Annotated in this window: 26 protein-coding genes (2 of these 26 only partly in view); 6 read left to right on the top strand and 20 right to left on the bottom strand. The window is 75.1% G+C overall.

Translation table 11 applies throughout. The features are described 5' to 3' along the window. The 10 genes from TK50_RS13020 to eccD form a co-directional block, all read right to left on the bottom strand. Positions 1 to 23,109, bottom strand: the 5' portion of a protein-coding gene (locus TK50_RS13020; RefSeq protein WP_043962989.1) for a toxin glutamine deamidase domain-containing protein. The gene continues 1,968 nt to the left of window position 1, outside the view; the window shows 23,109 of its 25,077 coding nt (coding positions 1–23,109); the start codon lies at positions 23,107 to 23,109; the stop codon falls past the left edge of the window. A gap of 81 nt (positions 23,110 to 23,190) precedes the next feature. Further along, entirely contained in the window at positions 23,191 to 23,523 is a 333-nt protein-coding gene (locus tag TK50_RS13015) for a hypothetical protein (RefSeq protein ID WP_043962988.1), read from the bottom strand. Next, complete coding sequence (locus TK50_RS13010; protein WP_082106278.1) at positions 23,523 to 23,969, bottom strand: YbaB/EbfC family nucleoid-associated protein; 447 nt, start codon at positions 23,967 to 23,969, stop codon at positions 23,523 to 23,525. Before TK50_RS13010 ends, TK50_RS13015 begins: the two co-directional genes overlap by 1 nt. A gap of 84 nt (positions 23,970 to 24,053) precedes the next feature. Further along, a complete protein-coding gene (locus TK50_RS32175) occupies positions 24,054 to 26,081 on the bottom strand; it encodes a hypothetical protein (protein WP_052503721.1) in 2,028 nt (675 codons plus the stop codon). A 24-nt stretch (positions 26,082 to 26,105) separates the two neighbouring features. Continuing rightward, entirely contained in the window at positions 26,106 to 28,202 is a 2,097-nt protein-coding gene (locus TK50_RS32170) for a hypothetical protein (protein WP_052503720.1), read from the bottom strand. A gap of 4 nt (positions 28,203 to 28,206) precedes the next feature. Then, positions 28,207 to 28,596 carry a hypothetical protein gene (locus TK50_RS12995; RefSeq protein WP_043962986.1) on the bottom strand — a complete coding sequence of 130 codons (390 nt, stop codon included), beginning with the start codon at positions 28,594 to 28,596 and terminating at the stop codon, positions 28,207 to 28,209. A 61-nt stretch (positions 28,597 to 28,657) separates the two neighbouring features. Beyond that, complete coding sequence (locus tag TK50_RS12990) at positions 28,658 to 28,954, bottom strand: WXG100 family type VII secretion target (RefSeq protein WP_043962985.1); 297 nt, start codon at positions 28,952 to 28,954, stop codon at positions 28,658 to 28,660. Between the two features lie 30 nt (positions 28,955 to 28,984). Further along, positions 28,985 to 29,281, bottom strand: coding sequence for a WXG100 family type VII secretion target (locus TK50_RS12985; RefSeq protein WP_043962984.1), 297 nt, complete (start codon positions 29,279 to 29,281; stop codon positions 28,985 to 28,987). A gap of 67 nt (positions 29,282 to 29,348) precedes the next feature. Beyond that, positions 29,349 to 30,743, bottom strand: coding sequence for a type VII secretion protein EccB (gene eccB, locus TK50_RS12980; protein ID WP_043962983.1), 1,395 nt, complete (start codon positions 30,741 to 30,743; stop codon positions 29,349 to 29,351). A 4-nt stretch (positions 30,744 to 30,747) separates the two neighbouring features. After that, positions 30,748 to 32,136, bottom strand: a complete 1,389-nt coding sequence (gene eccD / locus TK50_RS12975; protein WP_043962982.1) for a type VII secretion integral membrane protein EccD — start codon at positions 32,134 to 32,136, stop codon at positions 30,748 to 30,750. A gap of 203 nt (positions 32,137 to 32,339) precedes the next feature. Between eccD and TK50_RS12970 the strand changes: the two genes are divergently transcribed. Further along, positions 32,340 to 36,299 (top strand): type VII secretion protein EccC, encoded by a 3,960-nt coding sequence (locus TK50_RS12970; protein ID WP_043962980.1) that lies wholly within the window; start codon positions 32,340 to 32,342, stop codon positions 36,297 to 36,299. Positions 36,300 to 36,386: 87 nt separating this feature from the next. Here the strand turns inward: TK50_RS12970 and TK50_RS12965 are convergent, their stop codons facing one another. Continuing rightward, complete coding sequence (locus TK50_RS12965; RefSeq protein ID WP_052503719.1) at positions 36,387 to 37,868, bottom strand: S8 family serine peptidase; 1,482 nt, start codon at positions 37,866 to 37,868, stop codon at positions 36,387 to 36,389. Between the two features lie 210 nt (positions 37,869 to 38,078). Between TK50_RS12965 and TK50_RS32165 the strand changes: the two genes are divergently transcribed. The 3 genes from TK50_RS32165 to TK50_RS12950 all read left to right on the top strand — a co-directional run bounded on the left by TK50_RS32165 (position 38,079) and on the right by TK50_RS12950 (position 42,194). After that, positions 38,079 to 39,461, top strand: a complete 1,383-nt coding sequence (locus tag TK50_RS32165; protein WP_158499167.1) for a hypothetical protein — start codon at positions 38,079 to 38,081, stop codon at positions 39,459 to 39,461. Positions 39,462 to 39,531: 70 nt separating this feature from the next. Continuing rightward, entirely contained in the window at positions 39,532 to 40,992 is a 1,461-nt protein-coding gene (locus TK50_RS12955) for a S8 family serine peptidase (protein WP_052503717.1), read from the top strand. Continuing rightward, positions 40,989 to 42,194 carry a S8 family serine peptidase gene (locus TK50_RS12950; protein ID WP_052503716.1) on the top strand — a complete coding sequence of 402 codons (1,206 nt, stop codon included), beginning with the start codon at positions 40,989 to 40,991 and terminating at the stop codon, positions 42,192 to 42,194. Before TK50_RS12955 ends, TK50_RS12950 begins: the two co-directional genes overlap by 4 nt. 82 nt (positions 42,195 to 42,276) lie before the next feature. On the opposite strand, the gene TK50_RS12945 is transcribed toward TK50_RS12950, so the two are convergent. Beyond that, the gene (locus TK50_RS12945; protein WP_043962979.1) at positions 42,277 to 43,767 is read right to left on the bottom strand and encodes an endo-1,4-beta-xylanase; all 1,491 of its coding nucleotides are present in this window, start codon (positions 43,765 to 43,767) and stop codon (positions 42,277 to 42,279) included. A gap of 374 nt (positions 43,768 to 44,141) precedes the next feature. Between TK50_RS12945 and TK50_RS12940 the strand changes: the two genes are divergently transcribed. Together TK50_RS12940 and TK50_RS12935 are read left to right on the top strand one after the other, a co-directional pair. Further along, positions 44,142 to 44,621, top strand: a complete 480-nt coding sequence (locus TK50_RS12940) for a GNAT family N-acetyltransferase (RefSeq protein ID WP_043962978.1) — start codon at positions 44,142 to 44,144, stop codon at positions 44,619 to 44,621. A gap of 101 nt (positions 44,622 to 44,722) precedes the next feature. Then, entirely contained in the window at positions 44,723 to 45,577 is an 855-nt protein-coding gene (locus tag TK50_RS12935) for an SMP-30/gluconolactonase/LRE family protein (RefSeq protein ID WP_043962977.1), read from the top strand. Between the two features lie 61 nt (positions 45,578 to 45,638). On the opposite strand, the gene TK50_RS12930 is transcribed toward TK50_RS12935, so the two are convergent. The 8 genes from TK50_RS12930 to TK50_RS12895 all read right to left on the bottom strand — a co-directional run. Beyond that, the gene (locus TK50_RS12930) at positions 45,639 to 46,586 is read right to left on the bottom strand and encodes an SMP-30/gluconolactonase/LRE family protein (RefSeq protein WP_052503714.1); all 948 of its coding nucleotides are present in this window, start codon (positions 46,584 to 46,586) and stop codon (positions 45,639 to 45,641) included. 105 nt (positions 46,587 to 46,691) lie between these two features. Further along, on the bottom strand, positions 46,692 to 47,564 hold the full coding sequence (locus TK50_RS12925) for a helix-turn-helix domain-containing protein (protein WP_043962975.1): 873 nt from the start codon (positions 47,562 to 47,564) through the stop codon (positions 46,692 to 46,694). A gap of 196 nt (positions 47,565 to 47,760) precedes the next feature. Then, positions 47,761 to 49,287, bottom strand: coding sequence for a bifunctional 3-(3-hydroxy-phenyl)propionate/3-hydroxycinnamic acid hydroxylase MhpA (gene mhpA / locus TK50_RS12920; protein WP_043962974.1), 1,527 nt, complete (start codon positions 49,285 to 49,287; stop codon positions 47,761 to 47,763). Between the two features lie 236 nt (positions 49,288 to 49,523). After that, positions 49,524 to 51,512: an alpha-L-fucosidase gene (locus TK50_RS12915; RefSeq protein ID WP_199486015.1), complete on the bottom strand. Its 1,989-nt coding sequence runs from the start codon at positions 51,510 to 51,512 to the stop codon at positions 49,524 to 49,526. Between the two features lie 756 nt (positions 51,513 to 52,268). Next, complete coding sequence (locus TK50_RS12910) at positions 52,269 to 55,478, bottom strand: efflux RND transporter permease subunit (protein WP_043962972.1); 3,210 nt, start codon at positions 55,476 to 55,478, stop codon at positions 52,269 to 52,271. A gap of 161 nt (positions 55,479 to 55,639) precedes the next feature. Next, positions 55,640 to 56,317 (bottom strand): response regulator transcription factor, encoded by a 678-nt coding sequence (locus TK50_RS12905; RefSeq protein WP_043962971.1) that lies wholly within the window; start codon positions 56,315 to 56,317, stop codon positions 55,640 to 55,642. Next, a complete protein-coding gene (locus TK50_RS12900; RefSeq protein WP_043962970.1) occupies positions 56,314 to 57,510 on the bottom strand; it encodes a sensor histidine kinase in 1,197 nt (398 codons plus the stop codon). Before TK50_RS12900 ends, TK50_RS12905 begins: the two co-directional genes overlap by 4 nt. A 156-nt stretch (positions 57,511 to 57,666) precedes the next feature. Then, positions 57,667 to 57,671: the end of a family 43 glycosylhydrolase gene (locus TK50_RS12895; RefSeq protein WP_082106410.1), read on the bottom strand. 1,810 nt of this gene lie beyond the right edge of the window; 5 of the gene's 1,815 nt are visible here — the last part of the coding sequence; the start codon falls outside the window, past its right edge; it ends in the stop codon at positions 57,667 to 57,669.

Here is a 57,671-nt window from a genome sequence, read left to right as displayed (position 1 = left end):
GACCGCCGCGGTCGTCTCGGTCGCACCGGCGGGCAGCGCGGCGACGGCCTGTCTCGCCTCGGCGATCCGCAGCAGCAGGTCGCCCCGCAGCTCCCGGCCGTCGTACACGCCCCCGACCGCACCCTGGGACGTCGGGTCGTCGGCGAACACCGGGCCGGGAAGCACCCGGCGCAGCGACAACCCGACCTGGATCTGGCCCTGCTCGCGGACCCCGTCGACGACCCCGTCGAAGACGGTGACCTCGGCACGTACCCGCGTCGGAAGGACCCCGACGGGAAGTCGGGCGTCGAGCTGGCCCCGGAGGAAGTCGGCGGCGGCGTCGGCGACGATGCGGGCCACGGCGCTGTCCCGGGAGTCGCCGAGCAGCTCCGGAGGCACCCCCAGCACCAGCCCGAACTCCAGCGCCGTGCCGTGCGCCACCGGTTGCGGCAAGCCGGCCAGCCAGGCGGTGACCAGCGCGGCCCGCATGGCGATCATCTCGCGGGTCTGTCCGGTCAGGACCGCCCAGTCGGTGACCGGTTCGGACGGGGTGAGCCGCTGGTGGTCCTCGGCGGTCGCTGGCGGCACGGTGTCGCCGAGCGACCTCAGGTCCCACGGTCGCCGGACCAACTCCACCCGGTCGAGGACCGTCCGGACGGCGTGGGCCGCCCTGACGCGGAACGGGTACTCGAACCCGGAGCGCTCCGGCAGGTCCTGCCACGCTCGGTTCAGCTCCGTCGCCGTGATCGACGGCATCGTCGGCGCTGCGGCCGTGGGCTGCTGCCCCGGCGGGTCCGTCGTGGTCTGCGGCGCGAGCGGCGCGACACCGATCCGTGGGATGACCGGGTCCACCCCACGGTACGCCCCGTCCGTGTCCGGCTCCCCGATCACCGCCGCCAACAGGTGCAGGTGCCGTGGCCGCAAGCCACCCCACCCCATCCCCCGCAACTGGGCGACCTCCTCCTCGGACAGCGCCGCCCGCTCCTCGTCGGTCACGGCGTCACCGGGAACCCTCGCCAGATCACCGAGAAGGCTGCCGGGCACGTCCGGCCGGTGCGACGCCGTGTCGTCGCGGTACTCGTCACGCAGGCCGAGCTGGTGAGCGAACTCGTGCACCAACTCCTCCTCCTCGGCGTCACGCCGCCAGTGGAACTGATCGGTCGGCCCCTCGTCGACCACCTCCACCCGCAGATGGGCATCCTCCGGAGAAGCCGCCCGCGCCACCGTCACATGCAGGTGATCACCATGCCCGTTCGGCAAGACGTACGCCGCCTCGTCGGCGTAGCCGTCACCGCTGAACACCCGGCGCACCCCCCGCTGAAGAGCCGCCAACACCGCATCGTCGGGATCACCGTCCAGCCACACCCGCACCGTCAGATCCGTCACCGGCTGACCGTCGTACCGGAATCGCCGCACCTCGAACCGCGCCACCACCTCGTACCGGTCGTCCGACTCGGGGTCGGGCCGGCTCACCGGATCCGACCAGTGGTGCTCACGAACCGCCACCGACGCCATCGCCCGCCGCACCGTCCACTCCACCGGCTCGTCGGCCTCACGCAACACGGCCCCGGTATCGGTGACCAGCCGAACCCAATCGGCGTCGTCGGACCCCTGCTCCGCCGGGCCCGGTGCGCCGCCCGGCTGCTCCACCTCCACCGCTGGAGCGGTGATCGCCGCACGCAGGTCGTCGGGGACGGCGCTCGTGCGGCCCGCCCGCTCCGGCCGGAACACCCGCCAGCCACCCACCTCGTCATCGTCGGTCGTGGACACCGTCCTGACCGCGCCGGTGCGCAGCGAGACCTCGATGTCCGCCCCGTGGGTCAGGACCACCGGCGTGATGAGAAGTCCCGGCTGGTCGGCCACCGTACGGCCGAGCACGTCGACCAGGGCCTGCGCCGCCAGGTACGGCCACGGATGCCCGATCAGGAGGATTCCCTCGACCGGCACCGACTGGGCGGCGACCGCCAGGACGACGTCTGCCGCCCAGCGGGGGACGTCGGCCGGCGCGTCGGGGCCGGCGAAGACCACCTGGTAGCCCGGCGGCGCCTGGACCAGCCGCGCAAGGTCGAGCACGGCCGGATCCTCGGTGCCCATGACAGCGGGAAGGGTGTGCTCCACGTCCGGCGGCATGACGTTCAGGTGAACCGTCACCGGGAGCGCCACGTCGACGCCGTCACTCTGCGGCGTGAGCACACCCTCGGGGCCGGTCGCCCATCGCGGTGCCGTCTCGGTGCCGGCGTCGTACGCCGCCGGCAGGAACTCCAGCCAGGGCCGGAGATCGTCGGGCCAGTCGACCCGTACGTCCCCCAACGCCGGATCCCAGCTCGCCGTAGCCTCCTCCGCCAGCGCGTAGACGGGCCGACCGGTGAGATCCGCGAGGCGTTGCAGGACGACGAAGTACTCGGGCCGGCTCGCCCGCTGGACGACACGGATCGCCGTCACCTCGTCGGCGATCGGCCACAGCGGACGCAGCGACCAGTCCGACTCGTCCAGCGGCAGCTCGACGGTGAGCAGCCCCACCGGGCCCTCGTTACGCCACATCGGCCAGAGCCGCTGGTCGGACGGCAACGCCAACTGGACCCCACCCGGCCGGTGCACCGCCGTGCCGGTGACCCGCAGCGCCTCGTCGAAGGCCGCCCCGGCCGCCCGCCGCAACGCGTCGGCCTCGGCCTCGGCGGCCGCGCCGTCGACGTGCTGCGCACCGAAGTACCGGACCTCCAGCACCATCAGCGGCAGCGCGCCGTTGGAGTGGTCGAGGCCGCTGAGCACGGTCATCCCGCCGTATCCCGCATGCTGGCCCACGAATGCGCCGAGGTAGTCGATGATCGAGCGGCGCTTGGTCTTGCCCTTCCTCTTGTAGACGAGGTGGCGGTTGTCGAAGAAGTCACCGGTCAGCTTGACGCCGGTCCTCAGCTCGTAGCGCTCCTCGAGGTCCGGAAACCGTGCCGTGAACACCGAGCGGAACAAGTTCTCGATCTCGGCGAAGTTCTCCCTGAAGAACGACGCCGCCGGATCCGACAACTCCCCGAGCAGCGCCCCCATGTCGTGCCGGGACAGCGCCGCCACGTTCTCCTTGACCAGACCCGGGTGCAGCCAGCGCCCGGTCACGCCTGCCGTGTTGGCGTAGAGCACGGTGGCGAAGCCGCGCAACTCCGCGACGTCCGCGGCGCTGCCCCCTTCGGCGGCGAAATGGGCGGCCACCACCTCGCCGAATCGCAGCGCGTCCTCCAGATGGGGACGGGCGTAGGAGGGCGCCACGCTCGTCGGGCTGCGCCAGGTGTGCTGGGCCACGTAGCGCAGGAACGAGTGCGCTCCGGCGAGCGGGACGCCGACGCTGTGGTGCACCCGGGCGCCGGGCTCGCTGTCCGACGGGCGCGGCCCGATCGACACCCGCTCCCCGAGCGGCGTCAGCACCACCTGGGAGAGGTGCCCGGCGGCCTGCACCTCGGCCAGCAGTTGCCCGAACGGGACGGGCCGGGTCAGCCCCGCCAGGGCGTGCCCCAACGCGGCCATCGACGGGAACAGCGACTCGTCGCCGCGATGCGCGTCCACCTCGGCGTCGGTGTCGGGCACGACACCGACGATGACCTCCAGGATGGCGACCTTCTCCGGGGTCCGCGCCGGCACCGGTGCACCGTCGACCTCCTCGTCCGTGCTGTCGATCGCCTCCGACACCGGCTGGCGGTAGAGCCGACCGTCGCCGCTGTCGCGGTAGTAGGTCTTGGTCTCCACCTCGATGACGATCGTCTGCGCGGGATCTGCCGCGAGCGCGCTTGTGCGGGCCAGATCGGGGAGGGATTCGCCGCCGGTGTCGTCGAACAGGTCGGCGGCGGCGCTGAGGTCGAGGGTCTCGAAGAACTCGAACTCCCCGCCGTGCCCCAGAACGGTCCGGTTCACCGGCGCGTCCACCATGGCCCGCGCCACCGAGGACGAGGCGACCGGCACGGACGCCTCCGCGTCGACCAGCGCCGCGGGATCGACCGCACCGTGCGGATCGATCAGGACGGCGCGGGCGGCGACCTCGGGACCCAACGCGTTCAGCCGCGGCAACCCGTTGCGCGCCGCGGCCTGCGGCAACACCACCGCACCCCGGTCACCACCGAGCTGAACCCACCGCACCGGGTCGGTGTCACCTTCCAGCCGGTAACCCGCGAAGGCATGCCCGGGCGCGCCACCGGGACGCTCCAACAACACGAAGGCAGCGCTGCCCGGTGCGGCGCCCTCAAGCGCCCTCTCGACCTGCGCCCAGGAATCCACCACGGCCCAGTCGGACCGGTCACCGGCGAACCCGCCGGCGAAGCGGACGCCGATCGTCGAGTCGTCACGCGTCCGGCCGACCCGTAGCCCCGGCCGGGTGAAACCGTCGATGCCGGGGTGCAGGACGGCGGCGAACCGGCGGGCCAGGGCCAGACACGACTGCGGGTCCTCGGGCGGGTTCCAGTAGTCCGCCGTCGATACGGTTGGATCCGGTCGGACTGCGGCCTGCGCGTCGAGGGTCTCCTGCACGGCCGTCTCCAGCCCGGCCAGGGTCAACGGGTGACGCCCCCGTCCGGCCGGCCGGGGCGGGGGCAGGGGGGCCGGATCGCTGGCGACGTCATCGGACCCGGCATCGCTCTCGGCAGCGGCCTCCTCCCGGAACCGGGCCAGGTCGAGCGCCTCGGCCCCCGGCAGCCACGCCTGGTAGTGGGCGTCCGCCAGGACGAGCAGCACGGGTGCGTCGCCGAGCCGGGCCTCGGTGCCGTCGAACCTCGGGTGGTAGACCGTCCGGGTCGACCAGCTGAGGGTCGCCGTTCCGTCGGGACCGACCGTCGGGATCCCGGTGGCCACCACCACCGGTCGGTCCAGTGCCGCCCCGAGCAGCAGGACGAGCAGGTCGCCGCGGTCGCTCGCCCAATCCGACCGCCAGTTCTCGACCGTCCAGACGAGTTGCCGGCGCACCAGGGCTTCCGTGCGGACGCCGTCGCCCAGCAGACCGTGGTCGGCGATCACCCGTTCCAACGCGGCGAGGCGGCCGGAGACGAGCAGGGTGTGGATCCGGGCGCGGAGCCCCTCGGCGACCCGCACGACCGAGGCCTGCAGACGGGTGGGCAGGGTCACGTCGACGGCCTGGCGGCTGTCGCGCCACGCCTGGATGTCGTCGAGGTCCGCACGGTGCGCGTCGGGCACCAGGTCCCGCACGTCGGACAGGGCGCTGAGGACCGCGGATTCGAGCAGGCAGAGGCCGTTGCGGTCGACGTCCACGATCTCCTGTGCGGCGGGCGGAGGAAGTGCGGTGAACTGGCTACCGGTGACCACACCGGCCGGGGCCGGTGGCGACGTCGACCCGGCCGGCGTCGACGCGCGGTCGGGCACGACGGTGGCCGGTTCGTCGGGCCGCGCGTCGGCAGCGTCGGCCGCCGGGGTGGGCCGCGCGACCGCCGCCGGGGGCCTCGGGGCGGGGCGTCCGCCGGGTGGTGCCGGGTCGGTGCCGTCGACCGCCGGGAGGTGACGCGGCTCGGCGACCGGATCCGACGCGGAGCCTCGGCCCAGGTGGCCGGCGGCCAGCGCCACCAGCCGTTCGACCTCGGCGCGCGCCTCCAGCCACCGTCGGCGGGCCGCGGCTTCCGCCTCGGCGCGTTCCGCCGCGTTCGCGGCGGCGGCCTTGGCGACCGTGTCGGCGGCGGTGCCGGCGTCCCCCGGAAACTCGGCGACCAGGGCGATCCGTTCCAGCTCCTGCCAGGTCTTCAGCGCCTTCCGCGCCTGCTTCGCGGCGTGGACCGCCTGCTCCAGGTACCCGGCCACGACCACCCGGTCGACGGGGGCACTCCCGGGCGCGTTGCCCGCCAGCAGGTGGTCGAGGGCGTCGGCCTGGTCGACCAGCACCGGCTGGGCGTCGGTCAGGCTCAGCTGCACGGCGGCACGGCGGGTGCCGGTGAGGTCGGTGTGCTCGGCGACGACGACAGTCTCGGTGGTCCACCACACCTTCGCCCGCGGGCCCTCGTCGTCCACTCCCATCCGCACCAGGTCGGTGCCGTGGCCGCTGGCCTCCTGCTGGCCGGAGTTGCCGGGCACGGAGACACCGAGGGCCGGCACGTATCCGGCCGACGTGCCCAGGGTGTCCGGCAGGGCGGCGTCGGCGCGGGCCGCCAGCCGGGCGTCGCCGTGCTGGCCGGCCCCGCCGACGCCGGAGGCTTCCTCGGCGGGCACGAGCACGGTGTCCAGCCGCACCGAGGTGACCCGGGTGTGCAGGACGAGGCGGTACCCCTCGGCGAGGGTGATCTCGTAGGGGCCGGCCATCCGGTGCGGGGTGGCGGCCCACAGGTGGGTCCGCGCCAGCAGGGTCATGAGCTGGTGGTTGATGGTCGACCCGGGTGCCCCGACCAGCGGATCGGCGCCGACGATCCGCAGCGCCCGCAGCGCGGCGGCCTGGAGGGCGGCGGCCCCGTTGAAGCCGAGCGCCGCGTAGCGGGCGGGCGGCGGGACGGCGGCGTCCCGCCAGGCAAGCCAGTTGTCGGCCGGGATCGTGACCAGCCGCAGCGGCCCGTCCGCGCCGTCCTCGGTCAGCGGGGCGTCGGTCACCTCGGCCGGGTCGGGCAGCACGGTGGCCGGGCCGGGCGGCTGGTAGGTGAGGTTCAGGTGTTCGGCGGCGGTCTCGGTGCGCAGCGGCACGGTGATCTCGTGCCGGCCGATCTCCTGCCGGCGGCGGTGGGCCGTGAAGACCAGGCGTTGCGGGCCGTAGTCGACCGGCAGCCACGGGCCGGGTGTCTCGACGGCGGTGACCGCGCTGTTGAAGGTGACGTCGCTGGAGCCGCCGGCGTCGGTGCGCCCCAGCGCCCCGAGCGCGTTGAGCGCCGTCCGCTCCCCGAGGTGCGCCACCGCAACCAGCTCGTCGGTGACGGCCTCGCTCGACTGGAGTCCGCCACCGATGCCGCTGACGGTGCTCAGCCCCAGGGTGCTGGTGCCCGCCCGCAGCTCACCCACCTGCGCCGGGCCGGTGGCGGGTACGGCCCGGACGACGATCTGCACCGCCGGGCGGCTGAGCAGCCTCGGATAGCGCAGCACGAAGCTCAGGCCGCCGTCGAAGAGGTCGCCCAGGTGCACGGCGAGGGTGACCGGGTCCGTGTGGTGCAGGACGGTGCCGATGTTCATGCTGGTGTTGCGGTCCTGGCCGACCAGTTCCATCCCCTCGTCTCCGCCGAGGCGCAGCGAACGCAGCCAGCCCAGCAGTGCCTGGCCGATGGCGGGAGTGTCCACCAGCCGGCTGGTCTGGTGCATCACCTGCACCGCCGGCGGGGTGACCTGACGCGGCAGCCGCCAGCCGTCCAGGGGAGTCCCGAGGGCCTGCCGGTACTCCTCGGCCGACATGTGGCCCAGCAGCGACACGTCGCCCACCTGCCGGTACCGGGTGAAGGTCCGGTCGGGCAGCACCCACTTGGGTTCGGTGAGCACCACGGCGAGGTGCACCCGCAGCCGGCCGTGCACGCCCAGCAGGACCGTCTGGGAGCCGGAGTGCTTGACGGTGCGTTCGACCTCGGCGGTGGCGAGGACCGCCTCGCCGGTGGTCCACTCGATCTGCCGCCGGCCGAACGCCCGCAGCGCCAGGGCCGCGGGTGGCTGCGTGGGGGTGCCGGCGGCCGGCTGGGTGGGGTTCGGCGCCGGCGGCTGCCCGCCCGGCGTCGTTTCGCCCGCGACCCCGTCCGGGCGGGTGGGCTCGGCGTGCGCGGCGTGCTCGGCGGCCCGCCACGCCACGCCGCCCCCGCCGACCTCCAGCCGGGCCTGCACGCCCCGTTCCGCGGTCGAACGGCGCACCGCGAAGCCGCCGACGGCGCTCTCGTACCCGTCGCCGGTGAGCGCGCCGGACGGCGTCTGGTCGTGCCCGATCACCTCGGCGAAGACGAACACCGTGACCGGCACGTCGTCGCCGAGGACCACGCTGGGGGCGTGCACCGGCTGGGGTTGCTGGGTCGCCGGTGCCAGCAGCGCCGCCAGGTGGCCCTGGTCGACGAAGGCGTTGAGCCACTGGTGCAGGGGGGTGCCGGGGATGTCGCCGCTGAACACCGTGCCCCGGCGGCGTCCGTCGGCGCCGGAGGGCAGGTGGCCGGCGTCCATGTAGTCGGCGGTGGCGCCCCGCAACGCGTCCAGCAGCTGGTTGCGCAACTCGGGCATGCCGTGGACGTGGTGGGTGACGGTGTGCTGGGCCAGCGCCGCGCCGAGGCGGCGCAGCTGCTGCCGCTGTGGGGTGACGAGCGGGGGCAGCAACTCGCCGAGGGCCTCGCGTAGCACGATGCCCGCGCTGGGCCCGCCGGCCGGGGTGGGCAGCGCGACCGGCTGCGGCTGCCCGGCCGCGATGGTCTGGGTGAACGGCACCGAGAAGCCGAGTTGCAGGTCGATGGTGGCGGCTCCGGCGAAGCGCAGTGGTTGCGCCTGTGCGGGTTGGTCGGCCAGCCACCGCCAGGCGTCGGCGAGGTAGCCGCGGTGCTCGACGATGACCGACGCCGACAGCTCCAACTGGACGTCGTCGACGAAGACGGCGACCGCGCCGTCGCCGATGCCGACGACACCGGCCTGGTTGCCCTGGGTCACCTCGATGACGTCCCGCCAGATGCGCTGGAGCCGCAGCCCGATCCCGGCGGCCCTGCCGATCGCGTCGCTGCCGACCGTGGCACCCAGCTGGAAGCCGGGCGCGACGCTGCGGATGGCCCGGTTCGTCGCCGCCTGACCCCGGCCCTGGGTGGTGCGCAGCTTCACCGTCGGCTCGTCGTCCTCCGAGTCGCTCGACTCGCTGTCGCTGGGTTCGGGGACGTCGGCGGTGACCGGGTCGGGGTGGGTGCCCCGCCGGCCGAGGTAGCGTGGTGCGGTGTCCGGGTGGCGACGCCGCAACCCGATCCGCACCTGCAGGGCCCGGCCGGAGAAGATGTCGCGCACCCGCAGCTCGATCAGCAGTTCGCCGTCGGCCGTGCCCAACAGTCGGGCCGAGTAGCGGCTGGGGCTGTTCTGCGCCGACAGGCGTTCCTCGTTGCCCAGCCGGTCCAGGGCCTGCCGGATCCGGGCGGTCTGCACCCGCGGGTTGTCCCAGTCGGGCAGGTACCGCCGGTACACCGCGTTGCGGTCGTCGTCGAACAGCTGCCGCAGCCGGGCGGCGACCAGGCGGGCGACCAGTTCCCCGCCGTGCAGGAACCCGCGCCCGATCCGCAGCCGGTCGCCCCGCCACAGGTAGTCGGGCAGGGTGCGCGCGTCGGCCGGGTCGTCCTCGACGATGGCCGCCAGCAGGGCGACGAGGTCGCGGTCGGGCCGGTTCGACGGCGTGGCCTCGGCGAGCGCGGTCACGTGCCGCTGCGGCACGACCAGCAGCGTCCGCACCGACACCGGTTGCGACCCGTGCCGCAGCCCCCGGTGGGCCAGCGACCGGCTGACCGAGCGGTGCATGCTCCACTGCAGCGTGCCGGTGTACTCGGCCAGGTAGAGCCCCAGGACGTGGTCGCCCGTCTCCGCCCCGGCGGCGGTCTCGAACTGCGGCGCGAGGACCTGCGCGCGCCGGTCGACGACCGAGATGCTCGGCCCGGCCGAGAGCCGGAACAGGCCGAACGCCCGGCCGATCAGCACGGCGAGGAATCCGCCCCGGTCCGACGCGGACTGCACCGACTGCCCCTCGGTGACCGAGGCCACCGAGCGCAGCACCGCCGACTCGGGCAACTCACCGATCGGGGTCAACCGGGTCAGCCGCAGCGCGGGCCGGACCCCCTGGGCGTAGCCGGGTCGCCGCAGCCACGACGAGCTGGTCGCGGTCAGACCGGTCGCGCCGGGCTGCACCGCGTTGAGGGCCCGCTGGCCGCCCCAGAGCCGCCACACCCTGATGTTGCGACCGCGATGGACCACCTCGGGGATGCCGGCGAGCACAGCGGTGGTCAGGGCGCCGTCGTCGACGACGTGCGCCGGGTAGGCGGCGTCCCGGAGGAAGATCGCCCCGGCGGGACTCACCGCGAGCTGGTTGCCGTCGCTGATCGGCCGCATCGTGGCCAGCACCTCGGGGGTACGGAACCAGAAGTGGTCGCCGGCCTCGGGCACCCACGTCGCCGGGATGTCGTCCCAGGTCGGCGGCACGGGCCGCTCGGTGATCTCCACCTGGACGAACACGGCGCTGCGGGTGAGGAACGAGTCGGGCACCCCGATCAGCATCCCGTTGTCCCCGGTGGTGAGGGACTGCCCGATCGTGCGGACCGCCCGGCTGCTCATCACGCCGCCGACGACGGTCACCCCGACGGCGTCGGTGGGGATCGGCACCACGACCCGGGCGGTGGTGGCCTGCGGCTGCGCCCACGCCGACGCCGACACGGCGGTGGTCCGGCGGTCCTCGATGCTGGCCAGTCCGGGGGCGAGCCGCACGTCGTCGGTGTCGCTCGGGCGGGGCACGAGCCGCACCCAGGCGAACCGCCTGTTCCGGCCCACCCGGACCGGGTGGCCGGAGCCGTGGTGCAGGAACGCGGCGGGGTCGGTGGAAAGCTCGTGCAGCAGGGTGCGGGCGGTGGGCATGGTCACGCCCACCGCGCGCAACCGCCGGGCCACCTGGGTGCCGAGCACGGTGTGCCAGGCCGGGTGGTCGGTGTGCGGCGTCCCGATCAGCAGCGGCTGCGCGGTGATCGCGGTGCGGACCGCGGTGACCTGCTCCGAGGTGGGTTCCCGGCCCGGCACCCGGCGGGCCTCGCCGGTCGGGTCGAGCAGCAGCACCTGGGCCTTGCCGGTGGACAGCGCCTGGGTCAGGTCGGCGTCGCTGAGTTCGGCGGCGTCGACTCCGACGACCGTGAGCTGGGCCGGCACCGTCGCCAGCCCCGGCTCGACGACGAACATGAGCAGCCGCGCGGGTTCCTCGGCACGGGGCAGGTACGCCAGCGCCAGCGAGCCCGGCGACGCGCGGAGGGCGTCGATGGTGGCCGCGACGTCGTGCAGCGGTTCGAACTGCCCGCCCAGGGCGGCGGCCAGGGTGCCGGGGATCGTCTCCGGGGTGACCGTCAACTGCGCGCCGAGCGCGCGGGGGGCCCGCCCGAAGTAGCCGTCGACCAGCCGCACCATGGCCTGGAACAGGTCGGTGGCGTCGGCCACGGCCAGCGCCGGGTCGGCGACGGCCCGGATGAGCCCGGCCGGCGACGGGGCCAGGAAGTCGGCCAGGTCCATCGCGTCGCCGCGGGCGTCCACCGCCAGCACGGTGGTGCCGGCGCGGGTCAGCGCCGTGGCGGTGACCGGGTCGTCGGCGGCGGAGCCGGTGAACACCCCCGGCCGGCCGGGGTCGACCACCCGGGGCACCACGGCACCGCCCCGGTCGTCGGCGACCAGCCAGAACACCCGGGCGGGCGCGTCCGGCAGCCGGTCGTGGACCAGGACCATCGCGCCGGGTCGGCGGGTCAGCGCCTGGAGCAGCGAGCCCGGGTGGCCGGCGTCGAGTTCCACCGGCCGCCCGCCCAGTGCCCGGTGGAACCCGTCCAGGCTCAGCCCGGTCACCGCAGTGCCGGTCACCGGGCGGGCACCGATCCGCCCGTGCAGGACGAGGTACGCGCCGACCGCCCGGACCCGGGAGCTGGCCTCGCCGGCGGTGGCCTCGTCGACCTGCACCACGTCGACCCAGTCGGCGAGCCGGGGCAGGGACGGCCGGCCCCGACGTACCTGCCCGCCTGCGGCCAGGCGGGCCGCCGGCAGCCGGCGCAGCGCCTCCCCGACGGCGGCCACCGCCGCCGGCGACGGCCCGGCCGGGACGGGGTTCGTCACCGCCGAGGAGTCGGCGGCGTCCGTGGCGTCCGGCGGGGTCGCCTGGTCCTCGGTCGCCGCCGAGCCCGAGCCCGGGTCCGGGTCCCGGCCCGGAGGCGGGTCCTCCCCCAGGTCCGAGCCTCGGTCCGGGGACGGCTCCCAGTACGAGTACGGGTACGGGTCCCGGGCCAGATCCGGGTCCTGATCCGGGTCCTGATCCTGATCCGGGTCCTGATCCTGATCCGGGTCCGGGCTCTGGTCCGGGGCGGACTCGACCCGGCCGCCGAGGACGCGTCGTCCGGTGGCGACGCTGACGCCCACTGTCCGTCCCCCGAACAGCAGCATCGACAACGGGCCGGGCAGCTCGTCCGGGTCGAGCGCGGTCAGCCGGGCGCCTGGCTCGGCATCCGGGCGCACCAGCGTCAAGGCGCCGTCGGGGGCGCGGTGGACGAGGGCCACGGCGTCGTCGCGCCAGGCCGGGGCGACCGAGTTGGCCGGCAGCCGGCCCAGGGCCGCGGCCGTCACCCGGGTGACCGTCGCGGCGAGCCGCCGGGCCAGCACCGTCGGGTCCTGCCCGGCCGGGCCGGGCAGACCGAGCCGGGTGAGCACGTGCCCCACCGACTGCCCGCCGGGGTGCCCGTGGACGGCGGCGCGCAGCCGGTCCATCCCGAACAGGGCCGAGGCGAGCCGGTCGGCCCGCTCCGCCGGTTTGCCGATCGGCAGACCCGGCAGGCGGCGCAGCAGGCTGACGCCGTCGAGCCAGATCCGCGAGCCCAGCTCCCGAGTCCGTTCGTTGACCGCGCGGGCCAGCACTTCCAGGTCGGCGGCGACCGCCGCGACCGCGCGGTTGACCAGTCGGAACGCTATGAAGTCCGTCATCACGTCGGCGGCACCGGTGCTCGGCAGGGGACGGTAGGCCCGCCATTGCAGGTCGTCGGTCCGCACCAACACGACGGCCATGTGCGCGGCGAGCGCACGGGCGAAGGCCTCCGCTGCCCGGCTGTGGTCGAGCAGCACGACGATGGGGGGGCCGGCGGCGGTCTCCGGCAGGATCGCCCGGTACGCGCCGGCGGGCAGCGCGCCGCGCCCGTCGGGTCGCCCCGTGGTCACCCCGCCGCCGGTCACCACGCCGGGCTCGATGACGAGCCCCCGCTCGCCGAGCAGCGGGGCCAGCCCCAGGGACCACACCTCGTGGGGCAGGACCCGCAGCAGCGGCCCGTCCTGGTAGGGGATCGCCATCAACTCCGGCTGCAGCGACCCGTTGAACGCCTGCCCGGTGTCGTCAGCCGGTGGGGTGACCTCCCACGCGAGCACCCGCCTGGCGGTGATCCGGCCGGCGGCTGCCGAGGTGATCTCGACGGCCGACACGTGAGCGCCGAGCCACCAGGCCGGTCCGACCGGAGCACCGACCGGAGCCAGCCAGTCGGAAACCAAGGTGCGGTCGACCGGAGCGATCCCGTGCCGGCGCAGCGGATTGTCGGTGACCGGCTGCCCGACGCCGACGAGGCGGGCCAGTTCGAGCAGCGCCTCCCGCTCCGCAGGGGTCAGGTCCCTGGCGAACTCGGTCGGCAGGACCGCGCCGACCGGTCCTTCGTCGCTCACCAGGAGGTCGTGTCCGGCCTCGGCCAGCGCCTCTCCGTCGACGAGCCAGCCGCGCAGGACGGGCTCCCCGTCGGGGCCGGCTGTCGTGACCCGCTGCACCGAACCGGCCGGCAGGACGTACAGGTGGTCGTCGGCGGTGATCTCGTCGACGGCGACGAAGGCGACGTCGGTGACCCTGGACCCAGGGGTGCCGCCGTCCTCCCAGGCGGCCACCGTCTCGACCAGGAACCGCACGGCGGCCTGCGGCAACGGCAGCATCGGCGGCGCCGGCTCGTACACCTGCATGAGCTCCGGGTCCGTGACGGCCACACCGGCGACGACGAACGACAGGTCCGCGCCGGTCAGCACGCCGATCCGCTGGTCATCGTCGGACCGCGTGTACGCCGTCCAGGTCCCGGGGTCGCCGGACTCGGTGCGGGCCACCACCGCGTACACCGAGTCGAAGATCACCGGGATCTCCTCGATCGAGTCGACCTCGCCGGGCACCACGACGATCCGGGTCCCCCCGGGCAGCCGCCCCGTCAGGACCGCCACCGCTTCGGCCTGGTCGGCTCCCGCCTGGACGCTGTCGACGACGTCGTCCAGTTCGGACACCGGTGCCACGGCCACCCGGAACGCCGCACGCAGGGCGGCCGGCAGGCCGGAGCGGCCGGGTGACCAGAGCACCGCGCCGTCGCCGTAGCGGTCGACGGTGGGCACGGCGGACGCCGGCATGCCCACGGCGAGCACGGACCGCCCGTCGCCGGCCGGGAACTCCACGGCGGCCATCTCGGTGCCCAACCACACCAGCGCGCGGGCGTCGTCGTCCCCATCCGGGTCCACGTCCACCGTCCAGCCGAGGCTGCGCCACGACGGGTGCTCGCGGACCGTCCGGGCCAGCTCCTCGACGTGGTCGGGCGCGATCGGCAAACCACCCAGATCCCGGTGGTACGAGGCGGGGTGCCCCACGTCCGTCGCCCGCGCCGCACGGCCCAGGTCCGGCGTCCAGTGGACGATCGGGCCGGTCGCGATCCGGTCCCGGATGAAATCCGTCACCGGGGCGACGGTGGCCGAGTCCGTCACGACCAGGTGGAGCCGCTCGCCCGACCACCGGCGGAGCACCCGGACCTGGTCGACGGGCACCCGCACCGTCAGGCCGTCGTGGTGCCCGTCCTGGTCGCCGAGTAGCAGCAGCCCGTCGTGGCCGGCGTCTGCCAGGGACGGCTCCCGCCCGTCCAGGTGGAGGTGGATCTGGCCGTCGACCACCTCCTGCCCGTACGGCTGGCCGAGCATCTCGAAGACCGCGCGGACCAGCTCGGTCTGGGCCGCTGTCCGGCGGTGGGCCGTGGCCGCGCCGAGCACCACGGCGTCGAACTCCTGCCGGAGCTGGCGCAGCAGGCTGGCGCTGTCCGGGCCGGTCAGCTCCACCGCCCACCCGGGGAGCTGGTAGACGGCGGTCCAACCGGCCAGGTCGGCGTCAGGCGCGAGCACGCCGACGCCCTGCTCCAGCAGCCGCTGGACGAACGGGCTGCCCACCGGCGGCGACCGGTCGAGCAGGACGACCCGCGGATGCGCCCGCAGCGCGTCGTTCCCGAGCACCTCGTCGACGGTCACCTCCCAGCCGTCGCCGGTCAGCCGGTCGCCGTCGAGCTGCCCGACGGCGACGACCAACCCCCGACCGTCCAGGTCGTCGAGGTGGGGGATGGTCACCGCCGCCCGGGGCTGTGGGGGGCGGGGGACGAAGTAGACCACCGGGTAGTCGACGATCCCCCGGGCGGTGTCGTCGACCAGCAACATCGCGTCGGCCGGTGTGTCGACGGCGTGGGTCCAGACCACCCCCTCTTCGGTGGACCGGCCGGCGAGGACCTCCTGCGCCCGCGTCAGCGCGGCGGCCGGCACCGGCGCGAAGCGGTGACTGGCCCCCGGCCAGGGGCCCGGGTGCTCGTCGACGAGCAGCGCCACCTGGTCCCGGTGCGCCAGGGCCAGCAGGAACGGGTCCCACGGATAGGTGCGGTCCGGATCGAGGACCGCCAGCCAGGACCGGATGCTCGACCATGGCTCGCCCACCACCCGCCAGGTGTCGGGGTTGTCGGCGGCGTACCTGCCGTCGAGGAGGAACTGCCGCACCCGTATCCCGCCCCGGTCGACCTGGAAGGACTGCACCAGCTCCGGACGGGGGTCGGTGATCTCGATGACCACGCGGTGCCTCGGCAGCACGTGCGGGTCGACCACCAGGACCCCGGCCTCCCGCAACCCCGCGTGAAGCTCCTCGGCGTCGATCGTCGCCTCCCGGTTGACCAGGAGTCGCACGGGTTCGGTCGGCGCGGCCAGCAGCCCGCTGTCGAAGATCTCGGTGAGCCAGTCGCCGTTGTCATAGACCTGCAGGTCGGGGTTGGCGAGCAGCGCCTCGGCCAGTTGGCGGCTCTCGGCGGGGCCGGCGGCGTGCATGGTCGCCCGGGCGAACGCCTCCTCGAGGGTGCCGACGAACAGGTCCACCTCGGCGCCGGTGACCGCGCTGGCGCCGAGCACGGTCCACTGGACGTCGACGGGCAGGAGCGCCGGCAGGACGACGATGGCGGAGGCCCGCACCGCCTGGACGAAGCCGGACCCGACCGCCGTGGCGCGGTCGAGGTCGGGGAGGAACAGCACCCGGGTGCCGCCGTCGACGACGGGCAGGCGGGCCAGGTAGTCGGCTGCGGTGTAGCGGACGCCGCCCGGCGTGACCAGGACGTCCGACGCATCGGCGTCCAGCACGCCGGGTTGCAGGACGATGCGGTCCGCGCCCCGCCAGCCGTACCGCTGCACGTAGGACCCGATGTCCCGGGACAGCAGCCGCCACGGGTACGCCATGATCAGCTCGCGGACCTGGTCGTGCAACCAGTAGTCGGCCGGCGGCGTGTCCGGAGGCATCCTGGTCAGCGCGGCCAACGCGGTGGCGTACGCGGGGCTCTCCCCGAAGGTCTCCCACAGGGTGTCGCGGATCGTGCCGACCACGCGCGAGCGCAGCAGCTCGCGTTCGGCCTCGTCGAGCGGTCCGGCGTCGTCCTGGTCGTCCCGCTCGGCCTGGACCCTGGCCGTCTCGGTCCGCTCCGTGTCGTCGATCCGGAACAGCCACGCCCGCCGGATCATCTCGGGCGGGTCCACGATCGGCTGGGCCACCGGCCCGTCGGTGAAGTCGTTGCGCCACGACGACAGCACGGTGACCAGGCCCGGGTCGACGTCGAGCGTCGAACCCGCCGGCAGCTCGACCAGCGCCTCCACCTCCAGCGCCGGCTGGTCCTCGACGGCGGGCAACGACACCCGGACCAGCCGGGCCGCGTCGTTCGGGGCAGCCACGGTCAGTTCCACCGAGCCCACCCCGGTGGCGTCGGAGGCCACCAGCGGCCATCCGCCGTGCAGCAGCCAGCCCCGGTGCCCGCCGAGGCCGTCGACCAGACCGGTGTCGGCGACGATCACCCGCCGCGCCGGGCCGGGCGGGGGGAACTCCGCGCCGAGCCGCTCGACCTGCCGCTGCGCCGCCGCCCGGAACTCCTCCTCCTGCCGCACCCGCTCCTCGTGCCGCCGGTCCTGCTGGAAGCGCGCGTACGTCGGGGGCTGGTCGTCGGGGGCTGGCCCGACCACCGGTTCCGGGGCCGCCGACGGGGTGAAGTGGGGCAGCCCGTCGCGCCACGCCGCGTCACCGAGCAGCGTCCCCACGGTGTAGCCGGGCGGCGCGACGTACGCCTGCCGGACCCGGTCGGCGAGGCTGGCCAGGTGAGCCTGCGCAAGCTGCCCGGGAGGCGGCGCGGGGAGCCGGAACCGCAGCCGGGGAGTGCGTACCGGCTCGGTGGGCACCTGGTGCTGGCGCATGGTCACCACGCTCAGGTGGGTCGGCGCTGCCCACCCCCCGTCCAGCCGGCGTCGCAGCTCCCGCTCGACGGAGCGACCGAACGCCACCGCGTGGGCGTCGTCGTCACTGACCACGGTGAGCACCATCGGCGCACGGGGGTCGACGGCCACGGCCGGGGTCCACCGGATGCCGGAGGGACCGCCCGCGAACACGGCGTCCAGCACCGCCCCGGGTGGCACGCGCTCGCCGAACAGCAGGGCGTACTGCCCGTCGGCGAGCACGACGAGCAGGTGTTCGCCGGGCAGGTCGACCGCGTCGACCTGTCGGATGAGCGTGGTCACCGGCACGGGCTGGTCGTCGTCTTCCCCCGGCCACAGCACGCCCCGCTGCTTCGGGGTGCGCAGCACCCCCTGCCACCCGGGCCCCTTCTCGTTGTCGCCCGTCTCGACGGACCGGCCGCCGTCGTCCGGACCGGCCAGGGCGGTGGGAACCCACGCGTCGTAGTGGTCGCGTCCGTTGTAGAGCAGCTGCACCGGCTCCCCCGCGCCGTCCGGCCACAGCACCGTGGCCGACGGCGGGTCGAGCCGCCCCTGCCACACCGGCCGGCCGAGCGCCGCGCCGATCACCAGGGGCAGCACGTCGCCGGCCCGGCCACCGGCCGCCCCACCGTCCTCGACGGGCAGCGGTCGCCGCCAGTCCCAGGTGTCGACCACGTCGAGCAGGGTGGCCTGCACGTCGTGCCCCGCCGGGAAGAGCCAGGTCGTGGCCACGTGGTCGAACAACTCGGTCATCGTCGGTGAGGGGTCGGCCACCCGCCGCCGGACCTCCTCGCGCAACGCCGCGTCGATGTCGCTCAGATCGACGTCGTGGCGGCGCGAGCGGCGTACCCGCAGCAGCCGGTCCACCGCGTCCGCCGGCATGCCCGCGATGCCGGCCATCGCCTCGGGCACCGCGACGGCGACCGCGCTGAGCAGGCAGAGTCCGTCCCCGACGATGGGGACCCGGTCCCACCGGGTCGGCGGCAGCGGCGCGTTGGTCAGCCGTACGCCGGCCGGGTCGGCGGCGTCGGCCCGGCTGGCGTACCCGGCGAAGGGCACCGCGACCGTCGCGTCCGGCTGGTCCGGGTCGACGATCTCGTCGTTGACCACGTCCCACGCCCCGGTGCCGTCGGGCACGAACAGCGCCCACGGCCGGCCGTCGACCGACAGCGGCAGGTGTCCCGCCGGCCCGGCCTCCACGACCAGGTCACCTTCGGGGGCGAACACGTCGGTGTCGCGCAGGTCGGCCAGGCGCTGCACCGACCGTGCGCCGATCCGACCGGCCGCGCAGGAGAGCAGCGCCAGCCGCTGGCCGTCGCGCTCGGGCGAATCCAGCAGGGTGTGCAGGTCGTCGACGGTCAGCTTCGCCTCGCTCGTGCTGCCGTCCGGGTGGCGCAGCGGCACCCGGAACCGCTCGCCGGCCCCGTGCACCAGCACCGTCACGGCGTCGGTCACATCGGGCAGCCGCGGGTCCCCGGCCAGCCGGTTCCACTCCCGGTGCGACAGCAGGGCGATGCTCCCCGGTCGGCCGGGGACGTCGTGCGTCACCACCTGACCGTCGCCGATCCACCACGTCCCGTCCGGCTTGCGCCGCAGCCGGCCCGGGGTGGGCCGGCCGGACCGGCCGGCCGGGGCGGAGGCGCGCAGCCGACGCCGGTCCCGGCCGGTACGGTCGGCCCGCGCGGTGTCCCGGCGGGGGCTGCGGCTGGTGAACTCGGCCCCCGGCTCGGTCCAGAGCACCGCCCGGCGGCGCTGCTGGGCCGTCGTCGGGCGTCGCAGGCCGCCGGGGCTCTTGGACCGGCCGGCGCCCCGGCTGGTCTGTTCGATCCGCACCATCCCCGGAGGAATGCCCTCGGCCTTCAGTTGCGCCGCCACCTTTGTGGCGACCAGCTCCGCCAGCGAGGCGGCCCGCTTCCGGCCGGTCCGGCCGGCCCACAGCCGCAGCCGCCCCGTGCCGTTGCCGCCGCCCTCGATCCGGATCCGCACCACCCGGGGCCGGTCGGACTCCCACGCGCGGCGGACCTGCGCGACCGCCTGGTCGACGAACAGGTCCAGCTCGGCCCGCCGGCCGTTGCCGACCGCCCGCTCGCCCGGGGCGAAGTCCACCGTGACCGGGTCCGGCGGGCCGGCGTCCTCGTCGGGGGTGTGCCGGACCGGGACGACGGCCCGGTCGAACCGGCCGCCGACCGCCGTCGCGACGTTGCCCAACCAGCCCTGGACCTCGTCCGGGGTCGCCGCCGGACGGGCCGCGCCCATGAACTGCGCCGACCGGTCGGTGACCTGCCAGCGCCGCGCCGACTCGTTCCAGGTCAGTTCGCCGCCGACCCGCGCGTGCCGCTCGATGGCCCGGCCCCGCGCGTCGAAGCCGACCGCGAGGCCGGCGTGGCCCTGGCCGCCGAGCTGTTCGCGCAGCCGCTCGGCGGTCAGCTCCGGATCGTGCTGCCGCATGCCCGCCAGCAGGGCCCGGAAGTCCCGTTGCCGCATCGCCGCGGCGGCGTCGGCGGCGCCGAGGTAGACCTCGCCGTCCTCGGCCACCACGTAGAGCCAGGTGCGGGCCCGCGCCGGGTCGAGCAGGTGGGCCGGGAAGTCCGCCAGCCGGTACCAGAGCGGATTCAGCCGTACGTCACCGGCATCGTCGCGTTCGCCGGGCGTGATGCGGGCCGACCGCACCGCGGGCCCGAAGACGCCGTCGAGATCCGCGTCGGGAAGTACGGGGAGGTCGGGGACGTCCGTGACCGCCGGGTTGACCGACGAGGCGTCGTAGTGGCTGCCGTTGTGGTAGACGGTCACCGGGGCCTCGTCCAGTGGCCCGTACACCACGCGCTCACGGCCGTCGCTGCGGCCGCGCACGCTCAGCGGCAGGTCGAGGGCGTGCGCCAGCAGCGGCAGCATGGCCGTGCCGACCGGTTCCACCCAGGAGTTCGACCAGTCGGCCACCGCTTCCTGCAACACGCCGAACTCGTCGTCGGTCAACGGCCCGGAATGGCCGGCATACCTGTCGAGGTACGTGGCGAACAGTTCGTCGTCGGCCACCTCGGTCAGGGCCGGGTCGTGCCGGCGAAGCTCGGCGAGCCGGGCCGCCCGGGAGACCGGGTCCGGGTTCTCCCGCTCCCGGTCGGCCAGCGCGAAGCGGACCGCCGGGATCAGGGCCGGCAGGGTGTCCCGGTGGGTGGTCAGATACTGGGCGACGAGCGTGGCCAGGGCGGCGGCCACGAGGTCCGGCGGGGAGCCCTCGGGCACCGGCGTGAGGTCGGTGGAGTACGCCTCGGCGTGCCGGCTCATCGCCGCCCGAACGTCGTCGGTGTCGGCCAGCCAGCTCCGCAGCTCAGGCGACAGCAGCCCGGCCCGGGCCAGCCGGTGCGCCACCAGCCCCGGGGACGAGGTGAGGACGGCGTAGAGCAGGCAGCGCCCGTCCGCCGGCACCCGCACCAGGTCGGCCGGCAGGTCCGATGAGGAGGCGGCGACCTGCTCGACCGGCGCGGCGACCACCGGGTCGACCGGCGCGGCGTTCGTGCGCTCCGCCACCGGCGGCACCGCCGCCTCGCGCGGGTCCGGCCGGGCCGGGTTTGGCGAAGCCGGACCGAGTGGAGGCGGGTCCAGTGGGGCCGGGTTCGCCACGGCGGGTGCCGGGGGCGCCGCCTCCGGGCGGGACCTGCCGTACCGGGCGCTGGTGGCCGGGTCCACCAGCGCCCGTACGGTCGCCGTGTCCTCCGGTGTCGCCGGCACGGGGGTGCCCTGCCCGTCCAGCACGATGACCTGGGCACCCACCGGCAGCTCCGGCGGCTTGCCGACCGGCCGGACCCGCCGCTCCGGCGGCGCCTGGGTCTCCACCCAGAACAGCTCGCCGCCGTCGTTGACCAGGGCGAAGGCGTGGCGGGGGGCGTTCGGCGGCTCCACCAGCACCGCCGCCACCGCGTTCGGTCCGGCCTCGCCGACCCGGCCGACGACCTGCGCCCAGTCGGCGACCGGCTGCCAGTCGACGCCGAGCCGCGCGGCGAGCTCCCGCTCCGGGCGCGCCGGGTCGAGCGTGGCGTCGTCCCGGGTCACCCGGGCCGCCCGGGGCGCCGCCGAGAACTCGTCGACCACGGCCGCCAGCCGGACCACGCAGTCCGCGGCCGTGCCGTCGTAGGGCGGCAGCACCCCGGTCAGGCGTTGTTCCAGGGCCGCCTGGCGGCCGACGACGGGGCCGCCGGTCGCGGTCACCTCGCCCACCGACACCGGCTGCGGCCCGGGTGCCGACGACGCACCGGACGCCGGGGCGGTCACCGGCTGCGGCCCGGGTGCCGACCCGCCGACCGGCTGCGGCCCGCCCGCCCAGGAGCCGGAAGCGGATCGGCCCGGCGCGGTGGGCTCGGCCCCGGACGTCCGCCCACCACCCGCCGGCCCGCCGGCTCCGGCCTCCGCCGCGCCGGCCGGGACCGGCCCGGGCCCGCCGGCTCGGGTGCCGGAGAGCGCGCCGCCGGCCGCGCCCGGCTGACCGGCGGCCGGGCCGGACGAGGCGGGCAGGCCGGGTGGGGACGCGGGCGGGCCCGCCGACGCAGCCATCCCGGGCGCGGTGGACAGGCCGGGCGGGGTCGACAGGCCGGCGGTGCCTCCGGCGGCGAGGGCCGTCGGGTCCACCGGCTCCGGGCCGGTCGGCTCCCCGGGCGGCGTCGGCCCCCCGGCGGCCCGCCCGGCCGCGTCGGCGTCGACCTCGACGGGGCCGCTTCCGGTGCCCGTCCGGGCCGCCGGCCCGGCCCCACCGCTCCCGCCGGCACCGGTGCCCGCCCCGCCCCGGCCGGCACCGCCCGGCGTCGTGCCGCCGGCGCCGTTGCCGCCCGCCCCGGTCAGGGCGGCGCCCACGCCGGGCACGGCGGCCACCGCGTCGCCGTACGACGGCGGGCCGTCGTAGGCCGGCAGGCGGACCGGGTCGTACGCCGGCGGCGGCTCCTCGACCGCACCGGGGGGCGTCGACGGCTTCTTCTCCGGAAGCGTCGGCGGCTTCTCCTCGGGGAACGCCGACGACTTCGCCGTCCGGTCCCGGTCGCCTCCGGTCGTCTTGCGCAACTCGTGCCCGATGGCCGAGCCGGCGACGCTCGCCAGCCCCGACATCGCGCCCGCGACGACGGCCGCCCCGTCGGCGTCCCACTCGCCGGTCGTGATGCCGTTGTAGAGGAACTCGGTCAGCCACTCGCTGACGCCCTCGTTGAGGACCTCCTGGGCCGCCTCGCCGGGCCGGAACCCGTGCGGGTCCGGGGTGTTCGACGATGCCGACAGCCCGACCCGCCGGCCCACGTTCGTCGACCGGGCCAGCCGCTCCAGGCCCTGCATGAGCCCGCCCAGGCCGAGGCCGACCGCGCCGCCCAGCGAGCCGACCTCGGCGGCGGCGCGGGTCAGCTCGTCGTTCCAGCCGTCCCGGGTGTGGTTGCGGATCTGGTAGAGCTGCACCAGCCGGTCCATCACCGTCTGCAGACCGATCCCTACGGCCTGCGCCATGGCCACCTGGAACAGGACCCGGGTGGTGACGTTCTGGAAGATGATCCGCATGATCACCCGGCCGACCGCCAGCCGGGCCAGGGCGGCGGCCGGGTTGATCCAGGCGATCGCCAGGGCCGCCAGCAGCTCCAGCATCAGCGCGAGCAGCGAGGCGATGATCATCAGCTTGGCGTACTGCACCTCGGTCGCGGTGCCCCGGTAGCTGTCGCCCATCCGGTTGGTGTACTTCGACACCAGGCCGAGGTAGCCCGGGCTGTGCAGGACGTAGCGCTCCATCGTGTCGACGAAGGAGTCCTCGGCCTGCCCGTTGACCCCGGCCCGGTACGCCCGCACCCCGTCGCCGAACGTCTCGCTCGATGCGGCCACCTGCTCGGCGGCCCGGCGCAGCTCCTCGGCGGTGGCGAAGAGGTTGGTCTCGTCGGCCCTCGGGAACTTCTCCCCGATCAGGAAGCGTAGGAAGTTGGCCAGCTCGGCCGAAACCTCGATCGCCACCGGAGACCACCCCTCGTCGTCGTGCCGCTGTCAGGTGTCACGGAACCGCTGCCCGCCCGCGGCGGGAACCACTGCCGGCCGCTAGGAGTGCCGGCCGTTGTTGACCCCGCCGGCCATGTCGGCGTTGGTCGCCTCCACGTTGGCCAGGATCTGCCCCAGCTTCCGCAGGTCGTCCTGGTAGCCCTGCGGCACCGCGCCCAGGAGCTGGATGAGATCCGCGCCGAGCGCCGCCTTCGGCAGGTTCGCCACGATCTCGTCGATGTCGGCGTACGGCTCGCCGACGAGTCCGGGATGGTCGGTGTCGCTGCGCCGCAACGCCCGCTGGACCCGGTCCAGCTCCTCGGTGAACGGGTCGAAGTTCGGGTTCGTCAGCCGGCCGGTGTCGGCGCCGATCGGCCCGGTCGCCGGGGCCATCAGCGGGCACCCGTCGCGGGCGGCGGCACCGGGGCGTCGTCCGGCTCGGCGACGCGGAACACCTCGGCGAGCAGCCGGTCCATCGGCAGCGGGCCGCGCTCGGGGTCGGCCTCGCCGGTCAACAGGTCGATCATGGGCAGCCCGGCGGGGAGCAGCGACTCGAACGCGGCGACGGTGCGGGCCAGCGCCTCGTCCCGGGCCGACCCGATCGTGTCGACCAGCAGCTCGCCCAGCTCCGGGCCGGCCATCGACCGGTACGCCGAGGTCGGGAACTTGATCGCCGTGACCGTTCCCCGGCTGTCCACGGTGACCGCGACCGCCCGGTTCTTCGCGGTCACCGTGCTGTACGCGGTGTGCAGGTCGCCCTGGATCTCGTCGATCGCGGCCTTCTGCCGTTCGAGTTCGGCGAGCGCCTGCTCGACCTGGTTGGACAACGGACTCGACATGTCCTCACCTCCTGGTTCCCGTGGTTCGTCTCTGTCTCGTGGGGTCACCGGCGGCGGTCGCCCGCCGTTCGGTGTCGCCGGATGTCAGCCCTGGCCGCGCGCGTGCTCCCGACCGTGGACCACCGGGCCGACGGCCGGTGCCTGCGCCATGTCGACCGGCGCCGCCACCGGTTGCCGCCTCGGCGGATCGGTCCGGCCGACCACGGCCGCCGTGCACGTCGGGTCGGCCCCCCATGCCTCGTCGTCCTCGGTCAACCGGGTGCTGCGCCGCGCGTCGTCGCCGCCCGCCCGGCTCACCGGCGCGCCGATCGCCGGCAGGAGCGGAGGCCCGGCGGGTCGGCCGGAACCCGGCGGTCCGGGTGCCCCGGCACCGCCGCCCGCCACGCCGGGGGACCCCGCGCCCCCGACGCCGCCGGAGGACCCCGTACCACCGGGCAACCCCGCGCCGCCGACGCCGCCGGGCGGACCGGCGAGCAGGGCGGCGAGTTCCCGGCCGACGGCGGAACCACCGACGGCCGCGCCGGGCGCGACCGCGACCGGCGCGTCGGCCAGGTCGCCGATGTCGACGCCGCCGTCGGCCCAGTTCCCCAGCGCGCCGCCGGAGCGGCGGTCGGCGTCCGCAACGCCGCCGCCGGCCCGTCCGCCGATCACCGGGCCGACGCCGCCGGCCAGGCCCCCCACTCCGGCCAGCGCCCCGCCGCCCCACCCGCCGATGCCGGTACGCCCGACAGCACCGAACGCGCCGACGCCGTCGCCGGCCACGCCTGAGGTGTCGAGGCCGCCGGAGCCGCCGGCCAGGCTCGCCGCGCCGAGGGCGGACCCGATGCCCGCCCCGCCGAATCCGCCGCCGCCCAGCGCGCCGACCGCACCGATGGCCGCCGGCCCGCCGGCCAGGACGTTCCCCGTCCCGCCGGCCCCCGAGGAGGAGAACGTCACGTCCGGCCCGCCGCCCCCGGTGCCGTCGGGCCCGTCGAAGCCGGTGCCGCCGAACTGGGTGCTGGTGAACCGCACCTCGTCGCGGGGCGGGCCGTCGGTGGGGCCGTCCGAGGAACCCTCCAGGGGCGGCGGGGACTGCCCGCCGCCGGGGGGACCGGTGAACCGGTTGACGATCCCGCTGGTCTGGCGCAACGCGGCGACGAGCTGGCCCAGCGCGGTCCGCATCTGCATGTCGAGCAGGACGAGCTGCCGCAGCCAGGCGGAGCGGAGCAGCACGTCGAGATCGGCCCACCCGGCGGCGGTGGTGAGGTCGTACGTGCCGCTGTTGGAGCCGGTGCCGTAGGTGTCCGGCACGGTGACCAGCACCGCGTTCAGGCTGCCCTGGTCGACCTGTTCGAGGATGCTGCGGACCGTGCTGAACAACGCGGCCGGATGGTACGTGTTGTACCACTCGTGGGTGTGGTCGCTGAAGACCCGCCAGGCGTCGTTGATCCGCTCGCGGAACATCAGCAAGTCGTTCGACTGCTCGAAGACCCGGTCCGACCAGGCGTTGGCGTCGTTCGTCGCGTTCATGTCCCGGGTGAGCCGGTCGATGTCCGCGTGCAGCGAGTTCAACGCCGCCACGAAGACCGCCGACGCCGACCCGTCGAACCCGGAACCGGCCCCGCTGATCCCGTCGCGCAGCACCCGCAGCTCGGCGGCGGTGGTCAGCAGCGTCTGCTCGACCCGCCAGAGCAGGTTGCCGGCGTCGGTGAAGCTGCGCTCGCTGAACCAGCCGTTGGTGCCGGCGTACAGCCGGGTGAGGGCGTTGACGCTGGCCCGGTAGAAGCTGTCGAACGCGGTGCTCGGCGGCGGTCCGCCGGCCCCCTCCCAGAAGGTGATGTGACCCCGCACGATCTCCCAGAGATCCCGCTGCGGGTCGTCCACCCCGGGACCGACCCGACGGTAGCCGATCAGCTCACGGTCCCCCGGCTCCACGGTGGGGCGAGTGCCCCGGTCCAGCTCCTGGGTACGCCGTTCGACGAACCGGACCCAGGTGACCCCGTGGCCGGCGACGAGGTTGCGGTCGATCAGCGTGCCGCTGAACTGGTCGGCGCCGTCGCGGCCCTCGTTGAGGACGTCCCGCAGCATCCGTTCCCAGGTCCAGCCGGCGAACTCCTGGTTCGGGGCGGTCACCGCGCGGCCCGCCCGGGTCGACGGTCAGCCACGGCGACGTCCCGTCGCCCGGGTGGGACCGAGCGGCCCGCCGGTTCTGCGCGGCGCGGCCGGTGCCGTGGTGGCCGGCTCCTCGGACTGCTCGGCCCGGCCGATGACGGCCATCCCGCAGTCCGGGTCGGTGCCCCAGACGTCCTCGTCCTCCTCCAGCCAGGTCTTGCGCTCACGGTCCTTTTCCCCCTGTTGGCCGCCCGCGCCCATGCCGCCCATGCCGCCCATCGGCGGCATCATCGGGAACCCACCGGCGGCCGAGGTCGCGGAGTCCGCGCCGCGCGCCCCACTGCCGGCGGTCTCGAGGCCCGCCGGTTCGCCGAGCAACGCGGCCAGCTCGCTGCCGAGGGCCATCCCGCTGGTCGAGGACTCGCCCGGCGACCCGCCGCCCAGGTTGCCGACGTCGACGCCGTCCACGTCAGTCGGGAACTGCGCCGACGGGTTGGTCGTGTCGTCGCCGAGGCCGCCCGCCCCGCCGCCCTTGACACCGCCGAGACCGCCCGAGCCGCCCAGTCCCGGGGGCAGGCCGGGGACGACACCGCCGCCCAGGCCCCCACCGATCCCGCCACCGAGGCCGCCGCCGCCCGAGCCCGACCCGGTGCCGCCGCCGAGCAGGTCGTCCCAGTCGATGCCGCCGCCGACGCCGCCCAGCCCGCCGGTGCCGAGATCGCCGCCGCCACCGAGGCCCAGACCGCCCGATCCACTACCCCCGCCCAGCCCCAGACCGGAACCGCCACCCAGGCCCAGATCGCCGCCGCCCAGGCCGAGGCCCGAGCCGCCGCCCAGGCCGAGGTCCCCACCGCCGCCCAGACCGAGATCGCCGCCGCCACCGAGCCCGAGGTCACCGCCACCGCCCAGACCGAGATCGCCACCGCCACCCAGACCGAGGTCACCGCCGCCACCGAGGCCGAGATCGCCGCCGCCGTTCAGGTCGGGGCCACCGCCGCCGTTCAGGTCCGGCCCGCCGATGTCGGGGGTGCCCCCCGGCGGCGGGGTGGTGTCGGTGTTGCCGCGGGTCGGCGGCGGCGAGATGACGCTCACCAGGTGGGTGACGGCGCGCAGGCTGGTCGTCAGCCGCGCCAGCTCGGCGCGCATCGTGGCGTCCAGCTCACGCAACTGGCCGAGCCAGGCCCCCTTGACCAGGTTGTCGACCGCCTGCCAGCCGGCCTCCGTCATCAGGTTGAAGGTGCCGGTGTTCACCGTGCCGTTGCCGTACGCGTCCGGGAGGGTGATCGTGACCTGGGTGAAGTTGCCCGTCCTGACCTCGGCGATGATCTTCTTCAGGGAATCGATCAGCGTGGTCGGGTTGTAGCCGTTGAACCACTGGAACGTGTGGTCGCTGAACTCCCGGAACGAGCTGGCGATCTTGTTGCGGAAGGTGGTCATGTCGTCGACCACGTCGTCGACCTGGTCTGACCAGGCGCGGTCCGCGCTGTTCGCGTTCATGTCGACGGCGAGCCGGTGGACGTCCCGGCGCAGGTTCGCCAGCAGCCCGATGAACACCCCGGAGGCGCTGCCCTGGAACCCGGACGCGTCGTCGCCGACCCGGTCCAGGATGGCCTTCAGCTCCCGCTCGGTGCTGACCAGGTTCTTCTCCACGTCGTTCAGCATCAGTGCGGCGTCGGTGAAGCTCTTCCAGCTGAACACGGGGTTGGTCCCGCTGGTCAGCCGCTGCAACGCCCCCTCACTGGACTTGTAGAACGTCTCGAAGGCACCGCGTGGCGAGGGTGCCCCCTCGGTCTGCGACTCGCTGAAGACGATCTTCACCTGGATGTGCTGGCTCCGGATGGTGTAGTGCGGCTTTCCGTCCCGCAGCGAGCCGACCGTGCTGACCCGGAAGAGGAAGAACTCGTTGCCGTCGAGCGAGTCGGTCCGGTCGGTCCAGTCGCTGACGTCGGGCGGCTCCGAGGACTCGGTCACGGCGTCGGAATGGTCGACGAGGCGCAGCCACCGGACGTCCGGCCCGGCCACCAGCCTGCGGTCCAGCAGGGTGCCGCTGGTGCCGTCCGGGCCGTCCTTGCCCTCGCCCAGGACGTTCTGGAGCATCGATTCCCAGGTCCACTGGGACATGTCCTGGTACGGCGCGGTCACCGGGTCACGCCGTCGGGTTGGGGGTGCCGGTGGTGGGGGTACCGGTGCCGCCGGTGGTCGGGAGGTACTCCAGGAACCGCTCGGCGGTGATCGAGTTGAGCGACTCGACGTAGTCCGAGTTCGCGAGCAGCTCGGTCAGCCCGACCGCGAGGCTGTTCATCGTGGTCCGGTAGCCGGTCATCCGGGTCAGCAGCGTGTCGCCGGTCTTGTTGACCTGGTCGCGGATGGTCTTGCCCGGCTCGAAGTTGCTCGTGCCGGCCGAGACGGTCAGGTCGCGCAGCGTCTGCGACACGTACTGGCCCTGCCCGGAGGTGGCGGTGTCGACCGCGTCCCGCAGGCTGTTCAGCTTCGCGATGATCTGGTTGATGTACGGCTCGTCGATGACGATCGGCATCGGGTGCTCCTTTCCGCGAGGTGGGGGGCGGGCGGCCCCGTGCCGCCCGCCGCACCGAAGGTCAGACGTTGCCCTGGAACAGCGCGGCGCCCCGCGCGTCGCCCAGCCGGTAGTTGTCGTGGATCTGGTCGAGCCGGGACGACGCGGCGGCGAGCGCCTGGCGCATCTCGTTGATCCCGGTGTTCCACTTGGCCTGCGCCGCGGTGAACGCCTCCCGCGTGTCACCGGAGTTGGCGTTGACGTACGTCTGCACGACGGTGTTGAGCTCGTCGATCGCGTTCTGGATGCTGTTGGTGACGCCCTGCAGCTCGGCCGAGCTGTCCAGCAGCCCGTTGGGGTTGAGTCCGTACGACGGCATGGTCGCCCTCCCTGATGGGTCGGTCGGTGGTCAGGTCCAGCTCGCGGAGAGGGCGTTGTCCTGCTCCACCTGCGCGCTGGTCTGGTAGTGGCTGGTCATCGCGACGTTCAGGTCGAGCAGGCCCTGCTTCACCTTGCTCAGCCCCTCCAGCCACTGCTGGATGGAGTTGGTGAAGACGGTCTTCGCCTCCCCGCGCCACTGGGTGTCCAGGAAGCTGGCGGTGTTGTCGACGGCGCGCTGCGCCGCGTCGCACTGCGCGTCGGTCTGGTTCATCGCGGAGATGGTGCTGCGGATGGTCTGCTCGTCGACTTCATTGCCGAGTGGCATGTGCGTTCCTTTCCGGTTCGGGCGCTCGCGGCGGATCCGCGGCGCCGGCTCCCCTGCCGGGCCGGCCTCATCCGACGACCCCGCGCGGGTCGAGGGTGGGGCCGGTCGGCAGCAGGTCGATCAGGTCCGGCGAGACGACGGTCGCGTTCGCGGGCGGGTAGCCCAGCCGCTCCGCCACCGCGCCGCCGGCGAGGGGGTACTTCACCCCGGCGTCGGTCACCAGGTAGTAGCCGGTGCCGGGCTCCCCGCCGCGGCCGGCGACCAGCAGCCCGCCGAGCCCGGGGGCGACCGCCACCGCGTCGGCGGTGCGCGCGGTCCGGGTCACCCCGACCCCGCCCCGGACGGTCCCGGACGCCGTCACCGCCCGGGCCGCGACGACCCGGGGGCGGCCGTCGGCGCCGAACCGCAGGCACCAGGCGAGACCGGGGCCGCGGGACGCCGCCGTCGGCGCCACCTCCGGCAGCTCGTCGGCCAGCGGCGGCCGCGCCGCGACGGGCAGCCGGGCCAGCGCAGCCGGGCTGAGCGGGGTCGGGACCACCGCCCGGCCGTCGTAACCGGCGACGGTGGCGGGGTCGGCGGCCAGCAGCGCGTACGCCAGCGGGGTGAGCCGGACCAGCCCGTCGCGGCGCAGCAGGTAGTGGCGTTCCGAGCCCTCGGCGGTCCGGGCGGTGAAGAGCTGGCCGACGCGGGTCGGCTGCCCGTCCACCACCGGCCCGGCCTCGCCGCGCCCCGGCACGGCCACCGGCCCCAGGTCCGGCCCGGCCGGCAGCAGGTCCAGCCAGGCCGCCGGCACGGTGACCGCCGGCCCGTCGTGGCCGAGCACGGCCGGCAGCCACGGCGCGGTGAGGCGGAACCGGCGGCCGTTCCAGATCAGGTGGCCGGCGGCCGGGTCGCCAGCCGGCCGGGCCAGCAGCGCCCGGTCGGCCGGCAGCGCGGTCCCGTCCGCCGTCGCCGCGACGGCCAGGGTGAGCGCGGTCGTCTCGGTGCCGGCCAGGTCCGTGGCGGCGGGCGCGCAGGCGGTCCAGTGGGCACCGGCCAGCCCACCGGCCGGCAGCACGTCGGGGGCGCCCACGATGCCGACGGGCTGCCCGTGCGCCACCCCGCGCAGCGACTTCGCCGACACGGTGACGACGGCGAGGTCCTCGCCGAGCAGCAGCCGCGCCGAGGCGTAGTTGAGCACAGGACGCAGCCGGCCGTCCAGGAAGAGGTAACGCGACCCGGTCTCCTTCTCCACCACCAGCGCCCCGGCCCGCCGCCAGGCGGTGGCCCCGCCGGGGGCGAAGAAGCCGTACAGGGTGAAGCCCCCCGCGACCAGCGCGGCGACCAGGATCCCGGCGAGCAGGCCGACGGTGGTGCGCCGGTGCGGCGTCTCCAGACCGTCCGGATCGCCGGCCACCAGCGCGGCGCTGAGCCGGCCGAGCAGGTGGGACTGGGCCTGCACCTGGTCGCGTCGGGACTGCACGGCGTCAGCCCCCGATCGCCCGGAAGAAGCCGTACCCGCCGAGGACGGCGAGCAGGATCGGCAGCAGGGCCACGGCCGCCGCGGTCAACGTGAGGTCGCCGACCCGCCCCCAGTACGGCGTCACCCGCCGCTCGCTCAGGCTCCGCGCGGCCACCAGCAGGGCCGGCACGGCCACCGGCAGCGCACCGAGCGCCGCGATCCGGCCCACCGGCCCGAGGCCGGCCAGCGTGTCGACGGCCGCCGCGGTCAGCCCGAACAGCGCCGGTACGCCCTGCGCCAGCCGGTGCCAGGCGCTGGTCATCGGCCGGGCGTTCAGCGACCAGACGAGCGCGACCAGCACCACCAGGGTCAGCTCGGCCCAGCCCGCCCGGTGCGCCACCACCAGCAGCGCCACTGCGGTCGCGGCGGCCGCACCGGCGTACAGGGCGGTCATCAGCCGGTCGACGGCCCGTGCCCGGTCCATCAGCGGGCCGGCGGGCTCGGGGTCGATGTCCTCCTGGAGGTGCTCGGGCCGGGTCGGCAGCGGGGCCAGGCGCAGCCCGGCGAGGCGGAACGCGAGCAGCGGCACCGTCAGCACCAGGGCGGTCGCCGCCACCGCCACGACCGCGCCGGCCTGCGCCCCGGTGAGCCCGCCGGCGGTGGCGGCGGCCCCGCCGAGCACGCCCAGCAGCAGGGCGGTGGCCAGGGCGACGAAGACCGGGGTGGCCGCCCCGAGCAGGCCGGCGGCGAGCACGGCGACGGCCGCCGCGGTGGCGGTGCCGCCCAGCACCTGCGGCACGGCCAGCGGCCAGGCCGCGCCGGCGTCCCCGGGCAGCACGAGCCCGGCCGCCGCGGCGTAGCCGGTCGCGGCGACCGCGAGCAGCACCCCGAAGCCCCGCTCGCCGGCGGCCCGGACCAGGGCCGCCCCGCCGGCCAGCGCCAGCACCGCCACCGTCAGCGCCGCCGCCGACCGCAGCGGGACCGGGCCGGGCATGAGCAGGGCCAGCAGGCCGACCGCGAGCAGCGGACCGGCCACGGCCAGCGCCATCGGCCGGTTCAGCTCGGGGCGCCACCGGCCGGGCCGGTCCCGCACCCCGGTCGCCATCCCGTCGACGAGGTCGTCGAAGTCGACCTCGGGCAGCTGGTCGGCGCGCGGACGCAGGTAGACCAGGTCGCCGTCGTGCAGGTCGAGCGCGGCGACGCTGCTCTCCTCGTCGAGCGGGGCCGCGCCGGCCCGTTGCAGGACCCAGCCGCCGTGGCCGAGTCCGGTGTCGGCCAGCCCGTCGCCGAGGTGGTGCAGCAGCGCCGGCAGCAGGTCGGCGACGACGACCCCGGCCGGGACGGCGACCTCGATCTGCCGGCTGGGTCCACGCACGACCAGCCGGCACATCTGCTCGGTCACGGTGCCAGTCATGGCCCCTTCAACGGAGCCGTCGGCGGACGGTTCAACGGCGACCCGGTTTTTCTTTCCCGCCGGCTGCCGACCACGGCCCGCGCCGCCTCCGGACCGCTCCCGGGCGGACCGCCCGCGCCGGACCGACGAAAAGGAATCGACCCGAATGCGCCCCGGCTCCGTTGTGGGGTTCGGACCGAGGCCGGGTGTGGAGGGGGACGGGTATGGGGACGGTGCTGTTCCGGCGACCGGCGCGGCGCGGCGGGCCGGAGATGCCCACCGGCGAGTTGACCCTCCAGGAGCCGCCGGAGCTGAGTGAGCCGCAGCAGAACGGCGCCCGGCAGGCCATGATGGTGCTGCCGATGGCGCTCATGACCGGCGTGATGATGCTGATGTTCATGGGCCCGTCGCGCGGCCCGCTGACCTGGGTGATGGCCGGCATGATGGCGGTGGCCATGGGCGGGGTGATGATCGGCTCGATCATCGCCAGCAGCGGGGAACGCAAGCAGCGGCACGGCGGCGACCGCCGCGACTACCTGCGCTACCTCGCCCAGCACCGGCGGCGGGTGCGCCGGTTCGCGGTCGAGCAGCGCGCGTCCAGCCTCTGGCGGCACCCCGACCCGGCGTCGCTGTGGTCGCTGGCGATGACCACCCGGCGCTGGGAGCGCCGCCCCACCCACCCGGACTTCCTGGAGGTCCGCGTCGGCACCGGCGAGCAGCGGCTGGCGGTGCGGATCGCCCCGATGCAGACCAAGCCCGTCGAGGACCTCGAACCGGTGGCGGCCAAGGCGCTGCGCCGGTTCATCAGGGCGTACAGCACCCTGCCGGACCAGCCGGTGGCGCTGTTCCTGCCGGGCTTCGCCGAGATCCGGGTCACCGGCGAGCGGGCGCTGGCCCGGGCCCTGCTGCGGTCGCTGCTCGCCCAGCTCGGCACGCTGCACGCGCCCGAGGAGGTCCGGGTGGCGTTCTGCGTCGGGCCGGACGGGCTCGCGGCGTGGGAGTGGGCCAAGTGGCTGCCGCACGCCCAGCATCCCGCCGAGCAGGACGCCGCGGGCGGTCTGCGGCTCGCCGCCGACGGGATAGAGCGGCTCGAACGGCTCCTCGGCGCGGAGTTCACCGGCCGCCCCCGGTACGAGCCGGGGGCCACCGCCGACCGGGACGAGCCGTACGTGGTGGTCGTCCGCGACGGCGGCCGGGTGCCGGCCGGGCACCGGCTCACCGCCGGCGGCTACCGCAACGCCGTCTTCGTCGACCTGGACGACCCGCCGGTCGCCACCGGGAAGGGGATCCTCAACCTGGAGGTCACCGTCGACGCGCTGACCATGCTCGGCCGGGACCGGGTCGGCCAGGAGACCCGGCAGGTGCTCGCCGCCCCCGACCTGCTCGGCCCGGCGCGGGCCCGGACGGTCGCCCGGCTCCTGTCGCCCTACCGGCTGGCGGTCAGCACCGAGCTCGCCCCCGAGCCGATGAAGGCCGACTTCGACCTCGGCACGCTGCTGGGCATCCCCGACCTGGAACGGCTGGACCTGGCCGCGTTGCGCGGGCGGCGCGCCCCCGACGCGCGGCTGCGGGTGCCGATCGGGGTCGACGCCACGGGCGCCCCGGTGGAGCTGGACATCAAGGAGTCCGCGCTGGGCGGGATGGGGCCGCACGGCATGCTGATCGGCGCGACCGGGTCGGGCAAGAGCGAGCTGCTGCGCACCCTGGTCCTGGCGCTGGCCGTCACGCACTCCTCGGAGACGCTCAACCTCGTCCTGGTCGACTTCAAGGGCGGGGCCACGTTCCTCGGCCTGGACCGGTTGCCGCACACCTCCGCGGTGATCACCAACCTGGCCGACGAGGCGTCGCTGGTCGGCCGGATGCGCGACGCCCTGCACGGCGAGCTGGTGCGCCGCCAGGAGCTGCTGCGGGCGGCCGGCGGCTACAGCTCGGTGCTCGACTACGAGAAGGCCCGCGCCGGCGGTGCGCCGCTCGACCCGCTGCCCACCCTCTTCGTGGTCGTCGACGAGTTCTCCGAGCTGCTCGCCGCGCACCGCGACTTCATCGACCTGTTCGTCATGATCGGACGGCTCGGCCGGTCGCTCGCGGTGCACCTGCTGCTGGCCAGCCAGCGCGTCGACGACGGCCGGATCGGGCAGTTGGAGTCGCACCTGTCGTACCGGATCGGGTTGCGGACCTTCTCGGCGATGGAGTCGCGGTCGGTGATCGGGGTGCCCGACGCGTACGAGCTGCCGGCCGCGCCGGGCAACGGGTACCTGCGGATGGACGTCTCCACCCTGATCAGGTTCAAGGCCGCCTACGTCTCCGGGGAGTACCGCCCGCGCCGCAGCCGGGCCCGGCAGGAGGTGGTCCAGCGGCAGGTGGTGCCCTACGGGCTGGAGCTCGTGCCGGTCGAGACGCCGGCCCCACCGCGGGACGAGCCGGCCCCGCCGCAGGACGAGCCGGAGACGCCCGCCGCGCGGGCCGTCTTCTCGATCGTCACCGACCAGCTCGTCGACTCCGGGCCGCCGGCCCACCAGGTCTGGCTGCCGCCGCTGGCCGACTCCCCCACCCTCGACAGTCTCCTGCCGGCCCTCGCGCCCGACCCCGACCTCGGGCTGGTCGCCACGGACTGGCCCGGCAACGGCCGGCTGGTCGTCCCGCTCGGCTTCATCGACAAGCCCTACGAGCAGCTGCGCGACCTGCTCACCGTGGACCTGTCCGGGGTGGGCGGACACATCGGGGTCGCCGGCGGCACCCGCAGCGGCAAGAGCACCCTGATCCGGACGCTGATCTGCGCGCTCGCGCTGACCCACCGCCCCACCGACGTGCAGTTCTACTGCCTGGACTTCGGCGGCGGCACCCTGGGCACCGTCGCCGGGCTGCCCCACGTGGGCAGCGTCGCCGGCCGGCTCGACACCGACCGGGTCGGCCGGACCGTCACCGAGGTCACCGGCCTCATCACCCGGCGGGAGCGGCGCTTCGCCGAGCAGGGCATCGACAGCATCCAGACCTACCGGCGGCTGCGGGCCGAGGGCCGGATCGCCGACGACCCGTACGGCGACGTGTTCCTGGTGGTCGACGGCTGGTTCACGCTGCGGCAGGAGTTCGAGCCGCTGGAGGTCTCGCTGCGCGAGATCGCAGCCCGGGGCCTCAACTTCGGGGTGCACCTGATCGTCAGCGCGGCCCGCTGGTCGGAGGTGCACCACAGCATGCGCGACCAGCTCGGCATCAAACTGGAGCTGCGCCTCGGCGACGCCGTCGACTCCGCCATCGACCTGCGGTTGGCCGCTACCGTGCCGCGCGCCCCGGGCCATGGGCTCACGCCGGAGAAGCTGCACTTCCTGGGGGCGTTGCCGCGCATCGACGGCAACCCGGACCCGGCGAGCTCGGCCGAGGGTGCGCGGGAACTGGCCGCCACGGTCGCCGAGTTCTGGCCCGGGCCGGAGGCACCGCCCGTGCGGACCCTGCCGGCGGTGCTGCCCGCCGCCGACCTCCCGCCCGCCGAGGGGGACCTGTGGGTGCCGCTCGGCCTGGACGAGACCGACCTGCAGCCGTACTGGCACGACTTCGCGGAGCTGCCGCACCTGACGGGGCTCGGCGACAGCCAGAGCGGCAAGACCAACCTGCTGCGGCACCTGGCCCGGATGATCGTCGGCCGGTTCACCCCGGCCGAGGCGCGGATCCTCGTCGTCGACTACCGGCGGCAGCTGTTCGACACGATCCCGGACGACTACCGCCTCGGCTACTCGGTCTCGGCCGATGCCACCCGGGAGACCATCGCCGACGCGGTGGCCGGTCTCAAGGGACGCCTGCCGGGCAAGGACATCAGCCCCGAGCAGCTGCGCCGCCGCGACTGGTGGACCGGGCCCCGGCTGTTCGTGCTGGTCGACGACTTCGAGATGCTCGCCGGGCAGGACAACCCCCTGCAACCGCTGATCCCGTACGTGCCGCACGGCACCGACATCGGCCTGCACATGGTGGTGGTGCGGGGCACCGCGAACCTCATGCGGATGTCGATGGATCCGCTGCTGCGCCGGCTCCAGGAGGCCAACAGCCCGGACCTCGCCCTGTCCTGCCCACCGACGGAGGGGCCGCTGCTCGGCGGGGTGAAGGGTCGACACCTGCCGCCCGGCCGGGCCATGGTGCTGACCCGGCGCGGGCACCGGATGATCCAGACCGCGTACGTCGAGCCCGCGCCCTGACCACTGGGCGCGGCACCCGCGCGGCGCGCAACGGGGCCGGGGCGGCGCCGGTCAGGGACGGCGGGGTGCGGCCGGGTGCGGCGGCGGTCAGGGGCGGCGGCGCAGGCGCAGGCCGACGGCGAGGGCGGCGAGCGCGAGGATCGCCACCAGCGCGGCGATCGCGCCGGCCGGGCTCCGCCGCTCGACGGTGGCGGTGACGCCGGCCGGCTTGGCGTTCACCGCCGCCGCAGGGTTGATCATGCCCCAGCCGTACTCCCGGTCGCGCTGGCTGCGGGCACCCGCCGCCGCCCCGTCGGCCGTGGCCGTGACCCGGGCCGCCGCCTCGGCCGCGCCGAGCCGTGGCTCGCTGGAGCGCACCAGCGCCACCAGCCCGGCGACGAACGGGACGGCGTAGTCGGTGCCGCTGCCCTCCACCTCGCCCGAGCCGATCCCGAGGCTCACCACGTCCACGCCGGGCGCCACCACGTCGACCTCGCCCGGCCGGTACACCTCGGTCAGCCGGTCGTCGGGGCCCACCGCGCCGACCCGCAGCACCCCCTCGGGCAGGGCCGCGCCCTTCGCCGCCGTCGCCGCCGGGGCGGCCACCACCACGGTGGTTCCCCGGTCGACCGCCGCGCGCAGGGCCGCCACCACCCGCTTGTCGGTCGTGTCCACCGACGCGCCGACCATGGCGACCCCGGCCCGCTGTGCCGTCGCCACCCGCAGCGCGGTCACCAGGTCCGCCGAGTCCGCCACCCCGCCGCTCACCCCGATCTTCACCGGCACGATGGTGGCCTCCGGGGCGACGCCGACGAAGTCGGTGCCCCGCTGCGCGGCGGCGGCGACGATGCCGGCCATCGCGGTGCCGTGTCCCGTGCAGTCCCGGTCCCCCCGCGATCCCTCGCCGGTGCCGGCGGCGGCGTCCACACCGGGGCGCACCCGGCCGCCCAGCGCCGGCAGCGTGCCGTCCACACCGGAGTCGATGACCGCGACCGAGACCCCCGCCCCCTTGCCGCGCGTCCACGCGACCTCCGGGGTCAACCGCAGCTGCGCCCACGGCACCCCGGTGACCCGCCGCTTCGACGCCACCGTGCAGACCACGTCGCTGTTCGGCGCGGCGGTCGGGCGGGACCCCTTCGACGGCGTCGGGCTCGCCGGGGTGAACGCCGGCAGCGGACCGTAACCCACCTCGGCGCCGACGGCGTCCCACGGCAGCACCAGGATCCACCCCGGGCGCAGCACGCCGGGGTCGGTGACGGGGATGCCGTCCGGTTGGACCCGTCCCTTGTTCAGGGCGAAGATCTCCAGGTAGCGCTGGGCGTCGCCGAGGACCCGCAGCGCGATCTCCCAGAGGTGGTCGACCCGCCCCTGCTCGGCGCGGACCACCACGTACTTCACGAACCCGCCGGGTGCGACGTCGCGGCCCGGCGGGGCCGGCGCGCTCGGCGCGGCGCTGCCGGCGCTGGACGCGGGCGCGGGCGTGGCCGCCGCAGGCACCGCCACGACCACGGTCGAGGCGAGGATGCAGAGCCAGCACAGCAGGAGGCCGGGCAGGAGACGGGCCCGCCGGGCCCGCCGGCGCCTCGTCACCGGAAGCGGGCGGGACAGCGCTACCTCCCAGGCGATGATCGCGATCCCGCCCAGGCTACGGCGTCCACCCGGGACACCCGATGTCCCCCCGATTGCGATTCGGCAAACCGGCGGGCGGTTCGCGGCAGGCCGCGCTGAACGGATCGCCGGCCGCCGCCGTTGTAGGCCCGCAGGCCCACGACGGGCTCCGCTCGGCCCGGATGGAGGAAGGTGCGCGTGCTTTTCCCGACCGCTGCCGGCGGCAGCCGGCCACCGGAGGACTCAGCCAACCGGCGCGGTGCCGACGGGCGCCCCCTGCGGCGCGGTGCCCTCGTCGCGGCGGTGGCGCTCCTGGCCGCGCTCGTGCCGCCGCCCGCCCCGGCCGGGGCCGCGCCGTCTCCCGGCGCGGCGGCGAGCGGGAGGTACTACGTGGTGGGCCCACCGGTGGCCGGTCAGCGGGAGTACCTCTACCAGATCGCGGCGCGCACCCTCGGCAGCGGCGACCGGTACCGGGAGATCTTCGATCTGAACCGGGACCGGCCCCAGCCCGACGGCGGACGCCTGACCGACCCCGCCGAGCTGCGTCCCGGCTGGGTGTTGGAGCTGCCGGCCGACGCCCGGGGGCCGGGCGTGCGCACCGGCGCGGTCCCGACCGTCGCCGCCACGGCCACCCCGGCACGACCGGACCCGGCCCCGCCGCGCCGGCCCGGCCATCTCGCCGGTGGCGCCGGACTCGCCGTCGTCGCCCTGCTCCTCGCGGCCCTGCTCCTCGCCGCCCGGGCCCGCCGAGCCACCCGGGTACGCCGACGGGCCCGACGCCGCCGCGCCCTGCCCGCCCGCCCGCCCCGGCTCGCGCTCACCGCGGCCCCGGCGGCGGACGACGCCGACACGGCCGAGCCGCCCACGGCGGACGACGCCGACACGGCCGAGCCGCCGACGGCGGAGGTCACCGCCGTTGCCGAGCCGCCGGCGGCGCCCCGACCCACCACGACAGAACCCCCGCCCGACACGGACGGCGACCTGCGCACCGAGGTGATCTCGGCCGCCGGCACCCTGACGGTCCGGGTCAGCGGCGCGGCACCGGGCGCCGGACAGACCCGCTACGCCTGGTACGCCCCGGAGCGCCCCCGGCCGGCGATGCGACTCCCGGTGCGGCTGGGCGACCGGCAGGGCTGGTCGCTCTGGGTCGACCTGGCCGGCGTCCCGGACGTGTTCACCGTGACCGGCCCGCCCGGCACCGCCAGCCGGTATGCCCGGGAGCTGGCCGAGCAGGTGCACGCCGCCGGGCACAGGGTCACCGTCGTCGGTGACCTGTTTGGCGCCGACCTGCCCGACGGCTGCGTACGCCGGCCGGACTTCCCCACCGACGAGGCGGGCCTGCCCGAGGGCGTCGGGGTGGTGCTCACCGGCGGCCTGTCCGGCCCCGAACTGGCGTTCGCCCGCCAGGTCGCCGCCCTGACCGGGCACCGCCTGGTGCCGGTCGTCGTCGGCCGGGCGCTGCGGGCCCGTTGGTCGGTGACGCCCCGCGCCGCCGCCGGCGAGGTCGACGGCTCCCCCGGCCTGCCCGGCGGCGGGCCCGTCGGCGAACTTTCCGCCGCCGGCGGTGAACCGTGACCGGCGGCGGACCGTTGTCGGCCCGAGGCGCCCCGCCGGCCGGCGCCCGTCCGCGGTGAGGAGGCGGTGGATGATCCGGGTGCTGGTTTCCTGGGCAGGGTTCTCGTGGGCGCGCGCGCTGGGCTGTCTCGTGGCGGCCGGCGCGCTGGTCGTCGCCCCCGTCACCCCGGTCGCGGCGGCACCGCCCCCGGCGTACGTGAAGTACTACGCGGTGACCGCCGGGCCCCGGGGCACGGCGGACGACCTGACCGGCCTCGCCGCCCGGTTCCTGGCCGATCCCGACCGGGCCGACGAGATCTACCGGCTCAACGAGGGACGTCGGCAGCCGGACGGCCGGACCCTCACCGCCGTCGGGCAGCGGCTGGCCGCGGGCTGGGTCCTGGTGCTGCCCTGGGACGCCGTCGGCGACGGGGTCCGCTACGGCCTGCTGCCGGCGGTTGCCCCGAACGGCTCGCCGGCCCGGTCCACGGCGGGTGCCTCGACCTGCGTCGTCGCCGCCTCCGCCGGCACCGGGTCCGACTGGGCCGACGCGGCGCTCTCCCCCTCGCGGGCTTGGCCGCGCAGCAGGGGGGCCGGGACGCTGGTGGCGGTGGTGGACTCCGGTGTCGACGGCGGCCTGCCCGCCCTGGCCGGCCGGGTCGCCCCCGGTGCCGACCTCACCACCGGCAAGGCCCGCGCCGACACCGACTGCCTGGGCACGGGCACCGCGATGGCGAGCGTGATCGCGGCGGACACCGGCACCGGTCCGGGCCGGCCGGTGGTGGGCGTCGCCCCCGGGGCGCGCATCCTGCCGGTCCGGATCGTCTCCGCCACCGCCGACGCCGACCCGGCGCGGACCGCCCTCGGCATCGAGGTCGCCGTCTCGGCCGGCGCGCGCGTCATCGCCCTGGGCGGGTACGCGAAGCTCACCGATCCCGCCGTGGCGCGGGCCGTGCGCTCCGCCGTGGCGCACGACGTGGTGGTGGTCGCCCCCGCCGCCACCGCCGACGGCACCGCCGCGCAGGCGCAGGACGGGCTGCTCCGGGTCGGCGGGGTCGGCCCCGACCTGCGGCCCGTCGCGGCGTACCCGGCCGGCGGGGTCGACGTCACCGCGCCCGGCCTCGACGTGCCGGCGCTCGGCGTCGGTGCCACCGGGGCGCGCCCGCGCAGCGGCACCGAGTACGCCGTCGCCTACGTCGCCGGCACCGTCGCCCTGGTGCGCGCCGCGCTGCCCGAGTCGGATGCCGCCCAGGTGGCCAGCCGGATCAAGGCCACCGCCGACCCGGGGGGCCGGTCGAGCCCGAGCCCCGAGAACGGCTGGGGCATGATCGACCCGTCGGCGGCGGTCGGCCCGGACCCGGCCGGTCCGGCAGCGCCGGCCGCCGGCGGGGCCGCCGGCCCCCATCCGCTGGCGCTCGCCGGCCTCGGCCTCCTCCTCCTGGCCGCGGTGGGGCTGCTCGCCCGGCGGGCCCGCCGCTTCGCCCGGCAGGCCCCGGACCCCGCCGCGCCCGCCCGACCCGGGGCGACGCCGGAACCGGCGCCGCTGCCGTGAGCGCTCCGGCCCGCCGGGCCCGCGCCGGTGCCGTCGGCACGCTGATCGCCGTCGCCGTCCTCGCCGCCCCACCGGCGCGGGCCACCGGGGTCGACCAGCCGCCGCCGCTGCCCCAGGCGGCGGGCACCTGCGTCGGGCCGTCCCCGGTGACGGCGCGGGAGACCCCGTGGGCGCTGCGCCGCCTCGCCCCGCAGGCCAGCTGGCCGCTGACCCGGGGCGCGGGGGTGGTGGTCGCCGTCGTGGACACCGGCGTGAGCGCCGCCGCGCCCGCCCTGGCCGGCTCGGTGCGCGCGGGTGCCGACGTCACCGGCGGCCGGGCGGACAGCGACTGCGCCGGCCGGGGTACGGCGTTGGCCGGCATCGTCGCGGCCCGTCCGACGGGCGACGTCGGCCCCACCGGCCTCGCCCCGGACGCCGAGATCCTGCCGATCCGGGTCACCGACGCGAACCGTCGGATCAGCCCCGCCCGCCTCGCCGCCGGCATCCGGCTCGCCACCGCCGCCGGGGCGGACGTGATCCTCGTCGCCACCGGGGTCACCACCGACAGCGGCGAGCTGGCCCGCGCCGTGCAGGCCGCCGCCGAGCGGGACGCCCTGGTCGTCGCCGCCGTCAACGACCAGGGGCGGGGCGACGGCGCGGACCCCCCGGCCGGCTATCCCGCCGGGTATCCGACGGTCTTGGCGGTGAACGCGGTCGGCGTCGACGGGGTCCCCGGCCCGGTGGGGGCCGACGCCGGTGTCGACCTCGCCGCCCCGGGCGCCGGCCTCGGGATCGCCCCGCGCGGCTTTGGCCACTACACCGTCGGCGGGGCGGGGGTGGCGGCGGCCTACGTGGCCGGCGTGGCCGCCCTGGTCCGCTCGTACCATCCCGGCCTGTCCCAGGCCGAGGTCCGCGCCCGCCTCGAACGGACCGCGCTGCCCGTGCCCGGCGGTGGTCGCGAGGGCGCAAGCGGGGCCGGCGTCCTCGACGCGTACGCCGCCGTCGCCGCCCTCGCCCCCCGCCAGGCCGGCCCGCCGGTGCCGGTCGCCGCCGGCCCGGTCGCCGTGCCCGTCCACCCCGGCCCGTCCCGGGCGGTACGCGTGGCCGGCCTCACCCTCCTCGGCGCGCTCGTGGTGACCGTGCTCGTCGCCGCCGCCGCGCTCAGCCGGCGGGGCGCCCGTGGCCCACGCCCCGCCCAACGTCCACCGGCCGGCCCCGGGTGAGTTCCCGTGGCCGGCCGGTGGCCGGATCATCGTGTCGTCCGTCCCGGGTGGACGCGGTGTGTCCGCCCGGGACGGGTGGTGCTCAGGAGGCGGTGCACACCGGGGTCACGCCGGTGGCGCTCCCGGTGCCCTGGAAGCCGAACTCGGTGTACTGGCCGGCGTTCACCGCGCCGTTGTAGCTGACGTTGCTGAACTGCACGGTGCCGCTGGAGCCGCTGGCGGTGGCGCTCCACGCGTTGGTGACCGTGGTCCCGGCCGGCAGGGTGAGCGCGACGGTCCACCCCCTGATCGGCGAGGTGCCGGCGGTGACCCGCACGGTGGCGACGAAGCCCCCGGTCCAGGAGTTCAGCGAGACCGTGGCCGAGCAGCCGGTGGCCGGCGGCGGGGTGGTCGGCGGCGGCGTGGTGGGCGGGGGCGTGGTCGGCGGCGGGGTGGTCGGCGGCGGCGTCGTCGGCGGAGGCGTCGTGGGGGGCGGCGTGGTCGTCGGCGGGGTGCCGGTGCGGCCCTTGTTCAGCTCGTCGAGGACCGCGTGGTAGGCGGCCTTCTTCTGGTAGCTGCCGTTGCCGCCGGTGAACAGCAGGCCCCGCTCGGAGGAGCGCCACGACTCGCTGTCGGAGATGCCCCAGACGGTGATGCCGGTGCACTTGGAGACGTTCAGGCAGGCCCGCACGACCTTGCGGTAGTTCTCCGCCTGACCCGCGCCGATGTCGTTGTTGCTCAGGTCGTCGTCGATGTCCACCTCGGAGAGGTGCACCTCGACGCCGAGGTCGGCGAAGCGCTGGATGTTGGCCTGGAGGTCGTTGGTGATGATGCTGTTCGGGTTGTCGTTGAAGTGCGACTGGAACCCGACGCAGTCGATGTACTGCCGGTAGGTGCGGACGATGTCGTACAGGGCGTTGGCCTTGCGGTTCGGGCCACCACCCTGGACCGTCAGGCCCTCGACGTCGTAGTCGTTGATGCAAAGCTTGGTCGAGTACCCGCCGGCCTGCACGACCTGCTTGGCCCGGATGAACGAGTCCCGGATGACGTCGGTGTCGCCGGCGTCGAAGAAGTCACCGTCCCCGTTGGCGTCCCGGTTCATGGTGTGCGGCCACTGGTTGCGGCGCCGGCCGGTGTTGTTGTCCTCCAGGGCCTCGTTGACGACGTCCCAGTAGGCGATCTTGCTGCCCCAGCGGTTGATGGCGTTGCCGATGAAGGTGTTCAGCGTCGCCTGGCTGGCGCCCTGCAGCGCGCCGGCCTGCGAGTGCCACACCAGCGTGTGCCCCCGGACCAGCATGTTGTTGCTCTGGGCGTGGTTGACCAGGGTGTCCGCGCCGCCGGTGTTCTGCAGCCCGCCACTCGACGTGGCGATCCGGTCCGGCTTCATGTCGTTCTCGGGGGTCAGTTGGTTGAATTCCTGACCGACGATCGGGTAGAGCCGGTTGGGTGAGGCGGCGACGCCGAAGAACAGCCCCGCCTTGGCCGCCGCGGCCCGCAGCGTGGTCTCGGCTGCGGCGGCGGGGGCGGTGGACTGGACCGCCACCGCGCCGCTCACCAGCAACAACACCGCCGCCGGCAGGGCGGTTCTCGTCATTCTCTTCCGCCGTCTCAGGCTGCCGTTCACAGGCCCTCCTTGAGGCATGCCACCAATAATCGAAGTTCATGCATCCTTATCGGAGGGTCAGTATCGATACCGGGCAGCGACAGTGTCAACAACTTCCGGAAATGTTTCGGAAACCTCGCCGGACGCCCGGCGGGCCGCCGACAGCACGTCGGCGCAGGCAGGCGAGCGGGACCACCGGTGCCGCAGAGTCCGGCGGGAGGGCGCCGATCGCCCGCCGCCCCTCGGCCACGCGGCCGGTACCGAAACATTCGGAGCCCCGGCCCCCTGGCGCGCCACGGCCCGCCGCCCGGTCGCGCCGAGATAATGCGTTGCTCGCCGCCGCGGCGATCGGAAGGCTACGCCGGATGGGGACAGAGCCCGAGCACGAGCGCCCGGTCCGGCCGGCGACGGTGTCCGACGCCGACCTGGTGGCCGAGATGCTGGACGCCTTCAACCGCGAGTTCGACACCCCCACGCCGGGGCCACGGGTGCTCGCCGCCCGGCTGCGGCGGCTCCTCGCCGGTGAGCACTTCCTGGTCCTGCTCGGCGGCGAGCCGGCCGTCGGGGTGGCCGTGCTCTCCTTCCGGCCCAGCCTCTGGTACACCGGCCCGGTGGCCACCCTCGACGAGTTGTACGTGCGCCCCGAGACGCGCGGACGGCGGTACGGACACGCCCTGCTGGAGGCCGCCTGCCGGCTGGCCGGCGAACGCGGCGCCGGCTCGCTGGAGATCAACGTCGACGGCGAGGACGTCGACGCCCGCCGCTTCTACGAGGCGCACGGCTTCACCAACGTCGAGCCCGGGGCACCCGAGCCGATGTTCTACTACTATCGCGACCTGGACTGACCCGGGACGATCCCGACGCCGGCACGCCACCGCCGGCCCGGGCGGCCGGCCCCTGCCGCCGCTCGACGTGACCGGCGCACGGATCGACTGAGGAGTGTCAGATGGTCGACGTCGAGCAGGTCACCCCGCCCCTCGCCGGGCACGGGGAAGGGCCGGTGTGGTGCCCGGCCGACCGGCGGCTGCGGTGGGTCGACATGCTGGTCGGGGACATCCTGGCGCTGGACCCGGCCACCGGGGTCGTCGCCCGCCGGCACGTCGCCCCGGTGGTCGCGGCCCTGCGCCCGCGATCCGCCGGTGGGCTGGTCGTCGCCGTCGAGCGGGGCTTCGCGCTATTGGGGGACGACTCGGTGGAGCTGCTGCCCGAGGTCTGGTCGGACCCGTCGATCCGGATGAACGACGGGGCCTGCGATCCCCTCGGGCGCTTCTACTGCGGCTCGATGGCGTACGACGCGGCACCGGGGCGGGCCTCGTTGCACCGGCTCGACGCCGACGGCGCGGTCGAGACGGTGCTCACCGGGCTCACCGTCTCCAACGGGCTGGCCTGGACCCGGCAGGGCGACGCCGCCTGGTACGTCGACTCGGCCACCCAACGGTTGGACGTCTTCGCCTTCGACCTGGCGACCGGGGAACTGCGCGACCGGCGGCCGGCGGTGGATGTGCCGCCGGCGGTGGGCACCCCCGACGGGCTCTGCCTCGACAGCGAGGGCGGGGCCTGGGTGGCGCTGTGGGACGGGGGCGCCCTCCACCGGTACGCGCCGGACGGCCGCCTCACCGCCGTCGTGGAACTGCCGGTCCGGCGTCCCACGGCGTGCGCGTTCGGCGGTCCCGACCACGCGGACCTCTACGTCACGTCGTCCCGCCTGGGCCTGCCGGCCGACGACCGCTCCCCGGCGGGCGCGCTGTTCCGGTTCCGCCCCGAGGTGCCGGGCTTCCCGGCCCATCCCTTCGCCGGCTGAGCACCCGCGATGCCGCCCTCGAAGGCGTTCTCGTCGACGCCCGCCCGCCGGGAAGGGTTGTTCAGCGGCGCGGCAGGGTGGCGACGATCAGGTTCGGGTCGGCGGCGGTCAGGTAGGCGGCGCTGGTGACGTACGCGGTGTTCGCGCGCACGGCGACCGCGGTCGGGTTCTGCAGGCCGTCGGCGGCGGTCAGCAGGGTCGTCGACCGGCCGGCGGCGTCGACCCGGACCACCCGGTTGGCTCCGACGAGGGCGGCGATCACGTCGCTCCCGGCGAAGGCGAAGTCGTCGATGCTGCTCAGGCCGCTCGCCCGCACCTCGACCGGCCCGGGCTCGCCGTGGCGTACCGGGATCCTCAGCAAGGTGCCCCGGTCGTGGTTGCCGGCCCAGACCGCGCCGTCGCGGGCCTTGATCCCGTTGACGCCGAGGAACCCCGTCGCGGCCAGCTCCGGCGCCGACGACCACACGACGGCACGCCCGCCCGGCTTCACGGCCGAGATGGTGCCGAGCACCGAGTCGGTGACGTAGAACGTCCCGGTGCGCTCGTCGAGGGCCAAGCCGTTGGGCAGGCCGGCAGCGGGCAGCGCGGCGACACGGCACGGGACGCCGCCACGCGGCAGCCGGTACAGGCCCGTCGTCGCCGCGTCGCCGCTGGCGTACAGGAAGTAGATCGTGCCGTCCGGCTGCCGCACGATGCCCGTGGTCAGGGCGAAACCGAGGGCGGGCGTGTGGATACCGCCGTCGGCGGGGGCTGCCAGCGTGGCCAGGACCCGGACGGTGCCGTCCCGGTCGATCGAGGCGACCTGACGGGCAGCGGCGAACGTGACGTACGCGGTGCCGTCCGGCGCGAGGGCGATGTTCTCCGGCAGCTGCCCCTGCGCGAGGTCGAAGTGCCGGAAGATCCGGGCGGAGGCGGGCGGCCCGGCGAGGGCGGCCGGTCCGGTGCCGGTGGTCAGTAGCGTCGCGGCGGCGAGTCCCGCGGCCACGGCGGCGAAGTTCCTTCTGCGCATCTCTGTCCTGTCTTCGTTCGGCCGCGGACCCGGTTTCGGGCACGCGGGATCGCCGCGCCGCGCACGGCGCGTACTTCTGGGGCGGGTTCTTCTCGGAGCCGGTGGTCAGCTCGCGGCGGTCACCCGGGCGGTGGCGGTGCTGTGCGTGAGCAGCGTCATGGCCGCGTGCGACGGCGAGCCGACCTCGGTGGTGGCCAGCACGACCTGTTGGCCACGCTCGGTACGCAGGCTCTGCTGGGTGACGCTGATGGCGCCCACCAGCGGATGCCGCATCTCGTACACCGGCTCGGCACCGGATTTCACCCGGTGGTCGGCCCACAGGGCGGCAAAGTGGGGGCTGCCCAGCGACAGGTGCCCGATCAGCGTCGCCAGCGCCGCGTCGTCGGGATGTTCGCCGGCGGCCAGCCGCAGCGTGCCCACCACGGCGCGGGCCTTCGCCGGCCAGTCCGCGTACAGCTCGCGGACGTGCGGGTCGAGGAAGACCAGGAGGGGCATGTTGGGACGGTTCTCCGGGCGCTGCGGGGCGGCGAAGTCGACGTGACCGGCGAACAGCGCGTTCCCGGTGCGGTTCCAGGCAAGGACGTCGCCGCGCCGTCCCAGGACCATCGCGGGCACCTCGCCCAGCGCCGCCATGAGCTGGCGCACCGCCGCGCTGACCGTCTCCGGCGCCGACCGCCGTCCGGTGGCCCGGCGGCGGACAGCGCCGCTGGCCAGGACGTGCAGATGCCGCCGCTCGGCGTCGTCGAGGCGCAACGCCGTGGCGATCGCGTCCAGGACCTCCGCCGACGCGTTAGACGACTGCCCCTGCTCCAGCCGCGCGTAGTAGGACGGGCTGACCCCGGCGAGCAGGGCCAGTTCCTCCCGGCGCAGACCGCTCACCCGGCGCCGGCCGCCGTAGGTGGCCAGGTCGACGTCCTCCGGCCGCAACTGTGAGCGGCGGGCCTGGAGGAACTCCCCGAGCTGTCGTTTCGCGTCCACGACAGGAAGTATTCGGCAGGCCGCAGGCGTCAGCCACACCTTGCCAGGGTGAGGCACCCGGGCTGGCCGCCCCTCGACACCGGCACCGGCACCGAAGACACCGCCGGTGCCTCCGGTGCCGGTGCGCAGGACGCTCCGTGTCCGCCCGCCGGCGCACCGAGGCGTCAGGGCCCGGGGCGTCGTCCACGCGGCGGTCTCACCTTCGCCTCCCGGCCGCTGCTGCCGGGGCCGCGGGCAGGGCCCGGCGGAGGCCGGCCAGCCTCCTGCCGGCGGCCAGGACGACGCCGTCGGGGCGGACGACGGCCGCCCGTGCGCGGCCACCGGCCAGCCACCGGTCCAGTTCGCTGCCCGGTGGAGCGTCGACGACGACCGCTCCCCGGCGGGTCAGCTCGGCCCGGTGCTCCGCCGACGGCTCGACGGAGGTGACGACCGCGAACCGGCCCGCCGCCACATCGTCGAAGCGGAGGTCGCCGTCGAGGACGGCGTTCGGGCACAGGCCACCCACGACGCCACGGCCCAGCCGGGGCCGCAGCACCAGGGCGGACCGCCGCAGCGCGGGCGTCGCACTGTCCGTGGCGAGACGCTGGAGGCCGGGCACGAGGTGCAGGCACGGCGCCACCACCCGGCGGACGGCGTCCCCCCACCTGCCGCCGGCCGTCATGGCGGTGCCGATCAGCGTCGCCAGCCTGATCATGGCGACGGCGTGCCGGCGGCGTTCGATCTCGTAGGTGTCGAGGACGCTGTCGGGCAGGCTCGCGTCGAGCACGCCCGCGAGTTTCCAGGCGAGGTTCATGGCGTCACGCAGCCCGGCGCCCAGGCCCTGGCCGACGAACGGCGGGGTGAGGTGGGCGGCGTCGCCGAGCAGGAAGATCCGCCGGTCCCGCCACCGGTCGGCGACCTGGGCGCGGAAGGTGTACTCGGCCGCCCGGACGACCTCCAGCTCCGCGAGGGGAACGTTCCCCGTCCACGGGGCGACCAGCGGACGCAGCCGGGCCGGGTCGCGGAATTCGTCGGCGGTCTCGCCGGGGGCCAGCAGGAACTCCCAACGGTGGCGGGTCCGGCCGACCCGCAGGTACGTCCCGGCGCGGACCGGGTCGCAGAGCTGGTGCACGCCCTCCCAGTGGCCGAGGTCGACCTCGGTGACCACGTCGACGACGAGCCAGCGTTGGGTGAACCCGAGGTCGTGCATGCCCGCGCCGATCGCGGCTCGGGTCGACCCGTTGGCGCCGTCGCAGCCCAGGACGTAGCCCGCGCGGACGACGCCCGGCGCGCCCGTGACCGTGTCGGTGACACTCACCCGTACGCCGTCCGCATCCTGGTTCAGCGCGGTGACCTCGGTGTTGCCGCGCAGCGTGGCGCTGCCGTGCCGGCCGAGGTTGCGGCGGAGGATCGCCTCCAGGTCCGGCTGGTCGAACAGGCTCCCCTGCGGGTAGCCGTGCCGGCCCGGCGTCACGTCGCGGGGAAACTCGGCCAGCACCCGCATGCTCCGGTCCACCAGCCGCAGGCCCCGGTGCGGCCTGGAGATGGCCGCGAACTCCTCCCGCAGCCCCAGCCGGGCGAGGATGCGGTGCACCTCGTCGTCGAGGGCGACCGCGCGGGGCAGCGGATAGACCTCCGCCCACCGGTCGAGGACCAGGCACTCCACGCCGTACTGGGCGAGCAGCGTCGCGGCGGTGAGCCCGGTGGGACCCGCGCCGACGACGACGACGGGAACCACGGTCACCGCACTCCTGGTAGCGCGGGTAGGGCACCCGCCACGCACACCAGCACCGCCACAGTCGACCGCGTGTCCCTCGTCATGCCTGCGTCCCCGCTCCCGCCCTGCCGTGGCGGCGGCCACCGGCAGCAGATCCCAGTAAAACAGGATCGAATGTATGGGCGCCGACGCGGAGCCGCTGACGAAGAGGCATGGCGACGCCTGCGGCCGCTGGCCCCGCGGGCAGCGGCCGCAGGCGGGAGTCAGACGGCGGTGATGCTCCACTGGTTGTTGGTGCTGCCGTTCGGGGCCCACATGGCGACCGTGGAACCCGAGGTCGTACTACCCAGACCGTCCAGCGCCGTGCCGGTGCCCCGGTTGACGATCTGGTAGCGGCCGTTGCCCACACTGTTCAGCCGCCACTGCTGGTTGTTCCCACCGTTCCACGGCGCCTGCAGCGCGCTGGCCCCGTTCGCGGTGTTGCCCCAGCTGTCCACGACCATGCCGTTGGCCCGGTTCACGATCCGGTAGTAGCCGCCGCCGACGTCGACCAACTGCCACTGCAGGTTGGTGCTGCTGACGTCGCTCCACTGCTTCACCACCGCACCCGAGGCGACGCTTCCACCGCTGTCCAGCACCAGGCCGGTCGCCCCGTTGGCGATCTTCACGTACCCGGTGGGGGTGGGGCCGGAGCCGAGCGTCGGAATCTGGCCCGAGAAGGTCAGCTTCACCACGTACGCCAGGGCGCTGAACGGCGCCGTGGCCGACGGCATGGTCAGGTGCAGCCCGGAGCCGTCCTGGGTGCGGTTGGTCAGGTCGATGTACGTGCCGGCCGTCGTACCGAGCAGCCGCGCCGACGTCAGGGTGCTCAGGTTGATCCGGTTCGAGCCCAGCGTGGTGATGTTCAGGGTGGCGCCCGGCCAGCCGAGCACGGTGGCGTACAGGACGGTGTTGTCCTTGGTGCGGGTGAAGCGGATGTCCTGCCCGTTGCCCTCGCGGGGGGTCTGGAAGGAACCGCCGCCCATCTGGGTGGGACCCTCGCCGTGCACCGACCAGGCGCGGGTGGAGTAGACCGCCTCCCCGAACCGCCGCAGGTGGTCGCCGAAGCCCTGCAGGATCGTGCGCTGGCCGGAGGGGATGGTGCCGTCGGCCATCGGCGCGATGTTGAGCACCATCGTGCCGTTCTTGCTGATCCGGTCGATGAGTGCGTGCAGCAGCGACTTGGTGGAGTAGTAGCCGATGCCCTGGGTGTAGCACCAGCTCGAACTGGAGACGCTGTCGTCGGTCAGCCAGTACGGGGTCTGGATGACCGCCGGGCCGCCGCGCTCGAAGTCGTAGACCTCGCCACGGTTGTTGAACCCGTCCTTGTACGTGGCGACGACGTCCTTGTTCCACGAGACGGCCTTGTTGTAGTAGTACGACAGGAAGTTCAGCCGGTACGACTCCGGGATCTTGGACAGGTCGAAGTCCTGGTAGATGATGTCCGGCTGGTAGCCGTCGATGACCTCGCGCAGCTTGTCGTACCAGAGCTGGTACTCCGGGGTGGAGCCGAGCTGGCCGTAGAGCTTCTTCAGGCTGGCGTCGGACTGGGCCGGAGCCCACTGGAAGTAGCCGGTGAAGTTGAACGCGTGGTGCAGCGACGCCCACAGCTTGAGTCCCTTGCCCCGGATCGCGTCCGCCTGCAACCGCAGCAGGTCGAGGCGGGGTCCCTTGGCGACGGAGTTCCACTCGTTGACCTGGCTGTTCCACATGGAGAAGCCGTCGTGGTGCTCGGCCACCGGCCCGGCGAACTTCGCCCCGGCATCGACGAAGAGTTGCGCCCACTCGTTGGGGTCCCAGTTGCCGCCGGCCGACTTGAGCTTCGGCGCGAACTGCACCCAGTTGCCGGCCTTGTCGTTGGCCCCGTTGATGAAGTTGTGGTACGGCCACACCGACGGGTCGCCGTAGACGCTCTTGTGGTGGTTGTTCTCGCCGGAGCCGTTGTTGTACATGTTGCGCGGGTACCACTCGTTGGCGAACGCCGGGACGCTGTACACGCCCCAGTGGTAGTAGATGCCGAACTTGGCGTCCTGGAACCACTCGGGGGCCGGCGGGTGCTGGTCGACCGACGCCCAGGTGGGGGTGTAGCTCTGCGGCCCCTCGGTAGCCAGGGCGAACCCCATCCGGGACAGGCCGGTGGCCGTGGCGATGCCGGTGAGCCCGACGGCGGTGAGCAGCCGTCGGCGGCTGAGGTGCGGGGAGGTCGGATCCATGGAGGACATCCCTTCTGGTGGTCGGAGCCGAAGCTCTGCGGTGGGGACGGTGGAACCGGCGGCCGGCTGGGGCCGCTGCTGCTCGTTGCCCGCGCACGTCACGCACCCGGCCGGACTGCGGGCCTCCCGCCGACGCGTCCCCGGGCCGGCACCGGGGCCCGCCCGTGGTGCGGGCACGCCGGGTCGCCCCGCGACGCGGCTGGAGTTCGTCCAGCCGGCGGCGCGTACCGGGCAGTCGTTGTCTGCGCTCGCCGGGTGTCGTGGCTGTCCGGGGCCGGTGCACGCGGGACGCCTGTGGAGGCGTCGTGGCACCGGCCGACGGGGCCCGACAGGGTAGTGTTACCGATAACATCTCCCGGCTACCCCATGTAACAGGTCGATGAACGTCGATGTCAATAGACGATTTCCGCCACCACCACGCCATCCGCCGCACCACCGGCCGGCGACGGCGGCAAGGCCCGAGCTCCGCCGGCCGACAGCCCGCGACGGCCACCTCGCTCGACATCCATCTATGCGAGCGTTGACAGAAGCAAAGACGAGCGCCACGCTTGGCAGCGAAGTGAACGTTAACATCACGTCGTCCGGGAGGTGGATCGATGGGCCTCGACGACGCATGCCTCGACGCCTACGCCCCGGGTACCACTCACACCAAGATCGTCCTGCGGGCCTGCGACGGCGGGGCCGACCAGCGGTTGGGCCGTGCGCCGGCCGGTACGCGTGATCCGCGTACCGGCCGGGGCGCGAGGGCTGGGGTCCTCAGGCGACCGGGACCGGCTCGGGCAGATCCTCGGGCTGCGGCACCGGACCGTTCCTGCGGGCCTGGCGGCGTTCCCGGCGGCCCTCGACCATCGTGTAGAGAACCGGGATCAGGACCAGGGTGAGCAGGGTCGAGGTGACGAGACCGCCGATGACGACGACGGCCAGCGGGGTGGAGATGAACGCGCCCGCGCCGGTGATGCCCAGCGCCATCGGCAGGAGGGCGAAGATGGTCGCCAAGGCCGTCATCAGGATCGGGCGCAGCCGGCGCTGACCGCCCTCCACCACCGCCTCGGCGACGCTCATTCCCCGCTCGCGGTACTGGTTGACCAGGTCCATCAGGACGATGGCGTTGGTGACGACGATGCCGATCAGCATCAGGATGCCGATGAGCGCGGCGACGCCCAGCGGCGTGTCGGTGACCAGCAGCAGGGCGAACGCGCCGACGAACGCGAACGGGATGGACACCAGCAGGATCAGGGTCTGACGGATGCTGCGGAACACGCCCACCAGGATCAGGAACACCAGGGCGATCGCGGCGGCCATGGCCAAGATGAGCTGGGAAAACGCCTCGCTCTGGTCGGCGGTGACGCCGCCGATCTCGTAGCTCGCCCCGGCCGGCAGGGTGAGGGTCTCGAGCTTGTCGGTGACGGCGCTGCTCGCCGCGCCGGTGTCGTCGCCGACCGGGGTCGCGGTCACGGTGTTCGTCCGCTCGCCGTCGACGTGGGTGCGCTGTACGGGCCCGTCGACGCGGCTGACGGTGGCGACCTGGTCCAGGCGTACGGTCGCGGTGCCGGCGGGCAACACGAGCGCCTTCACCTTGGCGAGGCTGTCCGGCCCGGCGTCGGTCGTCCGCACGAGCACGTCGCGCGGGGCGCCGTCGAGGGTTACCTGGGTGACGGTGGTCCCCTCGACCGACTGCCGCAGCGCCGACACGATCGCGTTGGTGGTCAGCCCGTAGCGGGCGGCGGCCTGGCCGTCGGGCACGACGCTGATCTGCGGAGCGCTCTCGCTGAGGTCGCTCTCCACGTCGGTGACCTGCGAGACGCCGCCCAGGGCCTCCTGCACCTGCCGGGTGGCCTGGCTCAGGGCCTGGTCGTCGTCGGCCCGGATGGACACGGAGATGGTGCTGTCGCCGCCGGGCCCGCCACCGCCGGGTCCGCCGCCGCCGAGCTTCAGCTCACCGGCGTCGGTGATGGCCGCGAGCCGGTCGCGCACCGCGTCGCTGACCGTCGCGCTGTCCGCGTCGTGGGCCAGGTTGAGGGTGTAGGAGACGTTGTTGGCGGTACGCGAGCCGAAGAACCCGCCGGACGAGCCGATCACCACCTGGTACGACTCCACGCCGTCGACCGAGGCCAGGGCCCCTTCGACCTTCTTCGCCGCCGCGTCGGTCGTGGCCAGGTCGGTGCCGGCCGGGGGGGTCTGGGTGACCCCGATGGAGTCCTCGCCGGAGTCGCCGATGAAGGTGGTCTTCAGGCTCCCGGCCAGCACGACCGTGGCGGCCAGCAGGGCCAGCGCCCCGGCCAGCACGGTCTTGCGGTGGCCGACCGCCCAGCGGATGACCGGCAGGTAGACGCGCGGCAGCAGGCCCCGCCGCTCGTGTTCCTCCACCCGGGCGCGGTACTCGTCGGCCGGTACGCCGACGGCGTCCGCGGGTGCCTTCAGGAACCAGTACGCCAGCACCGGGACGACGGTGAGCGACACCAGCAGCGAGGCGAGCATCGCGGCGGAAACGGTGATCGAGAAGGAGCCGAACAGCTCGCCGACGAACCCGCCGACCAGCGCGATCGGCAGGAACACCGCCACGGTGGTGAGCGTGGACGAGGTGACGGCGGTGGCGACCTCGCGGACGGCCGACAGGACCGCCGTGGCCCGCTCCTCGCCGTAGCCGAGATGGCGCTTGATGTTCTCCAGGACCACGATCGAGTCGTCCACGACGCGGCCGACGGCGATGGTGAGGGCGCCGAGGGTGAGGATGTTCAGCGAGTAGTCCCGCTGCCACACCGCGATGAGCGCCACGAGCAGCGACAGCGGGATGGACACGGCGGTGACCACGGTGGCGCGGGCCGAGCGCAGGAACAGCACGATGACGAGGATCGCCATGAGCAGGCCCAGCGCGCCCTCCTCGACGAGGCCGTTGACCGCCTCCTTGACCCCCGGCCCCGAGTCGGAGACGACGACGAGGCGGGCGTCGTCGCCGAGCGCGGCCTGCAGCTGCGGCAGCTGGTCGCGGACGTCGTCGGAGATGTTCGGGCTGCTGCCGCCATGGTCCATGGTGAGGGAGATGCCGAGGCTGGGCTTGCCGTCCGTGCGGGTGATCGACGTGACGGGGGCGTCCGTGAGAGCCACGGTCGCGACCTGCTTGAGCTGCACGGGCTTGCCCGCAGCGGTGCCGGACGGGGCCGCCGGTGCGGGCGCGGCGGCGGGGCCGCCCGGTCCCGTCGTGCTACCGCCGCCGGGGGCGGACGCGGCCGGCGACAGCCACAGGTTCTGGATCTGGCTCAGCGAGGTGACCGGCTGGCCGACGGCCAGGCTGAGGTTGCGCCCGTCGGAGGTGATCTGCCCGGCCGACGAGGTGCCGCCGAGGGCGCCCAGCGCGGTGACGATCGACTGCGTGGTCAGCCCGGACCTGGTCAGGGCGGCGGTGTCCGGCGTGACGGTCACGATCCGGTCGCGTACGCCGGAGATGGCGACGTCGTTGACGCCGTCGACCGCCCGCAGCGCCGGCACGACCTTCTCGTCGAGGGCGGCGGCGAGCGCATGCTGGTCGCCGCCGGAGGTGGCGGCCAGGACCATGGTCGGCAGGTCGGCCGTGCTGCCGGTGAGCACCTGCGGGTCGACGCCGGCCGGCAGCGCGGAGGAGATCTTCGAGACGGCCTGCTCGACGTCGCTGGCGGCCTGGTCGATGTCGCTGTCGAACGAGAACGAGACCATCACCTGCACCGAGCCCTGCTGCGAGGTCGAGGTGGTGCTCTCCACCCCGTCGAGGCCCTCGACGGCCTTCTCGATCGGGCCGGTGACCTGCTCCTCGACGACCTCCGGCGCGGCGCCGGGGTAGGCGGCGACCACGGTCACGGCCGGGAAGGACAGGTCGGGCAGCAGCTGCTGCTTGAGCGACGGGATCACGTAGATCCCCAGGGCGACGAGGAGAGCGGTGAGCAGAGCCACCAGCCTCCGGTTCGCAAGACTGACCCGGGACAGGAACAACACCAGCGACCTCGCTCGCGGCTAGACGACTCGGTGACGCGCAGGGCGCCTGCGCAAGTCTCCGGGCGGATGGACGCGGTTGGCATCGTCCAGCTGCGGTCGGTCCGCTACCGCAAATGTGGTATTCCCACCCATCGCCGTACCGCCGGCGAAGGCCGCGCCCCCTACGGGGTGGCGTCCCCGGGCCTGACCAGCCCGCTCTGGTAGGCGACCACGACCAGCTGCGCCCGGTCCCGCGCGCCGAGCTTGGCCATGGCGCGGTTGACGTGCGTCTTGGCGGTGGAGGGCGCGAGGTGCAGCCGGGTGGCGATGTCGTCGTTCGACAGGCCGAGGGCGACCAGGGCGAGGACCTCCCGCTCCCGGTCGGTGAGCACGTCGAGCACGGTGGTGTCCGGCGGCGGGGCGGGGTCGCCGCTGGTGAGGAACCGGGCGATCAGCGCCCGGGTGGCCTTCCCGGACAGCAGCGCGTCGCCGTTGGCGACGGTCCGGATCGCCTCGATCAGCTCGGTGGGGGTGGCGCCCTTGCCGAGGAACCCGCTCGCCCCGGCCCGCAGCGCCCCCAGGACGTACTCGTCGAGCTCGAACGTGGTGAGGATGAGCACCCGCACCCCGGCCAGGTCCTCGTCGGCGGTGATGAGCTGCGTCGCCTGGAGGCCGTCGACCTCCGGCATGCGGATGTCCATGAGCACCACGTCGGCGCGCGCCGACCTGGCCAGTCGGACCGCCTCGCGGCCGCTGGCCGCCTCCGCGACCACCTCCAGGTCGGGCACGGATTCGATGATGCCGCGCAGGCCGGTGCGGATCAGGGCCTGGTCGTCGGCGAGGAGCACGCGAATGGTCACGGGGTGCCTCCGGGGCGTGCCGTGCTGGGCAGCACGGCGCGGACGTGGAAACGGCGCGGGCCCGCAGGCCCGGCGGCGAGGGTGCCGCCGACGGCGACGGCACGTTCACGCATGCCGATCAGGCCGTGGCCGGTGGGGTCCGGCCGCGGGCGGCCGGAGACGGTGGGGTTGCCGACGTCGATGACCAGGTCGTCGGGGCGGTATTCGACCCGCAGGCCGGCCACGTCACCGGTGCCGTGCTTGTGCGCGTTGGTGAGGGCCTCCTGCACGATCCGGTACGCGGCCTGGTCGATCGCGGCGGGCAGCGGCCGCGCCTGGCCGACCTGCTGGTGCTCGACCCGCAGGCCGGCGGCGGCGACGGAGTCCAGCAGCTCCCCGAGCTGTGCCAGGCCGCGCACCGGTTCGGTGGGCGCGTCGGCGTCGCCGTTCTGCCGCAACAGGGCGAGGATGGTGGCGAGTTCGTCGAGCACGGTCCTGGCCGCCTGTCGCACGTGTGCCACCGAGGCCGCCGCCTGGTCCGGCCGGGTGCGCACGCTGTGCTCGGCCAGCCCGGCGTGCACGTTGATGACGGCGATGTGGTGCGCGACGACGTCGTGGAGGTCACGGGCGATCCGCACCCGCTCCTCGGCGACCCGGCGGCGGGCCTCCTCCTCGCGGGTCCGCTCGGCGCGGCGGGCACGCTCCTCGACGGCGGACACGTACGCGCGACGGATGCGGGCGGCGTCGCCGATCGCGGTGGCCATGCCGATCCAGGCGGCCACGCCGAGCGGCGGGCCGAGCCAGCCCTCGCCGGTCCAGGCCACGGCCGCGCCGTACACCACGATCGCCGCGCCCCCGCCGGCGAGCCAGGCCGTGGGTCGGTTGGTGTGCGCCGCGACGGTGTAGGCGGCGACGGCGGTCACCACGAGGAAGGCCGGGGGTTGCCCGCCGGCGGCGACGGCGCCGGCGGCGAGCAGGGCCGAGACGGCGAGGACGGGCAGCGGCCACCGGCGGCGCACCAGCACCAGCGTGAAGGCCGCTCCGGCGACCAACGCGTCGGGCCAGGCCAACGGGCGGCCCTCGGTCTCCCCCGGCCGGCCGACGAGCGTCATGACGAGCATCAGCGCCGCGACGGCCGCGCCGAGCAGCGCGTCGTGTGCGCGCGGGTGCGTCCGCCACCAGGCCGGCGACTGGTGAGCGCCCGGTTCGTCCATGAAGATCACATTACCGGGCGGCCCGGCCCACCAGCGTCTGCCGAGCGTGGTACGCCCACCTACCGCAGCCGTGGTAGCGGACGGCGGGCGCGGGGCGCCCCGGCAGGGCCGGCGCGGAAGATCGGCGCCGACCCCACCGGGGCGGGTCTCAGGCCGTCAGG

Origin of the sequence: Micromonospora haikouensis (assembly GCF_000876225.1) — a bacterium.
GTDB classification, from domain to species: Bacteria; Actinomycetota; Actinomycetes; order Mycobacteriales; family Micromonosporaceae; genus Micromonospora; species Micromonospora haikouensis.
This window is presented reverse-complemented; position numbering and strand designations above follow the sequence as displayed.

Coding starts and splice junctions, on each gene's coding strand:
- TK50_RS13010 (WP_082106278.1), bottom strand. CDS start 23,969: ATGTCGAGTCCGTTGTCCAACCAGGTCGAGCAGGCGCTCGCCGAACTC.
- TK50_RS12935 (WP_043962977.1), top strand. CDS start 44,723: ATGGTCGACGTCGAGCAGGTCACCCCGCCCCTCGCCGGGCACGGGGAA.
- TK50_RS12900 (WP_043962970.1), bottom strand. CDS start 57,510: ATGGACGAACCGGGCGCTCACCAGTCGCCGGCCTGGTGGCGGACGCAC.
- TK50_RS12970 (WP_043962980.1), top strand. CDS start 32,340: ATGGGGACGGTGCTGTTCCGGCGACCGGCGCGGCGCGGCGGGCCGGAG.
- TK50_RS12945 (WP_043962979.1), bottom strand. CDS start 43,767: ATGACGAGAACCGCCCTGCCGGCGGCGGTGTTGTTGCTGGTGAGCGGC.
- TK50_RS12985 (WP_043962984.1), bottom strand. CDS start 29,281: ATGCCACTCGGCAATGAAGTCGACGAGCAGACCATCCGCAGCACCATC.
- TK50_RS12995 (WP_043962986.1), bottom strand. CDS start 28,596: ATGCCGATCGTCATCGACGAGCCGTACATCAACCAGATCATCGCGAAG.
- TK50_RS13015 (WP_043962988.1), bottom strand. CDS start 23,523: ATGGCCCCGGCGACCGGGCCGATCGGCGCCGACACCGGCCGGCTGACG.
- TK50_RS12940 (WP_043962978.1), top strand. CDS start 44,142: ATGGGGACAGAGCCCGAGCACGAGCGCCCGGTCCGGCCGGCGACGGTG.
- TK50_RS12915 (WP_199486015.1), bottom strand. CDS start 51,512: ATGGATCCGACCTCCCCGCACCTCAGCCGCCGACGGCTGCTCACCGCC.
- TK50_RS12930 (WP_052503714.1), bottom strand. CDS start 46,586: ATGCGCAGAAGGAACTTCGCCGCCGTGGCCGCGGGACTCGCCGCCGCG.
- eccD (WP_043962982.1), bottom strand. CDS start 32,136: ATGACTGGCACCGTGACCGAGCAGATGTGCCGGCTGGTCGTGCGTGGA.
- TK50_RS12990 (WP_043962985.1), bottom strand. CDS start 28,954: ATGCCGTCGTACGGACTCAACCCCAACGGGCTGCTGGACAGCTCGGCC.
- TK50_RS12955 (WP_052503717.1), top strand. CDS start 39,532: ATGATCCGGGTGCTGGTTTCCTGGGCAGGGTTCTCGTGGGCGCGCGCG.